The sequence below is a fragment of the Streptomyces sp. NPDC007088 genome (assembly GCF_042869355.1).
Taxonomy (GTDB): Bacteria; Actinomycetota; Actinomycetes; order Streptomycetales; family Streptomycetaceae; genus Streptomyces.
On record NZ_JBIAFO010000016.1, the window covers coordinates 56,700 to 114,370 of the forward strand.

The following is a 57,671-nucleotide window of genomic DNA, read 5'->3' on the forward strand; positions in this document are numbered from 1 at the left end:
AGCCAGTCCACGTCCGCTTGTTCGTAGATCCGCTGCCCTCCGGCCGAGCGGGGGATCTCGCGCAGGAACAGCCCCTCACGTTCGAAGAACCGGAGCGCGTGCACGCTCATCCCCGTCGCTTCCGAGACACTTCCGATCGCCAGCCCCTGCGCGTTCCCCTTCTTCATGGCCGGACCCTACCTTGACCTAGCGCGCACTCTAGGTCCTAGCGTCCAGCGCATGATCACAGAACAGCGCAAGCTGGGCACCGGTTTCGGCGCCCACAGCACCGCCGCCGAGGTTCTCGCCGGAATCGACCTGACCGGCACCACCGCCCTGGTCACCGGCGGGTACTCCGGACTCGGCCTGGAGGCCACCCGCGCGCTGGCCGGCGTGGGGGCGCATGTCATCGTCCCGGCCCGCCGGCCCGAGACCGCCGGGGAAGCTCTGCGGGCCCTGCCCGGGGCGGAGGTCCACCCGCTCGACCTGGCCGATCCGGACAGCGTCCGGATCTTCTCCGAGCGCTTCCTGGAGACGGGACGCACTCTCGACGTCGTCATCAACGGCGCGGGCGTGATGGCCTGTCCGGAGACCCGCGTCGGCCCCGGCTGGGAAGCGCACTTCGCCATCAACCACCTCGGGCACTTCGCCCTCGTCAACCGTCTCCGCCCCTCCCTCGCGCCCGGCGCCCGGGTGGTCGTCGTCGCGTCGTCCGGACACTTCCTGTCCGCCATCCGCTGGGAAGACCCGCATTTCCGTACCGGTTACGACCGCTGGCTCGCCTACGCCCAGTCCAAGACCGCCAACGCCTTGTTCGCCCTGCACCTCGACACGCTCGGCGGCGAGGACGGGCCCCGTGCCTTCGCCGTGCACCCCGGCAGCATCCTCACTCCGCTGCAGCGCCACGTGGCGCGCGAGGAGTGGGAAAAGCTGGGCTGGGTGACCCCGGACGGCGAGTCCGCCGAGGGCTTCAAGACGCCGCAGCAGGGAGCGGCGACGGCGGTCTGGGCCGCGACCTCTCCACTGCTCGACGGTCACGGGGGCGCCTACTGCCAGGACTGCGACGTCGCCGAGGCGGCCGACACCGACGACATGCTCATCGGCGGGGTCAAGCCCTGGGCCAGAGATCCCCAGTCGGCCGCCCGCCTCTGGGCGCTCTCCAGCGAACTCACGGGCGTGAACGCGTTCTGATTCCGGACGAGTCCGGCCTCGCTCGCGGGCCTCCGCTCCTCCACACCAGCCATGCGTAACCCCGGAGAAGTGCGCGGAGACGGCCGCGGGTCGCCCAGCCGTGCGCGGTCACGGCATGCTCCCGGCGCTGACGACGGCGAGCACGCTCAGCCCGGACCCTTCGAAACTGAGTGCCGGAGCCCCCGAGCCCTCGGCCCCGGAAGGCCCGGGTTCAGCTCTGCGCCATGTCCACGAACCGGGAGTAGTGGCCCTGGAAGGCGACGGTGATGGTGGCCGTCGGGCCGTTACGGTGCTTGGCGACGATCAGGTCGGCCTCGCCGGCGCGGGGGGACTCCTTCTCGTAGGCGTCCTCACGGTGGAGCAGGATGACCATGTCCGCGTCCTGCTCGATCGATCCCGACTCACGGAGGTCGGAGACCATCGGCTTCTTGTCGGTGCGCTGCTCAGGGCCACGGTTGAGCTGCGACAACGCGATGACCGGTAGTTCGAGTTCCTTCGCCAGCAGCTTGAGGTTTCGGGACATGTCCGAGACCTCCTGCTGACGGCTCTCGGGACGTCGTGAGCCGCCTGACTGCATGAGCTGGAGGTAGTCGATGATGACCAGCTTGAGGTCGTTGCGCTGCTTGAGCCGGCGGCACTTCGCGCGGATCTCCATCATCGACAGGTTGGGGGAGTCGTCGATGTAGAGCGGGGCCGCGGACACGTCCGGCATCCGGCGGGCCAGCCTGGTCCAGTCGTCGTCGGTCATGGTGCCGGAACGCATGTGGTGCAGCGCGACCCGGGCTTCCGCCGACAGCAGGCGCATCGCGATCTCGTTACGGCCCATTTCGAGAGAGAAGATCACACTGGGCAGGTTGTTGTTGATGGCGGCGGCCCGCGCGAAGTCCAGCGCGAGAGTCGACTTGCCCATGGCGGGACGGGCCGCGATGACGACCATCTGCCCGGGGTGGAGTCCGTTGGTCAGGGAGTCGAAATCGGTAAACCCGGTCGGCACCCCCGTCATCTCTCCGCTACGCGAGCCGATCGCCTCGATCTCGTCGAGAGCGCCCTCCATGATGTCGCCGAGCGGCAGGTAGTCCTCGCTGGTCCGCTGCTCGGTGACGGCGTAGATCTCGGCCTGCGCCCCGTTCACGATCTCGTCGACGTCGCCGTCCGCCGCGTACCCCATCTGGGTGATGCGCGTCCCTGCCTCGACCAGCCTGCGCAGTACGGCCCGCTCGTGGACGATCTCCGCGTAGTACTCGGCGTTCGCCGCCGTCGGCACCGTCTGCACGAGGGTGTGCAGATAGGGAGCGCCGCCGATTTTGGTGATCTCCCCGCGCCGGGTCAGTTCCGCGGCGACCGTGATCGGGTCGGCCGGCTCACCCTTCGCGTAGAGGTCGAGGATGGCCTGGAAGACCGTTTCGTGGGCGGGACGGTAGAAGTCGGCGCCCTTGAGCACCTCCACGACATCGGCGATCGCGTCCTTGGACAGCAGCATGCCGCCGAGCACCGACTGCTCCGCGTCGAGGTCCTGCGGCGGTACGCGCTCGAACCCGCCCGCGTCCCAGGAACCGCCCTCGCGCCCCCGGTCGTGCTGGTCCTCCTTGCCGCCGCCACGGCCCTCGCCACCGGCGCCCTCGTCGCGCCGCCGACGGGAAGCGGGCAGACGGTCCCCCGGACCGCTGTCGGCCCAGGGGTCGTCCAAGGGCTCGGAGATACTCACCGGGCCGCCTCCTCCTGTCCGCGACGCGGACCTCGCCGTGACCACCATTCGTACGGCACGACACTGACAAATCGAGAAGCCCGCGTCCGGTTCGGAGGCGTCGGCTTTATGACGTTTCCTGGCTGCCGAGCGCGCTGCGGGCGACGCCCCACGTTAGGCCCGTCCGCACCGTCAGCCAATCTGGTTATCCACAGGCACTGTGGATGAACGGCCCAGAGCTGTGGAGAACTCGCCCGATCCTGTGCATGAGCCGGTGGACAGGGCTGTGAACAAGCCCGCACCCCTTCACACAGACCGCCTCTGAGCTGCGCATACTCCGTCCACCGCTTGTGCAGGAGAAAAACTTTTCGCGGCGGGCCAAGATCAGGCAACCAGACGCGCCCACTCCGTTGAACCGCGCGCCGCTGTAAGGGTTAGGAGCGCATTGCATCTATTACCTGTGGAAGATTAGATTGACCGCATGACACAGGCCCCCGGCTCGGCCAGAGCCACTCGACGCCGGCACGACCGAGAGATCATCGCACTCGCCGTACCCGCGTTCGGCGCGCTGGTCGCCGAGCCGCTGTTCGTGATGGCGGACAGCGCCATCGTGGGCCACCTCGGTACCCCCCAGCTCGCCGGACTCGGAGTCGCCTCCGCCCTGCTCACCACAGCGGTGAGCGTCTTCGTCTTCCTCGCCTACGCCACCACCGCCGCCGTATCCCGCCGGGTCGGTGCGAAAGATCTCGGCTCAGCCATCCGGCAGGGGATGGACGGCATCTGGCTGGCCCTGCTGCTGGGCGTTCTCGTCGTAGCCTTCGCACTGCCGGCCGCCCCCTGGCTCGTCGACCTGTTCGGCGCCTCCGGAACCGCCGCGCCCTACGCCGTCACCTACCTACGGATCTCGGCGCTCGGCATCCCGGCCATGCTGATCGTGCTCGCCGCCACCGGAGTGCTGCGCGGTCTCCAGAACACCCGCACCCCGTTGTACGTCGCCGTTGGCGGCTTCCTCGCGAACGGCGCGCTCAACGCGCTCCTTGTCTACGGCGCGGGCCTGGGGATCGCCGGCTCCGCCTGGGGAACCGTGATCGCCCAGTGGGCCATGGCCTTCGTCTACCTTGTCGTGGTCGTCCGTGGAGCACGACGGCACGGTGCCTCCCTGAGGCCGGACCTCGCAGGAATACGAGCCAGCGCACGGGCCGGGGCGCCTCTCCTGATCCGTACGCTGTCACTCCGCGCCATCCTGATGATCGCCACGGCGGTGGCCGCACGACTGGGAGACGCGGACATCGCCGCCCACCAGATCGTCCTGTCGCTGTGGAGCCTGCTCTCCTTCGCGCTCGACGCGATCGCGATCGCCGGTCAGGCCATCATCGGCCGGTACCTCGGGGCAGAGGATTCCCAGGGCGCACGGGATGCCTGCCGGAGGATGGTGCACTGGGGAATCGCCTCGGGAATCGTTCTCGGCCTGCTCGTCGTCGTTGCCCGGCCTCTGTTCATCCCCTTGTTCACGAGCGACTCCGCCGTCCATGACGCGGCTCTCCCCGCTCTGTTGGTCGTGGCGGTGGTCCAGCCCGTATGCGGTGTGGTCTACGTGCTCGACGGTGTCCTCATGGGGGCGGGGGACGGCCCCTATCTCGCCGGAGCCATGATCATCACGCTGGCCGTGTTCACACCGGCCGCCCTCCTGGTCCCTCATCTGGGCGGCGGGCTGACGGCTCTGTGGGGAGCCATGGCCTTGATGATGGTCGTGCGCCTCCTCACCCTGTGGCTGCGCTCGCGTTCCGGACGCTGGATCGTCACCGGCGCCAGTCGATGAGCCCATGTTTCACGTGAAACATCCAGCTCTGTTTCACGTGAAACATCGAGGAGCGGGCACAGACAGGCTGAGCCCCCACGCCAGGCCTGCGGGCGAACGATTAAGGCAAGCGGAAGGGCCGCACTCCCGCCGGGGAGTACGGCCCTTCCCGGTCGTACCGGGCGCTCAGACGCTCAGTCGTACCAGAGGCTCACACGGCCTTCAGGCGCTGACGACCTCGATGTTGACCTTCGCGGCCACCTCGGGGTGCAGACGCACGGACGCCTCGTGGGCGCCGAGCGACTTGATCGGCGAACCCAGCTCGATGCGGCGCTTGTCCACGTCCGGACCACCGGCGGCCTTGATCGCCGAGGCGATGTCGGCCGGGGTGACGGAACCGAAGAGGCGACCGGCCTCGCCGGAGCGCGTGGACAGCCGGACCTTGACGCCTTCGAGCTGCGTCTTGATCTGGTTGGCCTGCTCGATCGTCGCGATCTCGTGGATCTTGCGAGCACGACGGATCTGCGCGACGTCCTTCTCGCCACCCTTGGTCCAGCGGATCGCGAAACCACGCGGGACCAGATAGTTGCGAGCGTAACCGTCCTTGACGTCGACGACATCGCCGGCGCCGCCGAGGCCAGAGACCTCGTGGGTGAGGATGATCTTCATTAGTCGGTCACCCTTCCCTTATCGCGCGGTGGACGTGTAGGGCAGCAGCGCCATCTCACGGCTGTTCTTGACGGCCGTGGCGACATCGCGCTGGTGCTGAGTGCAGTTGCCGGTCACGCGACGGGCACGGATCTTGCCGCGGTCGGAAATGTACTTCCGCAGCATGTTCGTGTCCTTGTAGTCAACGTACGTGACCTTGTCCTTGCAGAATGCGCAAACCTTCTTCTTCGGCTTGCGCACAGGCGGCTTCGCCATGGTGTTTCTCCTGTTAGATCAAGAAGTTGGGGTCGCGCCCACCCTTTAGAAGGGGGGCTCGTCCGAGTAGCCGCTGGCACCGCCGCCGGAGTTTCCACCCCAGTTGCCACCGCCGCCACCCTGCTGACCGCCGCCGGAGGGAGCGCCGGTGGCCCAGGGGTCGTCGGAGGGAGCTCCGCCGCCACCCTGCTGCTGGCCGCCGCCGGGGTTTCCACCCCAGCTGCCGCCCTGCTGGCCGCCACCGTTACCGCCGCCGTACCCGCCCTGGCCGCCCCGGCCCGTGGTCTTGGTGACCTTGGCCGTGGCACTGCGCAGGCTGGCGCCGACCTCGTCGACGTCCAGCTCGTAGACCGTGCGCTTGACGCCCTCGCGGTCCTCGTAGGACCGCTGCTTCAGCCGGCCCTGCACGATGACGCGCATGCCGCGCTGGAGCGACTCGGCGACGTTCTCCGCAGCCTGACGCCAGACCGAGCAGGTCAGGAACAGGCTTTCGCCGTCCTTCCACTCGTTGGTCTGCCGGTCGAAGGTGCGCGGAGTGGACGCGACGCGAAACTTCGCGACGGCCGCGCCGGAGGGCGTGAAGCGCAGTTCGGGGTCGTCGACAAGATTGCCGACCACCGTGATGACGGTCTCGCCTGCCATTGGGGGTACCTCTCGGCGGGTTAGCTCTGGGTGCTTGACTAGCTACTCGAAGCCCGTGAATCCCTGAGCTGGAGAGCTCAGTGGGTCTCGGGACGGAGGACCTTGGTCCGGAGGACCGACTCGTTCAGGTTCATCTGACGGTCGAGCTCCTTGACGACCGCAGGCTCGGCCTGGAGGTCGATGACCGAGTAGATGCCCTCGGGCTTCTTCTTGATCTCGTACGACAGACGACGACGGCCCCAGGTGTCGACCTTCTCCACCTTGCCGTCGCCCTCGCGGACGACAGACAGGAAGTTCTCGATCAGGGGAGAGACAGCGCGCTCCTCAAGATCGGGGTCGAGGATCACCATCACCTCGTAGTGACGCATATGTAACCCACCTCCTCTGGACTCAGCGGCCACGGTCGATCCGTGGCAGGAGGGTTGTCATGCGTTGCGACGGTACTGGCCCCCACTGACAACCGGCATCCACCAGCGAGAAGCGGGTGGGGGGCGGTTTTCGGCGGGCAGACAGACACCGGCGCAGACGGTACACAGTACCCGCACACCCGCTTCCGGTTGAAATCCGGGCCCAGGGGGACGCAATCTGTACACAACGGATGTGACCGGCGCTACTATGCGCAGCTTCCGACGGAGGTGCCCGATGGCACAGGCAATACGTCCCCCCGTTGTACGTCCCCCTTCCGCGAACTCCCTCGTCTCCGGCGACGGCCGGCCCCACCCCCTCCAGAACACGCTCGTCGTCGCCACCCTCGTCCTGGGCGTGCTGGCCTTCGCCACCTCGTTCTTCCACGGACTCCATCTGCTGAGTTCCTGGGCCGGACTGGTCGGCGTCGTACTGGGCGCCTACGGGCAGTACATCTCGGTCACCACCCGGGAACGCTTCGGGCTGGTCATCGGCATGGGGGCGGCCGGCGTCGGCCTGCTCATCGGCATGGCGCACGGCGGCCTGTTCGGCGGGGTCTTCTGACCGGGCCGAACCCGAAGGTCCCTCCGGGCACCCCGCAGGGGACAGAGCCCCGGCCCTCCCTCCACGCCGAGCACCCGGACGAACCCGCACGCCCAGCCCGAGGAGCGCCCCGAATGAGCCTGACCCTGAGGACCATCAGCCGCGAGCACCATCTGGCGTTCATCCAGAGCCTGCCCGCGGCCAGTCACATGCAGGTCCCGGCATGGGCGGACGTGAAGGCGGAATGGCGTTCGGAGAGCCTGGGCTGGATCGATGACAAGACCGGTCATCTGGTGGGCGTCGGCCTGGTCCTCTACCGGCAGCTGCCGAAGATCAAGCGGTACCTCGCCTACCTGCCCGAGGGGCCGGTCATCAACTGGTACGCCCCCAATCTGGAGGAGTGGCTCCAGCCGATGCTGGCCCACCTCAAGAGCCAGGGCGCCTTCTCCGTGAAGATGGGCCCGCCGGTGGTCATCCGCCGCTGGGAGTCCCCTTCCATCAAGAAGGGCATCCAGGACCCCGATGTGAAGCGGCTGCGGGACATCGAGCCGGACATCATCGAACCGCGCGCGTTCGAGGTGGCGGACAAGCTGCGCCGGATGGGCTGGCAGCAGGGTGAGGACGGTGGCGCGGGCTTCGGCGACGTCCAGCCGCGGTACGTGTTCCAGGTCCCGCTGGCCAACCGCTCTCTGGAGGACGTCCACAAGGGCTTCAACCAGCTCTGGCGCCGCAACATCAAGAAGGCCGAGAAGGCCGGCGTCGAGGTCGTCCAGGGCGGTTACCACGACCTGCCGGAGTGGCAGCGGTTGTACGAGATCACGGCCGTGCGCGACAAGTTCCGCCCGCGTCCGCTCTCGTACTTCGAGCGCATGTGGTCGGCGCTGAACTCCGAGGACCCCAACCGGATGCGTCTGTACTTCGCCCGGCACAACGGGGTGAACCTGTCCGCGGCCACCATGCTCGTGGTCGGCGGCCACGTCTGGTACTCCTACGGCGCCTCCGACAACATCGGCCGTGAGGTCAGGCCCTCCAACGCCATGCAGTGGCGCATGCTCCGGGACTCCTACGCGCTCGGTGCGAGCGTCTACGACCTTCGGGGCATCAGCGACTCCCTGGACGAGAACGACCATCTCTTCGGTCTCATCCAGTTCAAGGTGGGTACCGGTGGCGAGGCGGCCGAATACCTCGGAGAGTGGGACTTCCCGCTGAACAAGCTGCTGCACAAGGCTCTCGACATCTACATGTCCCGGCGCTGATCCGCCGGACCCGTCACACTCGCTGTACCCCTCTCCCTGCTTCACCGCAGCCACAAGAAAGGTTCCGGGACCGGCCATGGCGCTCACGCTCTATGTCGACACCGCGCGCTGGCGGGCACACCACAAGCACGTGCTGGAGCAGTTCCCGGACATCGTCCCGGTCTGCAAGGGCAACGGCTACGGCTTCGGCCACGAGCGGCTCGCCGAGGAGGCGACCCGCTTCGGCTCCGACATCCTCGCCGTCGGCACCACGTACGAGGCCGCCCGGATCAAGGACTGGTTCAGCGGTGACCTGCTGGTCCTCACCCCGTTCCGGCGGGGCGAGGAACCGGTGCCCCTGCCCGACCGCGTCGTGCGCTCCGTCTCCTCGGTGGACGGGGTGCGCGCTCTCGTGGGCGCCCGGGTCGTCATCGAGGTCATGTCCTCGATGAAGCGGCACGGGGTGACCGAGCAGGATCTGCCGATGCTGCACGGCGCGATCGACGACGTACGCCTTGAGGGCTTCGCGATCCACCTGCCGCTGGACCGTACGGACGGGACGGACGCGGTCGAGGAGGTCATCGCCTGGATGGACCGGCTGCGCTCCGCCCGGCTACCGCTGCACACGATGTTCGTCAGCCACCTCAAGGCCGACGAACTCGCGCGGCTGCGCCAGCAGTTCCCGCAGACCCGGTTCAGGGCCCGTATCGGCACCCGGCTGTGGCTCGGGGACCACGAGGCGACGCAGTACCGTGGCGCGATCCTCGACGTCACCCCGGTGTCCAAGGGGGACCGGTTCGGCTACCGGCAGCAGAAGGTCGCCTCCGACGGCTGGCTCGTGGTCGTCGCGGGGGGCACCTCGCACGGCGTCGGGCTGGAGGCCCCCAAGGCGCTGCACGGCGTGATGCCGCGGGCCAAGGGCGTGGCCAGGGCCGGACTCGCCACGGTGAACCGCAATCTCTCCCCGTTCGTGTCCGGTGGGAAGCAGCGCTGGTTCGCCGAACCGCCGCACATGCAGGTGTCGATCCTGTTCGTGCCGTCCGACGCCCCCGAGCCCAGGGTCGGCGAGGAGCTCGTGGCTCATCTGCGGAACACGACGACGCAGTTCGACCGGCTCGTCGACCACTGACGATCCGTGCAGCCGCAGCGGCGGGCGACGAGACCTCCCCAGGTGTCGTCGCCCGCCGTCGTGGGGCGTGACGCGCACGCGTCTCCGGTGGTTCTCTAGGGGCGCCCGACCGGCCCCGGCTCCTCGCCGCTTTGCCCGTGCCCCTCCTCGACGCCCGTCTCCTGCTTCTGCCGGGCGTGACCCCAGTCGACGTACGGGCCGTGGTGCTCGTCGCCGTAGGGCTCCGTCTCACCGGCGTAACCGAAGACGTGGACGTCAGGGGCCCCGTCGAGCACCCCTCCGGAGGGATCGTCCTCGCCTGCCAGCCGTACGACGTCCCGCTCGGGCATCAGGATGTCGCGCACGACGATCGCGCACAGGTAGAGCGTCGCCAGGAGGTGGCAGCCGATGGCGAGATGGTAGCCCTCGGCGGGCAGGCCCATCGCGTTCTTCCCACCGGTGGTGTACGCGAGGTACAGCCAGATGCCCAGGTAGTAGAGCACCTCGCCGGCCTGCCAGATCAGGAAGTCCCGCCAGCGCGGCCGGGCCAGCGCGGCGAGCGGCACCAGCCACAGGACGTACTGCGGCGAGTAGACCTTGTTGGTCAGAATGAAGGCGGCGACGACGAGGAAGGCCAGCTGGGCGAAGCGGGGCCGCCTCGGCGCCCGCAGGGTGAGCACGGCTAGCGCCAGGCAGGCCAGGAGCATGAGCCCCGTCGCGAGGGAGTTGACCGTGTCGATGCCGAGCGGGTTGTCCATACGCTGGGAGAGGACCAGCCAGAAGGAGCCGAAGTCGACACCTCGCTCCTGGCTGAAGGTGTAGAACTTCGCCCAGCCCTCGGGGGCGAGGAGCATCACGGGAAGGTTCACCACGAGCCACGCGCCGGCTGCTCCTGCGACCGCGAGGGCGAGTGCGCGCCACTTGGCCGCTCGCCAGCACAGGACGACCAGCGGCCCGAGCAGCAGGAAGGGGTAGAGCTTGGCTGCCGTGGCCAGCCCGAGGAGCACGCCGAAGGCGAGTGCCCGGCCCCGGGACCACATGAGCATCGCGGCCGCCGTAAGCGCCACGGCGAGCAGGTCCCAGTTGATCGTGGCGGTGAGCGCGGCCGCCGGCGCCAGGGCCACCAAGAGGCCGTCCCAGGGACGGCGACGGTGGGTACGAGTCGCGCAGACCGCGACGACCACAGCGCAGATCATGAGCATTCCGGCGTTGACCAGCCAGTAGACCTGCTCACGGTGGACGAGGTCCGCGCCGCCGGGTGTGAGCCAGGAGGCGACCTCCATGAAGACGCCGGTCAGGACGGGGTACTCCAGGTACTTCATGTCGCCGGGGAGCTGGTCGAAGTACGGAACCAGTCCGTCGGCGAAGCCCCGCCCCTGGAACAGATGGGGAATGTCCGAGTAGCAGGCGTGCGTGTACTGGGCATTGGCTCCGAAGAACCAGCCGCCGTCGTAGCAGGGGATCTTCTGGACCATCCCGAGTGCGAACATCCCGATGGCCACCAGGGCGACTACGCGGACCGGCGTCCACCAGGACGCACCCAGCAGGGCACGTCTCCCGACCGGGCCGCCGATCAGTTCGCTCCCCTTGGCGGCAATCCCGTCCTCCTGCGTGGGGCGCACCGGATCGGGCTGCTGCACGCGCGTACTCGTCATGGCGGCCATCCTGCCGTACGTCCACGGGCCCACGGCTCTGACCCGGTCCTGAAGCCGCCGAGAGGCCCGACCGGGCACCCCACGGGAAGGCCGCCGCACCTCAGGTGCGGCGGCCTGTGGTTTCACGTGAAACATCGTCCGTGTTTCACGTGAAACATTCGCCTCTGTCCGGCTTCGCCGACATCACGTCGTCACGCGAAGAAGCCCGGGACGCTCAGTCCCCGAAGGGATTCCACCCGTTCTCCCCGCCCCCGGGGTCCTCCTGACCGGGGGGCTGGGGCGTCGTCGGCGTCTCCGAGGGAGGCGGCTCTTGGCCACCGTCGGCCCCCTGGTCGCCTCCCTGGTCACCGCCTTCGTTACCGCCGTCGCTGTGACAGTTGAAGTCGAAGGGCTTGCAACTCTCGGTCGGCGACGCCGGAGGGGTGGATGGCGAGGGCGGAGGCGTGGAAGGCGAATGCGAGGCAGAGGGCGACCCGCTCGGGGTCGACGAGGGAGAGGGCGGCGCCGACGGGGGCGGCGGCGGGGTGGCCACCGTCTTGACGATCTCACCGATGGGCTTGGCGGCCGGGAAGTTCTCGACCTCGGTGTCGGCGAGCGCCTGCGTCATGTAGTCGTGCCAGATCTCGGACGGGAACGAGGCGCCGTGAATCTGCTTCTGGCCTCCGGTCCCGTACATCTCCTCGAACTTGCGCGTCTTGTTCTTCTCGTTGTCGTCCAAGCGGAACATGCTGATCGCTGTGGACAGTTGCGGGGTGTAGCCGACGAACCAGGCGGACTTGTTGCCGTCCGTGGTGCCGGTCTTACCGGCGGCAGGCCGGTCGTCGAGCTTGGCCGCTGTACCCGTTCCCTTTTCGACGACGTTCTTGAGGACGTCGGTCACGTTGTCGGCGACCTCGGGCTCGAACGCGCGCTTGGCAGCCGCTTTGTGCTTGAACTTCACGCCCTTCTCGTCCTCGATCTTGGTGACCGAGTAGGGGTCGTTCTGCAGACCGCTGTTCGCGAAGGTTCCATATGCCCCGGCCATCCGGATCGCGCTCGGCGACGAGGTCCCAAGGGAGAACGAAGGATAGTTGTTGCTGGCGTAGATGCCTTCGCGGTCCTCGATGCCGGCGGCGATGGCCGCGTTCTTCACCTTGTCGAGACCGACGTCCATACCCAGTTGCACGTAGGCCGAGTTCACCGACCACTGCATGGCCTCGCGGAGGGTCAGCTGGTAGTGGTTCTCCGGATGGTAGTCCTCGCCTCCGTCATTGGTCTGACGCCACTCGTTGCCCTTCTTGTCGGTCCACACGGAGCCGTCGTACTTCTTGATCTTCAGCTTGTTCTTGCCGCTGTAGATACTCATCGGTGAGATCCGGGTGCGCTGAGCCTCGGTCTGCGTTTCGGGCAGTTTCGGATCGCGCTTCCCGTCCTGCATCGCCGCCGCGAGGACGAAGGGCTTGAAGGTCGAACCCACCTGGGCGCCGGTCACGTCCGCGTTGTTGGTGTAGTGCTGCGTCGCGTCCCTTCCCCCGTAAATGGCGATGATCGCGCCGGACTTGGGGTCGACGGAGGCGCCACCGAACTGCACGTGAGTGTCCTTCTCCGGACGCAGCTTCGGGTTGATGTTCGCCTTCTGGACCTTCTCCACCGCACGAGTCAGCTCTTTCATCCTCTTCTTGTCGAAGGTGGTGTAGATGCGGTACCCGCCCTGCTGGAGCATGTTCGGGGTGATACCGGTCTGGTCGCTGTGGCTCGTGACCCAGCCCTTGGCGAGGTCGACCAGATAACCGACCTGCCCACCCAGCTGACTGTTCGACCGAGGGTTCTTGGTCTTGGGGAGGGACTGGTACTTGTCCCGCACAGACTTGGCGAGGTGACCGTCGTTCACCTCCTCGTCCAGAATCCATTTCCAGCGCTTCGTGATGCGCGCGGTGTTCGCGGCACTCGTGGTGTTGGTCGGATCGTTGGAGCCCGCCACACCGGCGGGGTCGTAATAGGTGGGTCCCTTGAGGAGGGAGGCCAGGAAGGCGGACTCGCTGGGGTTGAGCTTTATCGCGTCCTTGTCGAAGTACGCGCGGGAGGCGGCCTGAATACCGTAGGCACCGCGTCCGTAGAACGCGGTGTTCAGGTACCCCTCCATGATGTCGTCCTTGTCGACCGTGGCGCCGACCTTGATCGAGATGAACAGTTCCTTGAACTTGCGGCTCAGGGTCTGGTTCTGGTCGTCCAGCACCGCGTTCTTCACGTACTGCTGGGTGATGGTCGAACCACCCTGGGTCTGACCGCCCTTGGCCATGTTGACGACGGCTCGCGCGATACCCATCGGGTCGACGCCGCTGTCCGTCTCGAAGGTCTTGTTCTCCGCCGAGATCACCGCGTACCGCATGGACTTCGGGATCTGCGAACCGGTGACGATCTGCCGGTTCACGCTCTGCTCGCCACCCGTGGCGATCATTTCCGAGCCGTCGGACCAGTAGTAGACGTTGTTCTGCGCCCGTGCGGACAGGGCGACGTCCGGCACGTCCACCAAGGCGTAGGAGATGCCGGCCACGGCGACCAGTCCACCGAAGAAGGCGATGAGCATGCTCGTGACCAGGCGCCAGGAGGGAATCCAGCGCCCCGCACCGGCCTTCCCCGCACGCGGGTAGTCGATGAACTTCTTCTTCGGCGGGCCACCCCGCCTGCCGCCACCCGGGCCATGGCCCCCTCCACCGTCCGGCGCGCGTCGACGCCCCCCGAGCTGACCGGCTCTCCGGGCCTCGGCCCGGCTGGCGAAAGCCGGTTGGTCCCGGTGTCCGGGGCTGTGGGACGCGGCGGCCCCGGCGTTATCAGACGGTGCGGCGCGATGACCGGACGCCCCGGAACGGGCGCGTCGGGCCGCGGCCCGTCCGCCGCCCTGCGGCTGCGGCGGTTTGCGACGGTGCTCGCTCATCGAACGACTACTCCTCGGGCAGGCGCAGGCTAGCGCGCCTGGAAACGGCGGCTGGTGTGCGGTTCCCCCGAAGTAGTGCGGCGTCCGGCACCGGTTCCGCACGCACTACGTCTGGGACGACGACGTTCCCGGGCGCCTCTTGGTTCCCGGTGGACTGCATGCCGCCCAGACTACGCACCGCTCAAACATCCTCCGTCTGAAGTTCACCCCAAAACAGGCAACTTGCATGCTGCGAATCAGTGATGTGACGCCGGTCACCCCTGCACCACTTGTCGTCGCCGTACTGCCGCCCTATCGTGCTGATGTATCGAGTCGATACATCAGCACGGCATAAAGACCCGCGACCACAGAGGAGGAGAGGATGAGCCGACGTTCCGGCATCCTCGAGTTCGCTGTCCTCGGTCTGCTGCGCGAGTCGCCCATGCACGGCTATGAACTGCGTAAACGGCTCAATACGTCGCTGGGTGTGTTCCGGGCCTTCAGCTACGGAACCCTTTACCCCTGCCTCAAGACGCTGGTGGCCCAGGGCTGGTTGGTCGAGGAGTCGGCCGCGGCCCCGGGGGACCCACCGACGGCCCCGCTCTCCGGACGACGTGCCAAGATCGTCTACCGGCTGACGGCGGAAGGTAAGGAGCACTTCGAGGAGTTGCTCGCACAGACCGGCCCCGACGCCTACGAGGACGAGCACTTCGCCGCCCGGTTCGCCTTCTTCGGGCAGACCTCGCGCGATGTGCGGATGCGCGTCCTGGAGGGCCGGCGCAGCCGTCTGGAGGAACGCCTGGAGAAGATGCGCGCCTCTTTGGCGCGTACCCGGGAGCGTCTCGACGACTACACCCTTGAGCTCCAGCGACACGGAATGGAATCGGTGGAGCGCGAGGTGCGCTGGCTGAACGAGCTCATCGAGAGCGAACGTGCGGGTCGCGACCAGCGGCCCCCGATGCCGGAGGGCTCGGAGCAGCACAAGGGAGAGCCGGGCGATCTGCCCCGGCCGGGAAGCGATTCCCGACCGGATTCGCCCGGCAAGCCCGCCACCTGAGGATCCGCAGCACCGCGGACACCTCATCGGACACTGAGATCACACAGGGAGCAACCGGAATGGGTTCGGTTCGCGTAGCCATCGTCGGCGTGGGCAACTGCGCCGCCTCGCTGGTGCAGGGCGTCGAGTACTACAAGGACGCCGACCCGGAGAGCAAGGTCCCGGGTCTGATGCACGTCCAGTTCGGCGACTACCACGTCAAGGACATCGAGTTCGTCGCCGCCTTCGACGTGGACGCCAAGAAGGTCGGTCTCGACCTCGCGGACGCCATCGGCGCCAGCGAGAACAACACCATCAAGATCTGCGACGTGCCGAACTCCGGCATCACCGTCCAGCGCGGCCACACCCTCGACGGTCTCGGCAAGTACTACCGGGAGACCATCGAGGAGTCCGACGCCACCCCGGTCGACATCGTCCAGACCCTCAAGGACAAGCAGGTCGACGTTCTGGTCTGCTACCTGCCGGTCGGTTCCGAGGACGCCGCGAAGTACTACGCCCAGTGCGCCATCGACGCCAAGGTCGCCTTCGTCAACGCTCTCCCCGTCTTCATCGCGGGCACCAAGGAGTGGGCGGACAAGTTCACCGAGGCCGGCGTGCCGATCGTCGGTGACGACATCAAGTCGCAGGTCGGCGCGACCATCACGCACCGGGTCATGGCGAAGCTGTTCGAGGACCGCGGTGTCGTCCTGGACCGCACGATGCAGCTGAACGTCGGCGGCAACATGGACTTCAAGAACATGCTTGAGCGCGAGCGCCTGGAGTCGAAGAAGATCTCCAAGACGCAGGCCGTGACCTCCCAGATCCCCGACCGGGACCTGGGCGCGAAGAACGTGCACATCGGCCCCTCGGACTACGTCCAGTGGCTCGACGACCGCAAGTGGGCCTACGTCCGCCTTGAGGGTCGCGCGTTCGGCGACGTCCCGCTGAACCTGGAGTACAAGCTGGAGGTCTGGGACTCCCCGAACTCGGCCGGTGTCATCATCGACGCCGTCCGCGCGGCGAAGATCGCCAAGGACCGCGGCATCGGTGGTCCCGTGCTCTCCGCGAGCAGCTACTTCATGAAGTCCCCGCCCGTGCAGTACTTCGACGACGAGGCGCGCACGAACGTCGAGAAGTTCATCGCCGGCGAGGTCGAGCGCTGACCTTCCCGTCCGTCGCACGGCTGAGGTCGTGCTGAACCGACGTCGAAGGAGAGGGCCCCGGGGCTGCCTGCCCCGGGGCCCTCTCGGCATGTGAAGCTGTGCCGCATGGCTGTCGTCCCTGATCTGCGCACCCTCCTGCGGCTGAGGGACTTCCGTCATCTGCTGACCGTCCGCCTGCTGTCGCAGGCCGCGGACGGCGTCTTCCAGGTGGGACTGGCGACCTATGTGGTCTTCTCACCCGAGAAGCAGGCCACCGCCGGAGAGATCGCCTCGGCCATGGCCGTCCTGCTCCTGCCGTACTCGCTGATCGGGCCGTTCGCGGGGGTGTTTCTCGACCGCTGGCGCCGCCGACAGGTCTTCCTCTTCGGCAACCTGCTCCGTGTCCTGCTCACCGCGGCCACGGCCCTGCTGATCCTCGCGCACACCCCTGACTGGCTCTTCTATGTCGCAGCTCTGTGCGTGACAGCCGTGAACCGCTTCGTGCTGGCGGGCCTTTCGGCCGCACTTCCCCGCGTGGTCGACGGCGAGCGGCTCGTGGTCGCCAACGCCTTGTCTCCGACCGCGGGAACACTGGCCGCGACCGCGGGCGGCGGCCTCGCCCTGATCGTCCGGATCGGCGGCTGGGACTCGGATGCCGCGGTACTGCTGCTCGGGGCACTCCTCTACCTCGCTTCGGCCCTCACCACCCTGCGCATCCCGGTGGATCTGCTGGGCCCGGAAGCGCGGGGCGTGGGTACCGGCTCAGTGGGCGAAGCCCTGAGTGCGGCGGCACGCGGCTTGGTCTCAGGGATCCGGCACCTCGCCGAGCCTGTCCGGCGTCCGGCCGCACGCGCACTGGCCGGGATGGCGCTCCTGCGGTTCTGCTACGGCGCGCTCACCGTGACCGTGCTGATGCTGTGCCGCTACGCCTGGTCCACCACGGAGGAACAGGGGCTCGCGCTGCTCGGTGTGGCCGTGGGGCTCTCGGGGGCCGGCTTCTTCGTCGCCGCCCTGATCACACCGTGGGCCACACGACGTTTCGGCGCCTCCGGCTGGATCACCGCGTGTGCGGGGGCCGCCGCGGTCCTGGTACCCGCCCTGGGTCTTCCCTTCGCCCGCGGGCCGATGATGGCCGCCGCTGTCGTCCTGGGGGTGGTGACCCAGGGGGCGAAGATCGCGACGGACACCGTCGTGCAGGCGCAGGTGACGGATCGCTTCCGGGGGCGGGTCTTCTCCGTCTACGACGTGCTCTTCAACATCGCCTTCGTGGGCGCCGCCGCGCTCTCGGCCCTCGTACTCCCCGAGGACGGGCGTTCCGTCCCCCTCGTACTCGGTGTGGCTCTCGTCTACGTTGCCGTAGCGGTACTCACGGGCGGCAGGCGCAGCCCCAGGGCCGGGGTAGCCGGCCGCACCACGTGAACTGACGCCGGTCCGGTGGATGTTTCACGTGAAACATCCACCCGGAGTGCCGCGGACGCCCCGAGCGGCAGGAAATCGCGATGTTTCACGTGAAACATCGCGATTTCCGCGAGAAGGCCCGTCTGCCGTGCTGTCGCACGTAAGCAGCACATACACCTATGCCTGCTGAGCCCACCACTCCTTGAGCGCCGTCCCCGCTGCTTCCTTGCCCAGCGGGCCGTTCTCCAGCCGAAGCTCCAGCAGGAACTGGTAGGCCCGGCCGATCACCGGACCCGGCCCCACGTCGAGGAGTCGCATGATCTCGTTGCCGTCGAGATCGGGGCGGATGGAGTCGAGCTCTTCCTCCTCCTGGAGACGCGCGATGCGTTCCTCCAGCCCGTCATAGGCGCGGGAAAGAGCCTGGGCCTTGCGCTTATTGCGCGTCGTGCAGTCCGAACGGGTCAGCTTGTGCAGCCGCTCCAGAAGCGGGCCGGCGTCCCGGACGTACCGGCGCACGGCGGAGTCCGTCCATTCCCCGGTGCCGTAACCGTGGAACCGCAGGTGCAGCTCCACGAGCCGGGAGACGTCCTTCACGAGGTCGTTCGAGTACTTGAGCGCCGTCATGCGCTTCTTCACCATCTTGGCGCCCACCACTTCGTGGTGGTGGAACGAGACCCTTCCGTCCTTCTCGAAGCGCCGAGTCCTCGGCTTCCCGATGTCGTGGAGGAGAGCCGCGATCCGCAGCGTCAGGTCGGGACCTTCCTCTTCCAGATCGATGGCCTGCTCCAGCACCGTCAAGGAGTGCTCGTAGACGTCCTTGTGCCGGTGGTGCTCATCGCTCTCCAGGCGCAGCGCCGGAAGCTCGGGCAGCACTCGATCGGCCAGGCCCGTCTCGACGAGCAGGCGGAGCCCGTTGACCGAGTGCTCGGACAGCAACAGCTTGTTCAGCTCGTCCCGGATCCGCTCGGCGGACACGATCTCGATCCGCCCGGCCATCGCGGTCATCGCCGCGAGCACCTCGGGAGCGATCACGAAGTCCAGCTGTGCCGCGAATCGAGCGGCCCGCATCATGCGCAGCGGGTCGTCGGAGAACGACTCCTCGGGAGTCCCCGGCGTCCTCAGGACCCGCGCGGCGAGGTCGTCCAGTCCTCCGTGCGGGTCGATGAAGCGCTTCTCGGGAAGGGCGACCGCCATGGCGTTGACCGTGAAGTCCCTGCGGACCAGATCCTCCTCGATGGACTCGCCGTAGGACACCTCGGGCTTGCGCGAGCTGCGGTCGTACGCCTCGGAGCGGTAGGTCGTGATCTCGATCTGGAAGCTCTGCTCGAGATCCGCGGTACGGGTGTCCTTCCGGCAGCCGACCGTGCCGAAGGCGATCCCCACCTCCCAGACCGCGTCGGCCCAGGGGCGGACGATAGTCAGGACGTCCTGGGGCCGGGCGTCCGTGGTGAAGTCGAGGTCGTTTCCCAGTCGCCCGAGCAGCGCGTCCCGAACCGAACCACCGACCAGCGCCAGTGTGAACCCGGCCTCCTCGAAGCGGCGGGCGAGTTCGTCCGCGACAGGCGATACGCGCAGCAGTTCGCTGACAGCGCGCTGCTGCACCTGGCTCAGGGCACTGGTGTTGTCATCATTGGCGTTCGGCACAACAAGAAAGGGTACGTGGCCGCGCCTGGCGGAACCGAACCGTGCGTGAGCGCACGCAGGACGCGGCAGCCGAACCCGGAGTGGCACCAGCGATCTTGTGACCCACTCCGCGGCACTTCGCCACAGTGGGCATCGTTACCATGCGTGGACGCAGGATGCGACAACCACCGACCACTGACGACTGACGACGACGAGGGACGGGCGAACGCGTGGCCGAGGCGGCAGAATTCCACGGGACACGTCCCTCACCTGCTCGCCGCTGGCTCCGGCAGGCGGCAGCCGTGGTCCTCGCGGTCCCCCTGCTGAGTCTCGCGGCGCAGGTACCCGCGGCGCACGCCGCCGGCGCTCCGGCCGCGGCGGAGCCCACCGGTTCCCGCACCGTCGATGTGTCCCTCAACACCCTCACCCCGCAGGCCCCCGCGCCGGACGACACCGTGACGGTCACGGGGACGGTCACCAACAAGAGCAAGCAGGCCATCTCCGACGCCCATGTGGCACTGCGTACGGGCCCGCTCCTCGACGGCCGTACGGCGATCGACAATGCCGCCCAACGCACCGGGTACCTCCCGGGCGCCGACGGCACGGAGATTGACGGAAAGTACACGGAGAAGTACGAGCGGCTCGCCGCCGGGGCCCGTCGTGAGTTCAGCATCTCGGTGCCGGCGGAAGACCTGCAGCTGAGCTCGGACGGCGTCTACCAGCTCTCGGTCACCCTGGACGGCCGTACGGCGGCGGTGCCGTGGCAGGATCAGGTCCTCGGCATCCAGCGGACCTTCCTGCCCTGGCAGACGGAGCCCACGGAGCGCCAGTCCCGTACGACGTATCTGTGGCCGCTGATCTCCTCGTCGCACGTGACCGCGCGCACCGCGCCGGACCTGAAGCAGACGCGCGTCTTCGACGACGACGAACTGGCCAAGGAGATCTCCCCGGGCGGTCGGCTGGAGCGAATGGTCGCGCTCGGCAAGGAACTCGACATCACCTGGGTCATCGACCCGGATCTGCTCGCCTCCGTCGACGCGATGCACGACGGCTACCGGCTCCCCAGCCAGGGCGACGAGACCGTCCCCGGGGCGAAGAAGAACCGGGACGCCGCGACGACATGGCTCAACGAGCTGAGCAAGGCCGTCGCGGGCAAGAAGATCGTTTCCCTGCCCTTCGCCGACCCCGACATCGCCTCCATCGCCCACCACGGCAAGAGCGTCCCCGGGACACTCGGCTCCTACAAGGACGCCACGGAGGTCGCCGCCGACGCGGTCGACTCGATCCTCCACGTGAGGCCGAGCACCGACTTCGCCTGGCCGGTCGACGGGGCGATCGACCGCTCCGTCGTGGACGTGGCGACCTCGGCCGGCGCGAACAAGGTGATCGCCCGCAGCGACAGCCTTCAAGAGCGCGGCTACCTCCCGTACACCCCCTCCGCCACCAGGCCGATCGGCCGGGGGGTCACCGCGGTCGTCGCGGACGCCCGGCTGTCGACCGCGTTCCAGGGCGATATGACCTCCGCCGAGAACGCGACGCTCGCGACGCAGAAGTTCCTGGCCCAGAGCCTCACGCTGACCCGCCAGGACGAGGAGCGGCAACGGACCGTCGTCGTCGCCCCGCAGCGGATGCCCACGGCCAGCCAGGCGCAGACCATGGCGAACGCCCTGCACGCCTTGGAGGACGGTCGCTGGTCCCTGCCTCAGGACCTCGATCAGGCGGCGAAGGCCAAGGCCGACCCGGACGCCAGCACGCGTATCCCCTCGGCCTCGGCGTATCCGAAGTCGCTGCGGAAGCAGGAGTTGCCCCGAACGGCCTTCGAGTCACTGCGCGGTACCGAGCAACGTCTCACCGACTTCGAGGCCATCCTCAGCGAGCCCTCGCGGGTCGCCACCCCGTTCGGCCGGGCTATCGAGCGCGGTCTGTCGACCACGTGGCGGGGCCGGCCCGCCGAGGCCGCGACGTACCGGACCGACGTACGCAACTACCTCACCAACCTCACCAGCCAGGTACAGCTGATCGACAAGACCGACGCGAAGCTGTCCGGGCGCAGCGCGACCATCCCGGTCACGGTGCAGAACAATCTGGTGCAGGACGTCCAGAACCTGACCTTGCGGCTGACCTCGACGAAACCGACCCGCCTCAAGATCGGCGACAGTCCCTTCCAGGAGCGGCCGATCAAGATCTCCGGTGGGCACAGCCAGACGGTGAAGTTCACCACGACCATCAACGCCAACGGTCCCGTGCCGGTGAAGGCTCAGCTCTACACGGCTGACGGCAGGCCCTACGGGGAACCCGTCGAGTTCGCGGTCGACGCGACGGAGATCACCTCCACCGTGATGCTCGTGATCGCGGGGGGTGTCCTGCTGCTCGTCCTCGCGGGCCTGCGCATGTACACCCAGCGCAAGCGGGCTTCGCGGGGAGACGGTCCGCACAACGGTGACGCCCCCGCGCCCTCCGAGGGTGACGGGCCGGAGGGCGACGCCGGGAGCGACCCACCGGCCGGCGGTGACGGTGCGGACGCGGGGCGGCAGAAGGACGGCGCGGCCGGTACCGACACCGGAACCGAAAGCAGTGAGCCGTCCGGCGCGGGTGAGAGAGTGGACCGCTGAGCAATGTCGTGGCCCGTGGGCCCGGGGACGATGAGGTGGGGTAATCCATGAACGCGCCGTACGACGGTGACCGTGGGCAGGGCGCAGGTGGCCCCGCCCCGGGCGGACAGGTCCCGCCGGGGGACGACGACGGACAGCCGTGGCCCCCGCATGCCCCCAGGCCCGACCAGCACCAGCAGGACGCTTTCCGACGTGATACCCCTGACCCCCGGGCCCGCTACCAGAACCCGTACGGCAGGCAGAATCCGTACGACGCGCAGGAGCCCTACGGGGCACCGGAGCAGCCGTACGGCGCGCAGAGTCCCTATCCGCAGGACCCGGTGACCGGGGCGTACTACGACCCGGCGACCCAGCCCCCGCCCCCCCACCAGGACACACAGCGGCTCCGCGCTCAGCCCCCCGCCGCGGCCCACCACCCCGATCCGCGGGTCTGGGCACGGAATCCCGCGGCCGGGCCGGAGGGCCCCGCGCCGCAGCAGCCGTACGAGGACCCCCGCACCACGCGGTTCGTCGGGGCCGCCGACCTCGTGTCGGGACCGCCGCCGGGTCCGGGACAGGGCGGCCAGGACGCGTTCGCGCACCTGTACCGCGACCAGCAGGCAGGCGGTGAGCCGCCCAGCGGCCCCACACCGGCGGCCGCGGCCCCCGAAGCGCCTGCGGTCGCCCCCGCGAAGACCAACCGTGCGACGAGTCTCCTGAAGTCCAGCGCGCTGATGGCCGCGGGCACGATCGTCTCCCGGCTCACCGGCTTCCTGCGCACCCTCGTGATCGCCGCCGCCATCGGCGTCGGCACGCTCAACGACACCTATCAGGTCGCCAACACCCTCCCGACGATGATCTACGTCCTCGTCGGCGGTGGCGCCCTCAACGCCGTCTTCATTCCGCAGCTCGTGCGGGCGATGAAGAACGACGACGACGGCGGCGAGGCGTACGCGAACCGGCTCCTGACCCTCGTGGTCACGCTGATGGCGGCCGTGACCATCGTCTGTGTCCTGGCCGCGCCGCTGTTCATCCGGCTGATGTCCACGAAGATCGCGGACAACCCGGAGCAGATGGATGTCGCGGTCGCCTTCGCGCGGTACTGCCTGCCCACGATGTTCTTCATGGGTGTGCACGTCGTGCTCGGCCAGATCCTCAACGCGCGCGGCCGTTTCGGCGCCATGATGTGGACGCCGGTCCTCAACAACGTCATCGTCATCGCCACCTTCGGCGCCTTTATCTGGGTCTTCGGCGGCTTCACCTCCTCGGGGGTCGACGCCGGGAACGTCACCCCTGACGGCGTACGCCTGCTGGGCATCGGCACCCTGCTGGGACTCACCGTGCAGGCGCTGGCGATGCTCCCCTACCTGCGGGACGCGGGCTTCAAGCCGCGTCTGCGCTTCGACTGGCGCGGCCACGGCCTGGGCAAGGCCGTCGGACTCGCGAAGTGGACCTTCCTGTTCGTGCTGGCCAACCAGCTCGGCATGATCGTGGTCACTCAGCTCGCCACCTGGGCCGGGTCCAACGCCGACAAGCACGGCTACACCGGCACCGGCATCACGGCCTACAACTACGCGCTGCTCCTGTGGCAGATGCCGCAGGCCATCATCACCGTCTCCGTGATGACCGCCGTCCTGCCCCGGATCTCACGTTCGGCGGCCGACGGGGACGCCTCGGCGGTGCGCGACGACATCTCCTACGGCCTGCGCACCTCGGCCGTGGCGATCGTCCCGTGCGCCTTCGCGTTCCTGGCCCTGGGCGTCCCCATGACGATGCTCCTGTACGCCGGCTCCGGCGCGGAGGGCGCACGCAGTATCGGCTTCACCCTCATGGGCTTCGCTCTGGGACTGATCCCCTACTCCGTGCAGTACGTCGTCCTGCGCGGCTTCTACGCCTACGAGGACACGCGCACGCCGTTCTACAACACGGTCATCGTGGCGGTCACCAACGCGGCCGCCTCGGCCCTGTGCTTCGTGTTTCTTCCCGATCGCTGGGCAGTCGTGGGTATGGCGGCCTCTTACGGGCTCGCCTACGTGGTCGGCGTCGGCGTCGCCTGGCGACGGCTGCGCAAGCGGCTGGACGGTGATCTGGACGGTGCCCACGTCCTGCGCACCTACGCCCGGTTGATCGGCGCCTCGATTCCCGCCGCCCTGGTCGGCGGGGGCATCGCCTACGCCGTACTGAAGGCGCTGGGCAACGGGGCCGGCGGCTCGCTGGTGGCCTTGGTGGTGGGCGCGGTGGCCCTGCTCGGGGTCTTCTACGTCGCCGCTCGACGGATGCGGATCGCGGAGCTGAATTCCATGATCGGTATGGTGCGCGGACGGCTCGGGCGCTGACCTCACACAACCTTCGGCAGCCGCTGTGTGTCGTGCATAGCGTCGGTCTGTGGGCACAATTGGGTTCGGCGCCGCAGGGCGCGCAACGGATGGGGAGGCAGGGACGACGGTGGCGGATCGCAGCACGTCTGCCGTCGACGTGGCACAAGACAGCGGTGACGCACCGCTGACCGCGAAGGCGGACGATGCCACGGCCGACGAGGAGGCCGGTACCCCCCAAGGGGGCACTGCCCACGAAGACGCACCGGACAGCGAAGGGGACGCAGAGGCCACGAAGCCCGCCGCTCCACCGGAGCTGCACAGTGGCCACAAGCTCGCCAAGCGCTACCGGCTGGAGGAGTGCGTCACCCGGCTCGACGGCTTCAGCAGCTGGCGGGCGGTCGACGAGAAGCTGCGTCGGGCCGTCGGCGTCCACCTGCTGCCCGCCGGCCACCCCCGGGCCCGCGCGGTCCTCGCCGCCGCTCGCTCGACGGCGCTGCTGACCGACCCCCGGTTCGTCCAGGTCCTCGACGCCGTCGAGGAGAACAATCTCGTCTACGTCGTCCACGAGTGGCTGCCCGACGCCACCGAACTGACGACCGTACTCGCCTCGGGGCCCCTGGAGGCCCACGAGGCGTACGAACTCGTCTGCCAGGTCTCCGAGGCCATGGCGGCGGCCCACAGCGCCGACCTCGCCCATCTGCGGCTGAACCCGGGTGCCGTGCTGCGCACCTCGACCGGGCAGTACCGGGTGCGTGGGCTCGCGGTCAACGCGGCACTGCGCGGAGTGACCTCTGACGAACCCGAACGCACCGACACCGAGGCGATCGGCGCTCTCCTCTACGCCTCGTTGACCCAGCGGTGGCCGTACGAGGAGGACGCCTACGGCCTGTCCGGACTCCCCAAGGGCGTCGGCCTCATCCCGCCCGATCAGGTACGGGCCGGGGTGCACCGCGGCCTGTCCGAACTCTCGATGCGCGCTCTCGTCAACAAGGGGGCGACAGCCTCGCGGCAGGAGCAGCCCTGCACGACCGCGGCGGAACTCGTGAAGGCCGTCGCGGAGATGCCGCGGGTACGCCCTCCGGAGCCGACCTACGCGGCCCCTCCGGAGTACCAGAACACTACGTACCAGCAGGGTTCCTACGGACGGCCGTCCGCCGTCCCCGGCGGCGTCACCCCGCCGCCGGCCCCGCCGGCCCCGCTGCAGAGCCGCACCGGCCGAGCTCTGAAGTGGGGAGTTTCCGCTCTGCTGATCGTGGCGCTCGGCCTCGGCAGCTGGCAGCTCGCGGACGCCCTGATGGAGGGCGACCACGGGAAGCAGAGCCACGCGAGCAGCGGGAACCAGACGACGACCGAGGACACCGGCAAGAAGGCGGCGGCAGCCGTTCATCCCCTGAAGATCGCCGGTGCCGCCGAGTACTACCCCGACAACCGGCCTCAGCACCCGGCCGACGTGGGGCTCACCTATGACGGGAAGAGCGACACCTACTGGCGTACCAAGTCCTTCAACGACGGCCCGGACATGAACCCGGCCTTCAAGAAGGGGCTCGGCATCGTCTACGACCTCGGCTCGGAGAAGGAAATCTCCACGGCGTCGATAGGGCTTCGCTACCAGGGCGATCACACGACGATCTCCCTCTACGCCGCGGACTCCCTCTCGTCCTCCGCTCCGCTCTCCTCCATGGACAAGATCGCGAGCACCACGACGAACGGTGACACCGCCGCCATCAAGGTCAAGAAGCCGGTGAAATCCCGCTACGTGGTCATGTGGATCACCGCCATGCCCCGATCCGGCCTCGACGAGTACAGCAAGCCCGGGTACAAGCAGGCGATCACCGACGTGAAGTTCACGGGCTGACGACCGGGCGGGAGGGGGACGGTGGACGAGGACCGTTACGACGGCGTCAGCGATCACTCCCTCCTCTCCCGTCACGTGGCCGGTGAAGCGGATGCCTTCGCCGAGCTGGTCCGCCGCCACCGTGACCGCCTGTGGGCCGTGGCCCTGCGCACGCTGGGGGACCGCGAGGAGGCGGCGGACGCGGTTCAGGACGCTCTCGTCTCGGCCTACCGGGCAGCCCATACCTTCCGGGGCCAATCAGCCGTCACCACGTGGCTGCACCGCATCACTGTGAACGCCTGCCTCGACCGAGCCCGTAAAGCGGCTTCCCGTAAGACGTCTCCACTCGACGACACCCGCCGCCTGGAGGAGTTGCTCGACCCCCACGAATCGGCTGAGGCTCCCGCCGAGCGCAACGATCTGCACCGTGAGCTGTTCGCCGCGCTGAACGCCCTCCCGGCCGAGCAACGGGCCGCTCTGGTACTCGTCGACATGCAGGGGTACCCGGTGGCGGAGGCCGCCCGCATCCTTGATGTCGCGGTCGGCACCGTCAAGAGCCGCTGCGCCCGAGGCCGGGCACGGCTCCAGCTGCTCCTGGCCCATCTCCGTCCGCTTCCCACTCATGTGAACACGCCGAGCGAGGACGCGGAGACGCCCAGGAGGAAGACAAGGCGCGAGAACACGCAGCCCCCCGCACCCCGCCCCTCGCCGGCAGCGCGGGAAAGAAGGGACCACGGGAGGGCCGACCCGGACACCTCTGGAGGGAACCGGCTCAGCAGGACTTCCGTCCCATCGCAGGCAGACACCGAGGACCCAGACACGGCGGATGACGGAGGTGGACGAACGTGACGACGGCCGACGCGACCCAGCACCCCGAGGTCGAGGAGATCGCAGATCTCGCGGAGGGTCTTCTGTCGGCCGGGCGCGCCGCCCTCCTCCAGGCGCATCTGTCCGACTGCTCCGCCTGCGCGGAGGTGCATTCCTCTCTCATCGACATTCAGAGCATGCTCGGCGCCCTCCCCGCGCCCCCGCCGATGCCGACCGACGTATCGGCTCGGATCGAGGCAGCGATCGCGGCAGAGAGCTTCTCCGCCCTGAAGACGGGACGGATCAGGCCCGATGTTTCACGTGAAACATCGGACTCTTCCACCGTCGATGTTTCACGTGAAACATGCCCCTCCTCCGACAGCGATGTTTCACGTGAAACATCGCTGTCGTCGACCACGTCTCAGAGCGCTTCGCGTACTCACGGCCGTGACGTCGACATGAGCCGTCCCGGCAGCCCCGGCCCCGGAAGGGCAAGGCTCGGCGCTCATCCGTCCGCCCGTCGTCGCCGTCGTCGCCTGGCCATCGGCGGCGTGGCGGCTGCCGCGCTTGGCTTCGGGTCCATCCTTGTCACGTCACTCACAAGCAGTGACGAGCCCTCCGCGGGGCGGTCTTCCGCGCAGAGCCCGTTGTTCTCCGGCCGGTCCCTGCACTCGCGAGTCAACTCGATGCTGCGTGAGTCCGCCCCACGGAAGACGAATCCGGACGGCAGCGGTAGCAGTCCAACCGGCACAGCTTCGAGTGGCAGCCCCAAGAAGCCCGATCAGGCTCCCGAGACGGGAACGGTCGGCAACACGCCTCTACGGGCTCTGACGCCCCAGGCTCCCTCATGCGTCATGGCCGGTATCGGCCGCAGCGAGACCGCCCTGGCCGTGGACGAGGGCACCTACCGCGGCCACGGCGCTTACCTCGTGTTGTTGCCCTACCCCGCCGATGCCACGCGGGTCGCCGCCTACGTCGTGGACGCGTCCTGCGTACAGGACCGCACGAGTGCGCCCGGGGAGGTCCTGCTCACCACGTCCTACGTGCGGCACTGACCGCACGGACTACCTCGGAACGGCGGTCCCCCACAGCGCCTCGGCGCGTCTGAACCGGTCCGCGTTCCGAGGGCCGGTCCGGCGCGGCCTACGAGCACCGGCGCGTGCGGATCGGAGCCCGTAAGGCAAGGGCTTACCGGGAATGTGGGCCCCGTAGGATCGGTTGGGTGGAACAGGAGGCTTGAGAAAGCCTCCTGAAGGCAGTAGGAAGCAGTCGGCAGAGACGAGGAATCAAGCCGTGAGCGACGTGCGAAACGTGATCATCATTGGCTCGGGGCCCGCCGGTTACACCGCGGCGCTGTACACCGCCCGTGCGTCGCTCAAGCCGCTGGTGTTCGAGGGCGCAGTGACAGCCGGTGGGGCACTCATGAACACCACGGAGGTGGAGAACTTCCCCGGCTTCCAGGACGGGATCATGGGTCCCGAGCTGATGGACAACATGCGGGCGCAGGCAGAGCGCTTCGGTGCTGAGCTGATCCCCGACGATGTCGTCTCGGTCGACCTGACGGGCGAGATCAAGACCGTCACCGACACCACGGGCACGGTGCACCGCGCCAAGGCCGTGATCGTGACGACGGGCTCGCAGCACCGCAAGCTCGGCCTCCCGAAGGAGGACGAGCTGTCCGGACGCGGCGTCTCCTGGTGCGCCACCTGTGACGGCTTCTTCTTCAAGGACCAGGACATCGCCGTGATCGGTGGTGGCGACACCGCGATGGAGGAGGCGACCTTCCTCTCCCGGTTCGCCAAGTCCGTGACCATCGTGCACCGCCGTGACACGCTGCGGGCCTCCAAGGCCATGCAGGAGCGCGCCTTCGCCGACCCGAAGATCAAGTTCGTCTGGGACAGCGAGGTCGCCGAGATCCACGGAGAGCAGAAGCTCTCGCACCTGACTCTGCGGAATCTCAGGTCGGGTGAGACCTCCGAGCTTCCGGTCACGGGTCTGTTCATCGCTATCGGCCACGACCCGCGCACCGACCTGTTCAGGGGACAGCTCGACCTGGACGACGAGGGCTATCTCCGCGTCGAGGCGCCCTCCACCCGCACCAACGTCACCGGTGTCTTCGCCGCCGGCGATGTCGTGGACCACACCTACCGCCAGGCGATCACGGCTGCCGGGACCGGGTGCTCCTCCGCTCTGGACGCTGAGCGCTACCTGGCCGCTCTCTCCGACACGGAGGAGATTCCCGAGCCGGAGAAGACCCCTTCGGCCGAGCAGACCGCCTCCGTCTGACCTCTTCCTACCCCGACCGCACCACCAAGCAATGAAGGAGCCCGCTGTGGCCGGCAATCTCAAGAACGTGACGGACGACAGCTTCGAGCAGGACGTCCTGAAGAACGACAAGCCCGTACTGGTGGACTTCTGGGCCGCTTGGTGCGGTCCCTGCCGCCAGATCGCCCCTTCCCTGGAGGCCATCGCCGCCGAGTACGAGGGACAGATCGAGGTCGTCAAGCTCAACATCGACGAGAACCCGGCGATCGCGGCCAAGTACGGCGTCATGTCGATCCCGACCCTCAACGTCTACCAGGGCGGCGAGGTCGCCAAGACGATCGTCGGAGCCAAGCCGAAGGCCGCGATCCTGCGTGACCTTGACGGCTTCATCGGAGACGCCAAGACCGCCTGACCGATCGCGCAGAACGGCGACACGTACGTCGTACCAATGTTTCACGTGAAACATCAGAGCGATGTTTGACGTGAAACATCAGGGGCTGCCCCAGACGGGCAGCCCCTTTCCGTTCTTCTGAACCCCCTGTTGTGCCTCGCTTCCCCGTGCAGGGACTTCCCTGGAAGCGACTTCCTCTGCCGCACGTCCACGCCCTTCCCGCACGCATCTCAGCTTCAGAGCGGCCGCAGGGAGGGTTCCTTCTGGACAACGCCGAGGAGACGGTCGAGCGCGATCTCCATGTCTTCCTTCCAGGAGAGCGTGGTGCGCAGTTCCAGACGCAGCCGGGGGTGCACGGGATGAGGGCGCACTGTTTTGAACCCCACCGACAAGAGATGGTCCGCGGGGAGCAGACAGGCCGGCTTCTCCCAGCGAGCCTCCCCAAAGACCTCGATCGCTTTGAAGTGGCGTCGCAGGAGGTCCTTGGCGACGGTCTGCACGAGTACGCGTCCCAGTCCCTGCCCCTGGAACTCCGGGTTGATCCGGGCGGTCATGAGCTGCACGGCATCCGGGCTCACCGGACTCGTGGGAAAAGCCGTGGAGCGAGCCACGTAGTCCGGCGGCGCGTACATCACGAAGCCTGCCGGCACCTCGTCCACGTAGATCACCCGGCCGCAGGAGCCCCACTCCAGCAGCACAGCCGAAATCCAGGACTCCTTCTCGGAGGGAGCGTTACCGTGCCGCACCGCGGCCTCCCCGCGAACGGGGTCCAGTTCCCAGAAGACACATCCCTGACAGGGGGCGGGAAGGTCGGTGAGGTTGTCGAGTGTGAGCGGTACGAGCCGACGCCCCATGAAGGCTGTTCCTCACTTCCTCGGCCGACGCTCTAAGGCGAGTGACAGAGCGTCCCGTTCTCCGAGCGGCTGCCGACGACGCTTCTTCCCGAGCCCTCCGGCGTAGCACTCCGAGGACACCTACTGCGGCATCACACCTGGGGCCGGCGGAACGTCGTGTCGCGACTGCTCGTCCCCGACGCCTCGCTCACCGACTCCATCAGGTGATAAGCCAAGACCCGATCGCATCGTATCCACGATGCGATCGGGTCGATACCGCGAGAGGGCAAAGAGCGGCTCAGGCTTCGTTGTTCTCCTCGGTGTCGTTCTCCCCGTCGTTCTTCTCCGCCTCACCGGCGGCGAGGACAGGGCCTTCGCCCGGCGCGAGGGAACCAAGGATGCGCTGGAGATCATCCATCGAGGCGAACTCAACGACGATCTTCCCCTTCTTCTGGCCCAGGTCCACTTTGACGCGCGTTTCGAAACGGTCGGAGAGACGGTCAGCGAGTTCGGTCAGGGCCGGCGCGATACGCCCGCCCGCACGAGGACCCTTGGCGCGGACGCTGCTCTTGGGCCGTGAACGCATGAGGTGCAGGATCTCTTCGACAGCGCGCACCGTGAGCCCTTCGGCCACGATCCGATGAGCGAGCCGGTCCTGTTCCTCGGTGTCCTCCACCGACAGCAGTGCCCGCGCGTGTCCGGCGGAGAGCACCCCCGCCGCGACCTTCTTCTGTACCGAAGGGGAGAGCTTGAGCAACCTCAGCGTGTTGGTCACCTGGGGCCGCGAGCGGCCGATGCGGTCCGCGAGCTGGTCGTGCGTGCAGTTGAAGTCCTGGAGAAGCTGATCGTAGGCTGCCGCCTCTTCCAAGGGGTTCAGTTGTGCCCGATGCAGGTTTTCCAGAAGGGCGTCGAGGAGAAGCTTGTCGTCCTCGGTGGCGCGCACGATCGCGGGGATCGCCTCCAGCCCGGCTTCCCGGCTGGCCCTCCAACGCCTCTCCCCCATGATCAGCTCGTACTCGGCATCCGCCACCTGGCGCACGACGACCGGCTGGAGCAGCCCCACCTCCTTGATGGAGATGACCAGCTCCGCCAGTGCCTCGTCGTCGAAGATCTGTCGCGGCTGGCGCGGATTGGGCTTGATCTCGTCGATCGGGATCTCGGCGAAGTGCGCACCCAGGGGCGCCGGAGGAAGGCCGCTCTCCTCAGCGGGTGTCGATGTTTCACGTGAAACATCGCTGTCAGAGAGCCCAGCCACCTTGGCCGCGGCCACTCCACGCTCCGCCACCATCACAGGGCCGGCGGCGGCGGGCACCCGGGGCCCGCCGTGGTTTGTGGACGGGCCCGCCTTCTCGCCGGTGGGCGCTGCCGGGATCAGCGCACCCAGCCCCCGGCCGAGCCCCCTTCGTCGTTCACTCACTGTGTCCCCTCCACCATCTTGTGCTGGTCAGTCGCTGCACCCACGGCGTGGGTGTAGGTCGAGTCGTAACGCGCCCCCACTCCGCGCAGAGCGATCTCCTTCGCCGCTTCGAAGTAGGAGAGTGCGCCGCTGGAGCCCGGGTCGTAGGTCAGTACGGTCTGTCCGTAGCTCGGAGCCTCCGAGATCCGCACGGATCGCGGGATGCTGGTCCTCAGCACCTCCTCGCCGAAGTGGCTGCGTACCTCGTCGGCGACCTGCGATGCGAGCCGGGTCCTGCCGTCGTACATCGTCAGCAGGATGGTGGACACGTGCAGGCTCGGGTTCAGATGCCCTCGCACCAGATCCACATTGCGCAGCAGCTGCCCCAGACCCTCCAGCGCGTAGTACTCGCACTGAATGGGGATCAGCACCTCCGCACCGGCCACCAGTGCGTTCACCGTCAGGAGGCCGAGGGATGGAGGACAGTCGATGAGGATGTAGTCCAGCGGCTGCTCGTAGGACTCGATGGCCCGAAGGAGACGGCTCTCCCTGGCCACAAGTGACACGAGTTCAATTTCCGCGCCAGCCAGGTCGATCGTGGCAGGAGCGCAGAAGAGTCCCTCGACATCGGTGACCGGCTGGACGACCTCGGAGAGCGGCTTGCTCTCCACCAGGACGTCGTAGATGGAAGGGACATCGGCATGATGATCGATTCCGAGTGCTGTGGACGCATTGCCCTGCGGATCAAGGTCGATCACCAGGACTCTGGACCCCAACAGGGCGAGCGAGGCGGCGAGGTTGACCGTGGTGGTGGTCTTCCCGACCCCGCCCTTCTGGTTGGCCACCACCATGATCCGGGTGCGCTCGGGACGTGGCAGGCCACCGCCGGCGCGTCCCAAGGAGTCCGCAGCAGTGGGTGCGGCAGCTGGATCGGTGGGGTTGTCGTCTACCGGGGGCAATGTTTCACGTGAAACATCGTCCCTCGATTCAGTGCGGGGACCGGGGACCGGTTCGGTCATCGGTCCTGCGGTATGGGCGTCGGACCGCAAGGATTCACTCTCCTCGGCTTCAGGCTCGCGATGCACAGAGCCTGCCATGCCATCGGGGTCGTGAACCAGCGAGGCCCTGTCTTCTGTGGATGAACGTGCCCTAGTGGAAAAACCCGCCCCTCTTTCGGGGGACTTCCGCGGGGTTTTCCCCAGGGGCTTGCGGTCACGCGGATCTGCCGCTGTGCGACCGCGGCTGATGATGCCCTGCAGTAGTGAGCGACGTTTCACGTGAAACACGATGCCGAGCACGGTCCGTACTGGACGGGAGACACTCCGACGGGCGCACCCCCGCAGCTTGGCTGGAGTACACCCGTCGGTCGGCGCTGCCCCCGCATCGGATCAACGAGTATCGCCGGGATGGCCCAGCGCCCTCACCAGGACAGCTCAGGCACCAATCCGCCGGAGTCGGGCGACCGGGCGGTCGTCCGCCGACCGACCGCCCGCGCCCGCCGACCGGCCGTCCGCGCCCGCGCGGCGGAGGACCGGGCACAGCAAGGTGCCCCCGCCTCGCCGCACCACAGCTCCCGGCGAGCCGGCCCTCCGGTTCCCCCGCCCCCAGTCCCCTGTTCCCGCTGTCGGCACCGCAGCTCTCTTCTACTCAACGGCGGCGTCGGGCCCTGCCGGTGCGGGCGGCCTTGGCCCTCTTCGCTGCGAAGCGCACCCCACCCGGGCTCTCGCCCACCTCGACACGGACCACGGTGGAGAGCGGGTCCACGAGGCCCTCACCGACCTGGACCACCGAGGCCCGCACGGCGCCCAGCTTGCTGAGGGCCGCGCCCGCGTTCTTCACCTCTTCCTCCGCCGTGTCGCCCTTGAGCGCCAGCATCTCCCCGTAGGGACGCAGGAGCGGAACGCCCCAGGCCGCGAGCCGGTCCAGGGGGGCGACGGCGCGGGCGGTGACCACGTGGACCGGCGGGAGCGTGCCGAGGACCTCCTCGGCCCGGCCGCGCACCACGGTCACGTGGTCCAGGCCCAGGAGCTCCACGACCTCGGTGAGGAACGTGGTCCGCCGCAGCAGAGGCTCCAGGAGGGTGATCCGCAGATCGGTCCGTACGAGCGCCAGGGGGATGCCGGGCAGTCCCGCCCCGGAGCCCACATCGCAGACCGTGACCCCTTCGGGAACGACCTCGGAGAGCACCGCGCAGTTGAGGAGGTGGCGCTCCCACAGCCGAGGGACCTCGCGCGGACCGATGAGCCCACGCCGCACCCCCGCGTCCGCGAGCAGTTCCGCGTAGCGCACCGCATCGGCGAAGCGCTCACCGAACACCTTCCTGGCTTCCTCCGGGGCCGGGGGGAGCTGTGCTGCCTCCGTCACGGGGACCGTCCTTCCGTACCGCGATGGGGAGCGCCCGCCGAGGACCCGCCTCGGGGCGCTCACTTGCTGAACAGCTTCAGTGATCATGCATGGCATCCGTGGGGATGCCCCACACAGACCGGCCCCGTCTGAGAACAGACGGGGCCGGGGCGCTTACTCCGGTCGGCTCCGGTGGACGCGGGTCCACCGGGGCGGCTGCCGGTTCAGGCGGGCAGGACGACGACGAACCGCTGCGGCTCCTCGCCCTCGGACTCACTGCGCAGGCCCGCCGCCTTCACCGCGTCGTGCACGACCTTGCGCTCGAAGGGCGACATCGGCTTCATGCGGACCGGCTCACCGGAGTCCCTGGCCTCCTCGGCGGCCCGGACCCCCAGTTCGGTCAGCTCCTGCCGCTTCCCGGCCCGGTAGCCGGCGATGTCCAGCATCAGCCGGCTGCGATCGCCGGTCTCCCGGTGGACAGCCAGACGCGTCAGCTCCTGCAGAGCCTCCAGCACCTCTCCGTCCCGGCCCACGAGCTTCTGGAGATCGCGGCTGCTGACGTCGCTGACGATCGACACGGCGGCGCGGTCGGCCTCGACATCCATGTCGATGTCGCCGTCGAGGTCGGCGATGTCGAGCAGACCCTCAAGGTAGTCCGCTGCGATCTCCCCTTCCTGTTCGAGACGGGTGAGGGAGTCGCCACCATCGATGGTGGCTTCCTCAGGGACGGCGGAGGTGGTGCCTTCCGTCACGGGCTGGGCTCCTTCTTACTTCTTGGACGGGTGCTTGGGCCGCTGTGGACCCTTGCGCTGCCCCGACTTGGCTTGGCCTGCGTTACCCGACGCGGACTTGCTGCTCCCGCCGCCCGACGTCGGCTTGCCCTTGGCGGCTGAGCCCTGCGCGGGCTTACCGCTGTCCTTCTTCTCCAGCGAGGGCTTGGCGCCCGCGGCGTCGGAGCCCGTACCCGCGGTGCCGACCGTGGACTGGCGCTGCGACTTGCTCTGCCGCTTCGGCTGCTGCCGACGCGGGGCGCCGCCGGCGCCCGGAGTGCCGTCCTCGCCCTCCACCGTGGCGACGGAGCTCTCGCTCTTCTGGATGGTGCCGTCGGCCTGGGCGGCGAGCCCCGCCTTGGTGAGCCCGTTGATGAACTTGCGCTCCGCCTCGTTGCGCTCGCGGCCCTTGGCCACGATGGCCTTCACGGCGCCGCGCTCACGCTTGTTGCGGATCTTGCCGGTGTGCGAGACGTGCTTGAGCAGACGCTCCAGGAACGCGGCCTGGGCCTTGGAGCCGGGCGTCGGGTTCTGCCGGATCACGTACATCTGCTGGCCCATGGTCCACACGTTGGTGGTCAGCCAGTAGACGAGGACACCGACGGGGAAGTTGATGCCGAACACGGCGAACATCACGGGGAAGACGTACATCAGCATCTTCTGCTGCTGCATGAACGGCGTCTTCACGGAGGTGTCGACGTTCTTCGTCATCAGCTGGCGCTGCGTGAAGAACTGCGAGAACGACATCAGGACGATCATGATGATCGTGACGACGCGCACGTCCGTCAGCGAGGCGCCGAGCTGCTCGACCTTGTCCGCGCTGGTGGTGAACTTCGCGGCCAGGGGGGCGCCGAAGATGTGTGCCTTCTGCGCCGAGGCCAGCAGATCGCCGTTGATGACCCCGATCTGCTTGTTCGAGGCGATGCCGTCGAGCACGTGGTACAGGGCGAAGAAGAACGGCGACTGCGCGAGGATCGGAAGGCACGAGGAGAGCGGGTTGGTGCCCGACTCCTTGTACAGCTTCATCATCTCTTCGGACTGTCGCTGCTTGTCGCTCTTGTAGCGCTCCTGGATGCGCTTCATCTCGGGCTGGAGAGTCTGCATCGCCCGGGTCGCCTTGATCTGCTTCACGAAGAGCGGGACCAGGCAGATACGGATGAGCACCACCAGCGACACGATGGACAGGCCCCAGGCCCAGCCCGTGTCCGGACCGAAGATCCATCCGTACAGCGTGTGGAACTGCACGATGACCCACGAGACGGGTGTCGTGATGAAGCTGAACAAACTGGCAATGCTGTCCACTAATCAGGCTCCTTGAGCGTGGGACGGGGTCTCGGCGACCGGGCTGGGAGAGTCCGGGGCACTGACCCCGGCCGGGGCACCGCCCTCGGTGGGCGAGCTGTCGGCGGCGGGACCGCCCTTGCGGGCACGCCAGGCGGTGCGCAGCGCTTCGTGCCATCGTGGACGCTTGCGCTGCGGTACGTGATCGACTCCACCGAGCGACCAGGGGTTGCAGCGGAGGATGCGCCACGCGGTGAGCGCCGTCCCCTTGACCGCGCCGTGGCGGTCGATGGCGGTGAAGCCGTAGTGGGAGCACGACGGGTAGTACTTGCACACCGGCCCGAGCAGCGGGCTGATGGTCCACTGGTAGAGCTTGATCAGCGCGAGCAGCGGGTACTTCATCTCTTGCCCCCTCCCAGCAACCGCGCGAGGGCGGCGTCGAGGTCTCGGGCCAGTTGTGCGTGGTCGGCGTCGCCCGCCCCGGGCAACGCGCGTACCACTACCAGGCTACCGGGGGGGAACTGGGAGAGCCGGTCCCGCACGAGGTGACGTAGCTTGCGCTTCACCGACGTACGGACCACGGCGTTGCCGACCGCTTTGCTGACGACGAAACCCGCACGCACCGGGAGAGAGTTCTCCCCGGTGGCGTGCGGGTCCGTGGAACCGCTGCGTAGATGGACAACGAGAAGGGAGCGACCCGCTCGGCGTCCTCGGCGTACTGCGGTCGAGAATTCCTCGCGCCGCCTCAGCCTGTTGTCAGAAGGCAGCACGACGTCATGACCTGTACGAGATCAGGCGGACAGGCGGGCGCGACCCTTGCTGCGGCGGGTCGCCAGGATGGCGCGGCCGGCACGGGTACGCATACGCAGGCGGAAACCGTGGGTCTTGGCACGACGACGGTTGTTCGGCTGGAAGGTGCGCTTGCTCACTCGGGGGCTCCAGAGAAGATCGGTGGTGGCGGGGTGCCGGACCTGGCTGTCACCGTGCGCCCACGAGTAGCTCGCTCAACGCCCGAGTGCACCGCTTCCCGATCACCCGTGACCCTGCGGCTCGCTGGAGCCGGGAGTTCGGACGCGATCTATGCCCATCGGAGGCAGGCGGCAGCAGCCATCGACAACTCGACCTCGCCACGGTACGCGCGGCCGGGTCCCTCGGTCAAACCCGCTGGACGTGGTGGACACTGTGCACAGGCTGTGGACAACAACTTGAACCGCACTGGCCGCCCTGACTACCGTGGCTGGACTGGACTCGTACGTCCTTCGCCTCGCCGTCACCCTCGGGTGACTCCGTGGTCCCAGCCGACCTCCGCCGACCGCCCCGGACACGCCGCGCCCACCGCGCGAATGCCGCCCTGTGTCCCTCCGACCGCAGTTTCGCCGAACCACGTCTTGCCTTGTCCTTCTCTGCTCGTCCCCCGCTTCCTGTCTGTTCGCTGCCTTCTGATGTTTTCCGGTCGTTTCTGAAATCCGTCCCGGACCCACTGCCCGCAGTGCCCGGAACCCCCGTGAGAGAGCGTGCCCTGTGGCTGATGTACCCGCCGATCTTGCCGCAGTGTGGCCGCGAGTGGTGGAACAGCTGCTCGGGGAGGGCCGGGACGGCCGCCCGCAAGGAGTCGAGGCGAAGGACGAGCACTGGATCAGGCGCTGTCAGCCGCTGGCGCTGGTCGCCGACACCGCGCTGCTCGCGGTGCCCAACGAGTTCGCCAAGGGTGTCCTGGAGGGCCGGCTCGCCCCGGTGGTCAGCGAGACGCTGAGCCGCGAGTGCGGCCGGCCCATCCGGATCGCGATCACGGTCGACGACTCGATGGGCGATCCGCCGCCCGCGTCCCAGCCGTCGCCCCCGCGGTACGAGGAGAACCAGCGCTACGAGGAACCGCAGCGCTACGAGGAGCAAGGGCGCGACTACGGCTACGGCCGCAGGCAGCCCTCCGAGGAGGGGCCCTCCGGCAGGCCGGAGGGCGGCGGCCGCCCCGATCAGGGCGGCGACCAGCCGACGGCGCGCCCCGCGTACCCCGACTACCAGCGGCACGAACCGCAGGCGCCGGGCGGCTGGCCCCGGCCGCACGAGGACTACGGCTGGCAGCAGCAGCGGCTGGGCTACCCCGAACACGATCCGTACGCCTCCCCTCCCTCCCTGCCCGGCCACTCGGGCCACGACTACCGCCAGTCCGGCGCCGAACGCTCTCCGTACGAGCAGCGCGGGTACGAGGAGCAGCCCCGGTCCTTCGAGGAACAGGGGCGCGGGTACGAGGAGCAGCGGCCCGAGTACGGACGACAGGACCGGCACGACCGTCAGGACCGGCCGGGCGCCGACTACGCGCGGCCGTACGAGGAGCAGCGGGACCCGCGCGCGGACCGCGGGGAGGCCGGGCGCGGAGGCCCCGGCCGGCACCGGGGGCCCGCCGGGGTCCAGATGCCCACCCCGAGCGGCGCCCCGGGGCCGCTCGCGGCGCAGCCCGCCCCGGCGACGGGGCCGGGGGAGCCGACCGCCCGGCTGAACCCCAAGTACCTCTTCGACACCTTCGTGATCGGGGCCTCCAACCGCTTCGCGCACGCGGCGGCCGTCGCCGTCGCCGAGGCCCCCGCGAAGGCGTACAACCCGCTGTTCGTCTACGGCGAGTCCGGGCTCGGCAAGACGCACCTGCTGCACGCGATCGGGCACTACGCGCGCAGCCTGTACCCGGGGACCCGGGTGCGGTACGTGAGTTCCGAGGAGTTCACCAACGAGTTCATCAACTCGATCCGCGACGGGAAGGGCGACAGCTTCCGCAAGCGGTACCGGGAGATGGACATCCTGCTGGTCGACGACATCCAGTTCCTCGCGGACAAGGAGTCGACGCAGGAGGAGTTCTTCCACACCTTCAACACGCTGCACAACGCGAACAAGCAGATCGTGCTGTCCTCCGACCGTCCGCCCAAACAGCTCGTGACGCTGGAGGACCGGCTGCGCAACCGCTTCGAGTGGGGGCTCATCACCGATGTGCAGCCGCCGGAGCTGGAGACGCGCATCGCGATCCTCCGCAAGAAGGCGGTCCAGGAGCAGCTCAACGCCCCGCCGGAGGTGCTGGAGTTCATCGCCTCGCGGATCTCGCGGAACATCAGGGAGCTCGAAGGGGCGCTGATCCGGGTCACCGCGTTCGCCTCCCTCAACCGGCAGCCGGTGGACCTCGGACTGACCGAGATCGTTCTCAAGGACCTGATCCCGGGTGGTGAGGACGCCTCGCCGGAGATCACGGCGCCGGCCATCATGGCGGCGACCGCGGACTACTTCGGTCTGACGGTGGACGACCTGTGCGGTTCCTCGCGCAGCCGGGTGCTGGTGACGGCGCGGCAGATCGCCATGTACCTGTGCCGTGAGCTGACGGACCTCTCCCTGCCGAAGATCGGGGCGCAGTTCGGCGGCAGGGACCATACGACGGTCATGCACGCGGACCGGAAGATCCGCGCGCTGATGGCGGAACGCCGCTCCATCTACAATCAGGTCACGGAGCTGACCAACCGCATCAAGAACGGCTGACGGCGCGGGAACCGCCACCAGTCGGCAGGGCGCGGGCCGTTGCGGCCCGCGCCCTGCGGCGTTCCGTGCGCTCGCGCGCCGCCCCTCCTGGCCGCCGTCTCGCTCCCTCCCTGTGCCTCTTCGTCGCGCCCCGCCGCACCGCTCCCGGGGGCGCGGTGCGGCCCGCGCGAACGCGCTTCTCCCCTTCTCACTGATCTTCTTTCTCACTGACTTCTTGCCACCCCGCGCCGCCCGATGGCCTGCCCGGACCCCCACGCGCCGTCAGGAGCTGCCGTGAGCGCACCGTCGGACGCCTCATCGGGCCCGGTTCACGCCCCCCGACGACGTTTCAGAGGCGCGTCCGCCGTCCTCGTCCACCGTGCACACCTGGGGACAGCCGTTCAGACCGTTCGATTCCGGCGCAGGTCACGGGGGTTCTCCACAGATGTGCCAACTTTTTTCCCTCCACACCCTGGGGACCGGGAAGTTGTCCAGAAACTGTCCACAGGTCAGGCTGTGCGTGGACAGTCGAAGCAGGTCAGGTGGGTGTGGATTCGTGGAAAAAGGTTATCCACAGGCTGTGGAGAAAGATTCTGTCCCCAGGACGTGATCGGCGTTGTCCACCGACGTTGGGAGGCTGCCCACAGGTGGGACCGGGTTGTGCACAGCTTCTCCACAGCGCTGTCCACTGTTCGGCAACACAACACCCCCTGTCACCGACGCGAGTGAAAGCCGTCACATCAGGGGGCGGGAAGGGGCTGTGGGAAACCGTCGGAAAGCTGGGGACGGTGCTGGGGACAACCGGGGGTTACCTGGGGACGCGATGTGCACAACTTTCGTCCGTCCACAGTTACCGGGGGTTCTCCACCGGTTCCGCCCACAGGCACGGTGGATAAAAAACAGCTCCTGAGCTGCGGAAACGGGGTTATCCACGGTATCCACAGCCCCTACTACTACTCCCACCTAGAGTTAGCTGGGAATCCGTTTCGAAGTGGGTCCTGTGCACAACTCGCCCTCCGGAGCGTCGAGGGCTCCCCGGGCGATTTGACGGCCGAGCGCACCGAGTGTCGGTGCGGTGCGTCAGACTGGTCCCCGGTGTCCTTCCCCTCCCGGGGCTCTCGGACACCACCGACGAAGACCGAGCAGGGCACAGACAGCCAGCAACAAGCAGGAGGCGGGCTCAGGTGAAGATCCGGGTGGAACGCGATGTACTCGCGGAGGCAGTGGCCTGGGCGGCACGCAGCCTCCCGGCTCGCCCTCCGGCCCCCGTGCTCGCGGGCCTGCTGCTGAAGGCGGAGGAGGGCACGCTGAGCCTCTCCGGCTTCGACTACGAGGTCTCGGCGCGGGTCTCGGTCGAGGCGGAGACCGAGGAGGAGGGCACCGTCCTCGTCTCCGGCCGGCTGCTCGCCGACATCTGCCGCGCCCTCCCCAACCGGCCCGTGGAGATTTCCACAGACGGTGTACGGGCGACGGTCAGCTGTGGATCCTCGCGGTTCACGCTGCACACGCTGCCGGTGGAGGAGTACCCGGCGCTCCCGCAGATGCCCTCGGCGACGGGCACCGTCCCCGGTGACGTCTTCGCCTCCGCCGCCGCGCAGGTGGCCATCGCCGCCGGTCGTGACGACACCCTCCCGGTGCTCACCGGTGTGCGCATCGAGATCGAGGGCGACACCGTCACCCTGGCCTCCACCGACCGCTACCGCTTCGCGGTCCGCGAGTTCCTGTGGAAGCCCGAGGAGGCCGACATCTCGGCCGTGGCGCTCGTCCCCGCCAAGACCCTGCTGGACACCGCCAAGTCGCTGACCAGCGGTGACAGCGTCACGATCGCGCTGTCCGGCACCGGCTCGGGCGAGGGACTGATCGGCTTCGAGGGCGCCGGGCGCAGGACCACCACCCGGCTGCTGGAGGGCGACCTCCCGAAGTACCGCACGCTGTTCCCGACGGAGTTCAACTCGGTCGCCGTGATCGAGACGGCCCCCTTCGTGGAGGCCGTCAAGCGCGTCGCCCTGGTCGCCGAACGCAACACGCCGGTGCGGCTGAGCTTCGAGCAGGGCGTCCTGATCCTGGAGGCCGGCTCCAGCGACGACGCACAGGCTGTGGAGCGCGTCGACGCCCAGCTGGAGGGTGACGACATCTCGATCGCCTTCAACCCGACCTTCCTGCTGGACGGCCTGAGCGCGATCGACTCGCCGGTGGCCCAGCTCGCCTTCACCACCTCGACGAAGCCCGCCCTGCTGAGCGGCCGCCCGGCGGTGGACGCCGAGGCGGACGACGCCTACAAGTACCTGATCATGCCGGTACGCCTGAGCGGCTGAGCCCACAGGTGTGCGTGGCCCTCCCGCAGTAGGCTCGGACACCGGTACGAACGCCAGTCGCAACTTAAGGAACAGTGATGGAGCTCGGTCTCGTCGGCCTCGGCAAGATGGGCGGCAACATGCGCGAGCGCATCCGCCGCGCAGGCCACACCGTCATCGGCTACGACCGCAACCCGGACGTCGCCGACGTCCACAGCCTGGAAGAGCTTGTCGGCAAGCTCAAGGGCCCGCGTGTCATCTGGGTCATGGTCCCGGCGGGCGCCGCGACCCAGTCCACCATCGACGAGCTGTCCGTCCTGCTGTCGCCGGGCGACGTCGTGGTCGACGGCGGCAACTCCCGGTGGACCGACGACGAGAAGCACGCCGTCGAGCTGGGCATCAAGGACATCGGCTTCGTGGACTGCGGGGTCTCCGGCGGGGTCTGGGGCCTGGAGAACGGCTACGCGCTGATGTACGGCGGTACCGAGGAGAACGTCGCCAAGGTCCAGCCGGTCTTCGACGCGCTCAAGCCCGAGGGCGACTTCGGTTCCGTCCACGCGGGCAAGGTCGGCGCCGGCCACTTCGCGAAGATGGTCCACAACGGCATCGAGTACGCCATGATGCAGGCCTACGCCGAGGGCTGGGAGCTGCTGGAGGCCGCCGACTCGGTGACCGACGTCCGCGAGGTGTTCCGCTCCTGGCAGGAGGGCACCGTCATCCGTTCCTGGCTGCTCGACCTCGCGGTCAACGCGCTGGACGAGGACGAGCACCTGAAGCAGCTGCGCGGCTACGCGGCCGACTCCGGCGAGGGCCGCTGGACCATCGAGGCGGCCCTGGACAACGCGGTGCCGCTGCCCGCGATCACCGCCTCGCTGTTCGCGCGGTTCTCCTCCCGGCAGGACGACTCCCCGCAGATGAAGATGATCGCCGCGCTGCGCAACCAGTTCGGCGGCCACGCGGTCGAGAAGAACACGAAGTAAGCACGCGGCGTCGCGGGGCGAGGGGCTGCGGCCGCTCGCCCCGCGACGTGTCCACGCGCCACCCGCGCACCGGGGTCCGTGAGGTGACGGGGCCGGCGGCTCGCGCGACCGCAGCCGAGGGAGGCTTGCTGTCCCCATGCACGTCACGCATCTGTCGTTGGCTGATTTCCGCTCCTACGCCCGAGCCGAGGTCGCTCTCGAACCGGGCGTCACCGCGTTCGTGGGGCCCAACGGCCAGGGCAAGACGAATCTGGTCGAGGCCGTCGGCTACCTCGCGACGCTCGGCAGCCACCGGGTCGCCGCCGACGCACCGCTGGTGCGCAGCGGAGCCGAGCGGGCCTTCGTCCGCGCCGCCGTCAGCCAGGGCGAGCGCTCGCAGCTCATCGAGCTCGAAATCAACCCCGGTCGCTCGAACCGTGCCCGGATCAACAGGTCCTCCCAGGTCAGGCCGCGTGACGTGCTGGGCATTGTGCGCACGGTGCTGTTCGCCCCGGAGGATCTGGCCCTGGTGAAGGGCGACCCCGGCGAGCGTCGGCGCTTCCTCGACGAGCTGCTCACGGCCCGGCATCCGAGGATGGCCGGGGTGCGCTCCGACTACGAGCGGGTCCTCAAACAGCGCAACACCCTCCTCAAGTCCGCCGCCCTCGCCCGGCGGCACGGCGGGCGGACCCTGGACCTGTCGACCCTGGACATCTGGGATCAGCACCTCGCGCGGGCAGGGGCCGAACTCCTCGCGCACCGGCTGGATCTGATCGCCACCCTCCAGCCCCTCGCGGACAAGGCGTACGAGCAGCTCGCCCCCGGGGGTGGCCCGGTCCTGCTGGAGTACAAGGCATCGGCGCCGGGGGCGGCGCACAGCCGCGAGGACCTGTACGGGCAGCTGCTGGAGGCCCTCGCGGAGGTCCGGAAGCAGGAGATCGAGCGCGGAGTGACCCTGGTGGGCCCGCACCGCGACGACCTCGTCCTGAGACTCGGCGAGTTGCCCGCCAAGGGCTACGCGAGCCACGGGGAGTCCTGGTCGTACGCGCTGGCCCTGCGCCTGGCCTCCTACGACCTGCTGCGAGCCGAACCCTGGGGTGCCGAGGAGGCCCCCGCGCCGGACGGCCGACGGGCCGGGGAGCCGATCCTCGTGCTGGACGACGTCTTCGCCGAGCTGGACGGGCGCCGCAGGGAGCGCCTCGCCGAACACGTCGCCCCCGGGGAACAGGTCCTCGTGACGGCCGCCGTCGAGGAGGACGTGCCCGAGCTGCTCAGGGGCGCCCGCTACGCGGTGTCCGGGGGGACGGTGGAGCGCGTATGAGCGAGGACCAGGAGCTTCCCTCCCCCGCGAAGGGGGCCGACCCGGGCCCCCAGGCGCGGCCGCCGGCCAAGGAGCCCTCGGGGGTGGATCTCGCCCGGGTCGCCCTGCGGGCCGCCAAGGAACAGGCGCGCGCCCGGGGCGCCACCGCCCAGCAGTACAAGCCCGCCCGGCGTGGCCAGCGCTCCGGCCGACGGGGTGAGGGACGCGATCCGCTGCCGCTGGGCGCCGCCATCAACCGGCTCATCACCGAACGCGGCTGGGAGGCCCCCGCGGCTGTCGGCGGCGTCATGGGCCGCTGGCCCGAGATCGTCGGTGAGGACCTCGCCCGGCACTGCGTACCGCAGCGGTACGACGAGGACGAACGGGTCCTGAGCGTCACCTGCGACTCGACGGCCTGGGCCACGCAGCTGCGCCTGCTGGCTCCGCAGCTGGTCGCGCGCCTGAACAAGGACCTCGGCCGCGACAGCGTCCGACTCCTCAAAGTGCAGGGTCCCGGCGCTCCGGCACACCGCTACGGACCCCTGCGCGCTCCCGGCAGCAGGGGCCCCGGGGACACCTACGGCTGAGTCGTCCGGGCGGCGGACGAAGGCGCGCACGCGGGATTGACACCCCGAAGCCGCTTCGAAGCGCTGAGTGCCACTGTGAGCCGCCTGGAGCCCTGGCTCCCATATGGGGAGTCGGAAGAGGAGGGTTCAGGGCGGCACATGCGTACTCAGCTACCCGCAAACCCCCATCACTGTCGCCGCTACCGGTAGACTGGCGAGTAATCCCGCCGTTATGGCGGGAGGTTGCTGAGTGACGGGCGATCGACGCTCGGTGACCCCTTGCACCGCCGACTAACGCCGACAAGAACGACGCAGCCGCGCCCGCCCCCGGGTCCAGGTCTGTGCTGTGCCAGAAAGGGCGCTTCGTGGCCGATTCCGGCAACCCCAACGAGAACAATCTGTCGACCCCCGCGGAGGGGACCGGCGAGAACAGCGCTGCCGCCGAAAGCCCCGGCGTGGAGTCCGCGGCCACCGCGGCGCAGCAGCCGACCGATGTTTCACGTGAAACATCGGCGGCAGGGGCCGAGGAGGCCGTAGTCGATCCGGCCGTTGTTTCACGTGAAACATTGGCCGACGCGGAGCGCTCGTACGACGCAAGCGCGATCACCGTGCTGGAGGGCCTGGACGCGGTCCGCAAGCGCCCCGGCATGTACATCGGCTCGACCGGTGAGCGCGGTCTGCACCACTTGGTGCAGGAGGTCGTCGACAACTCGGTCGACGAGGCTCTCGCCGGGCACGCCGACACCATCGACGTGACGATCCTGGCCGACGGCGGGGTCCGTGTCGTGGACAACGGCCGGGGTATTCCGGTCGGCATCGTGCCCTCGGAGGGGAAGCCGGCCGTGGAGGTCGTGCTGACCGTCCTGCACGCGGGCGGCAAGTTCGGTGGTGGCGGCTATGCCGTCTCCGGTGGTCTGCACGGGGTGGGTGTCTCCGTCGTCAACGCCCTGTCGAAGCGCGTCGAAGTCGAGATCAAGACGGACGGCTACCGCTGGACCCAGCAGTACCGGCTCGGTGTCCCGGTCGCTCCCCTGAAGCAGGAGGAGCCCACGAAGGACACCGGCACCTCCGTGACCTTCTGGGCCGACGGGGACGTCTTCGAGACCACCGTGTACTCCTTCGAGACGCTCGCCCGCCGCTTCCAGGAGATGGCCTTCCTCAACAAGGGCCTCACCATCAAGCTGACCGACGAGCGGGAGTCGGCGAAGGCCACCGCGGGCGCGGACAGCGCGGATGTCGCGGAGTCGGCCGAGGAGGCGCCGGAGGCGCGCACGGTCACGTACCACTACGAGGGCGGCATCGTCGACTTCGTGAAGTACCTCAACTCCCGCAAGGGCGAGGTCATCCACCCCTCGGTGATCGACGTCGAGGCGGAGGACAAGGAGCGCCTCCTGTCCGTCGAGGTCGCCATGCAGTGGAACTCGGGCTACAGCGAGGGGGTCTACTCCTTCGCCAACACCATCCACACGCATGAGGGCGGTACGCACGAGGAGGGCTTCCGCGGAGCGCTGACCACCCTGGTCAACAAGTACGCCCGGGATCGCAAGCTGCTGCGCGAGAAGGACGACAACCTCACCGGTGACGACATCCGCGAGGGCCTGACCGCGATCATCTCGGTCAAGCTCGGCGAACCGCAGTTCGAGGGGCAGACGAAGACCAAGCTCGGCAACACCGAGGCGAAGACCTTCGTGCAGAAGGTCGTCTACGAGCGCCTCGCGGACTGGTTCGACCGCAACCCGAACGAGGCGGCCGACATCATCCGCAAGGGCATCGCGGCCGCCACCGCGCGCGTGGCCGCGCGCAAGGCGCGTGACCTGACCCGCCGCAAGGGCCTGCTGGAGACGGCCTCGCTGCCCGGCAAGCTCAGCGACTGCCAGTCCAACGACCCGACCAAGTGCGAGATCTTCATCGTCGAGGGTGACTCCGCCGGTGGCTCCGCGAAGTCCGGCCGCGACCCGATGTACCAGGCCATCCTGCCGATCCGCGGCAAGATCCTGAACGTCGAGAAGGCGCGGATCGACAAGATCCTGCACAACCAGGAGATCCAGGCGCTCATCTCGGCCTTCGGCACCGGGGTCCACGAGGACTTCGACATCGAGAAGCTGCGGTACCACAAGATCATCCTGATGGCGGACGCCGACGTCGACGGGCAGCACATCAACACGCTGCTGCTGACCTTCCTCTTCCGCTTCATGCGCCCGCTGGTCGAGGCCGGTCACGTCTTCCTCTCCCGGCCCCCGCTGTACAAGATCAAGTGGACCAGGGACGACTTCCAGTACGCCTACTCCGACCGCGAGCGGGACGCTCTCATCGCGCTCGGCCGTGAACAGGGCAAGCGCATCCGTGAGGACTCCGTCCAGCGCTTCAAGGGGCTCGGCGAGATGAACGCCGAGGAGCTGCGCATCACGACGATGGACCAGGAGCACCGGGTTCTCGGCCAGGTCACCCTGGACGACGCCGCCCAGGCCGACGACCTCTTCTCCGTGCTCATGGGCGAGGACGTCGAGGCCCGCAGGCAGTTCATCCAGCGCAACGCCAAGGACGTCCGCTTCCTCGACATCTGAGGCGGCAGCCGCGTGATCTGCCGCGACCGCTGAGTCGTACGCCAAGGATTCGAGCAGGCCGAAAGGACCAGAACGGCACATGGCCGACGAGAACACCCCCACCCCCGGCGAGGAACCCACCGGGCCCGTGAACCCCGGTCTGGCGCTGAGCGCCTCCGGACTCGCGATGCGTGTCGAGCCCGTCGGGCTCGAAACGGAGATGCAGCGCTCCTACCTCGACTACGCGATGTCGGTCATCGTCTCGCGTGCGCTGCCCGACGTACGGGACGGGCTCAAGCCCGTGCACCGCCGCGTGCTCTACGCGATGTACGACGGCGGCTACCGGCCCGAGAAGGGCTTCTACAAGTGCGCCCGCGTCGTCGGTGACGTCATGGGTAACTACCACCCGCACGGCGACTCCTCGATCTACGACGCCCTGGTCCGCCTCGCGCAGACTTGGTCGATGCGGATGCCGCTGGTCGACTCCAACGGCAACTTCGGTTCCCCGGGCAACGACCCGGCCGCCGCCATGCGGTACACCGAGTGCAAGATGGCCCCTCTCTCCATGGAGATGGTGCGGGACATCGACGAGGAGACCGTCGACTTCTCGGACAACTACGACGGCCGCTCCCAGGAGCCGGACGTCCTGCCGGCCCGCTTCCCGAACCTGCTGATCAACGGCTCCGCCGGGATCGCGGTCGGTATGGCGACCAACATCCCGCCGCACAACCTGCGCGAGGTCGCGGCGGGCGCCCAGTGGTACCTGGAGAACTACGAGGCGTCCACCGAGGAACTGCTCGACGCGCTGATCGAGCGGATCAAGGGCCCGGACTTCCCGACCGGCGCCCTCGTGGTCGGCCGCAAGGGCATCGAGGAGGCGTACCGCACCGGTCGCGGCTCCATCACGATGCGCTCGGTCGTCGAGGTCGAGGAGATCCAGAACCGGCAGTGCCTCGTCGTCACCGAGCTGCCGTATCAGGTCAACCCCGACAACCTGGCGCAGAAGATCGCGGATCTGGTCAAGGACGGGAAGATCGGCGGTATCGCCGACGTCCGCGACGAGTCCTCCTCGCGCACCGGACAGCGCCTCGTCGTCGTCCTCAAGCGCGACGCGGTCGCCAAGGTCGTACTGAACAACCTGTTCAAGCACACCGATCTGCAGACGAACTTCAGCGCCAACATGCTGGCCCTGGTCGACGGCGTGCCGCGCACCCTGTCGCTGGACGCCTTCATCCGGCACTGGGTGACGCACCAGATCGAGGTCATCGTCCGGCGCACCAAGTTCCGGCTGCGCAAGGCCGAGGAGCGCGCCCACATCCTGCGCGGTCTGCTCAAGGCCCTCGACGCCATCGACGACGTCATCGCGCTGATCCGGCGCAGCGACACCGTCGAGGTCGCCCGCGGTGGCCTGATGGACCTGCTCCAGATCGACGAGATCCAGGCCAACGCGATCCTGGAGATGCAGCTGCGGCGCCTCGCCGCCCTGGAGCGGCAGAAGATCGTCCAGGAGCACGACGAACTCCAGCGCAAGATCGACGAGTACAACGCGATCCTCGCCTCGCCCGAGCGGCAGCGGCAGATCGTCAGCGAGGAACTCGCCGCGATCGTCGACAAGTACGGCGACGACCGGCGTTCCCAGCTCGTTCCCTTCGACGGCGACATGTCCATGGAGGACCTGATCGCCGAGGAGGACATCGTCGTCACGATCAGCCGCAGCGGCTACGTGAAGCGCACCAAGACCGACGACTACCGGTCGCAGAAGCGCGGCGGCAAGGGGGTGCGGGGCACGAAGCTGCGGGAGGACGACATCGTCGACCACTTCTTCGTGACGACCACCCACCACTGGCTGCTGTTCTTCACCAACAAGGGCCGCGTCTACCGCGCCAAGGCCTACGAGCTGCCGGACGCCGGCCGGGACGCGCGGGGCCAGCACGTCGCGAACCTGCTGGCCTTCCAGCCGGACGAGTCCATCGCGCGGATTCTCGCGATCCGCGACTACGAGGCCGTCCCGTATCTGGTGCTCGCCACCAAGGCGGGGCTGGTCAAGAAGACCGCGCTCAAGGACTACGACTCGCCCCGCTCCGGCGGTGTCATCGCGATCAACCTGCGGGAGACGGCGAACGGGGAGGACGACGAGCTGATCGGCGCCGAGCCGGTCTCCTCCGACGACGATCTGCTGCTGATCAGCCGCAAGGCCCAGTCGATCAGGTTCACCGCGACGGACGAGACCCTGCGGCCCATGGGCCGGGCCACTTCGGGTGTCAAGGGCATGAGTTTCCGTGAGGGAGACGAACTGCTCTCGATGAATGTCGTGCGGCCCGGTACTTTCGTCTTCACCGCAACCGACGGCGGGTACGCGAAGCGCACCCCCGTCGACGAATACCGCGTCCAGGGGCGTGGCGGACTGGGCATCAAGGCTGCAAAGATCGTCGAGGACCGGGGTTCGCTCGTCGGTGCGCTGGTGGTCGAGGAGACGGATGAGATCCTCGCCATCACGCTCGGGGGCGGTGTGATTCGTACGCGAGTCAACGAGGTCAGGGAGACGGGCCGTGACACCATGGGCGTCCAACTGATCAACCTGGGCAAGCGCGATGCCGTCGTGGGCATCGCGCGGAACGCCGAGGCCGGACGCGAGGCCGAAGAGGTCGACGGAGACGTCGACCCGGAAGCCGAGGCGGACACGGTCGACGGTACGGCGGAGGGCATGGAGTCCTCGGCCGAGTAAGCGCGAGGAGTGAGTCAACGTGAGTGGAGCCACGGGCGCAGGAGCCAGTGGAAACGCGGCGGACGGCGTCCGTGGCCCCGCTACCGGAGCGCAGGGACAACACCGAGCGCGAGACTCCCAGGGGGGAACTGTGACGGACACCCGAGGCCCGCAGGCGCAGCAGTACGGCGGGCCTGAGCCCTACGCGGCGCCGACCGTGCCGGGCGAGGGGCAGCACACGCAGGGCGGGCAGCACGCCCAGCCGGGGCGGCACTCGACGCAGACGAGCGGCGGTGCTCAGCCCTATCAGCCGCCTCAGGCGTACTCCGCTCCGACGACGGGCGGGCAGCAGCCGGGGGCGGTGCGCAGGGCGCGTACGGGGGCCCGTACGGTGCCGCGTACGCGCAAGGCACGGCTGCGGGTGGCCAAGTCCGACCCGTGGTCGGTCATGAAAGTCAGCTTTCTTCTCTCCATCGCCCTGGGCGTCTGCACGATCATCGCGGCGGCCGTGCTGTGGATGGTCATGGACGCCATGGGGGTCTTCTCCACGGTCGGCGGGACCATTTCCGAGGCGACCGGTTCCGGGGACGGAAGCGGCTTCGACCTGGAGACGTTCCTGTCGCTGCCGCGGGTGCTGATGTTCACGTCGATCATCGCCGTTATCGACGTCGTCCTCATGACGGCGCTGGCGACCCTCGGCGCGTTCATCTACAACCTCTCCGCCGGTTTCGTCGGTGGTGTCGAGCTGACGCTCGCGGAGGACGAGTAGGGCTCCGGTTCCCTGTCCTGTCTCGGGGCCTTCGACCTGCCTGCCGTGGGTGCGGCGGTGCGGTCGGGGGCCTCGGCCGGACGGCCCGGGTATCGATTTTGGGACTGGCCCGGTCGTGCGCTAATCTTCAGAGGTCAGCGCGCGAGCGCGCGGGGCTATAGCTCAGACGGTTAGAGCGCTTCCCTGATAAGGAAGAGGCCACAGGTTCAAGTCCTGTTAGCCCCACTTCGTTGGACCCCCTGCCGGTAACGGTGGGGGGTTTCTTCGTGTGGGCTCGACCGCGGGTGGGGCTGTGCCGGCTTCGCTGTCGTTGTGGTCGTCCGTTGTGCTGGTGCCGGCGCGGTTCTCAGGCGACCGGCACGACGGTGATGCCCGGTGGTGCGTGTGGTGCGTGTGGTGCCGAGGGGGCGTGTCCCGAGCGGTCCGTGGTGTCCCGGTGCCGCTCCGGCGCGTCGTACGCGGTGTACGAGGGCGTACGGCGGTGTGGAGCGCCTGCGGGGCCGCTCACGGTGCCGCGGTGGCGTACCGCGCGGTGTCGTGGTGTCCGGCCGGGGCGTGCGGCGCCTCAGCGCGCTCGTGGTGTCCACGGGCGGCGGGGATGCCGGCGCCGGCGAGCGCGGTGGCGGCGGTCGGGGCGGTTTCCTCGCGCCGCGGCAGGACGGCGTCCTCGGAGGGGCCCGCGGGGCCGGGGACGCCCTGGGGGGCCGGGGCCGGCGTGTCGGTGCCGGTCTGTGCGGGGAGCGCGGGGGTGGCGGGGATCTCGCGCGTGCTGCCCGGGTGACGCGGGGCCTGCGAACGGGTGGTGTCTGCGCCTCCGGCCGGTGTCGCCGCCGGGAGTTCGGTCCGCGCGGCGCTCTGGAGGGGGACCTTCGTGAGCTGAGCCGGTTCAGCCGGCCCGGGGTCGAGCGGTGCGAGGCCCGTGGGCGCGGCCAGTTGGCGGCACGAGGGCGAGGAGCCGTGCTGCTCCGCCCTGATCCGCTGTTTCATGGTCGGCGGCAGTGACTGTTCCTTGGCCCGGACCGGCGCCACGAGGCGGTGCGGAACGGGCTGGGGCTGCGCGGTGGCGCGCTCGCAGTCGCCGCTCTGCGGGCTGCCGGGGGCGGGGGAGACGGGGGCGGCGGCGGTGGCGGCCGGGGTGGCGAAGCCGAGCGCCGCGAGCAGCGCGAGGAAGGCGCCGACGAGCGCCTTCCACAGCGTGGTGAAGGTCTGGGAAGCCACGGTGTCCTCACTTTCAGCTTGGTCGATTTGCGTACTTCCTCATGATGTGGATCGTTGGGGGAGAGTCCCGGACCGACGCCCGCGGCGCGTAGATCTTCCGATGAACACCACCCGTACGGACGAGTCGGGTGCGGCGCGAGGAAAATCACACCGCTCGGCGGCCCTCGGAGTGCACGGCGTGGAGCCCGGCGAGGCGGTGGGGGCGGGCCGCGAGAGGCCGGTGAGCGGGGCGCCGGACACCGTTTCCGGGGGCCCGAGTTGGGAGCCGGAACGGGTCGCCGAGTGATATGAGCCGGTGTGTATAGTCGGGCCGCAGAGGTCCCCTTACGTCAAAGAAGGACGAGGTCGCGCGGTGAAGAAGCTTCTCCTGGTCGCACTGGCCGCCATCGGCGGGCTCCTCGTGTACCGCCAGATCCAGGCGGATCGCGCCGAGCAGGATCTGTGGACGGAGGCGACCGACTCCGTGCCCACGGGTTCGTGAGTATCCACTCTCTTCGCACTGGGCCCCGGCCGCTTCAAGCGGCCGGGGCCCAGTGCTGTGCGGGGCGGCCGCCCGTTTCCTCGGTCCCCGGGACAAGGGTGGTGCGCGAGGGGCAGGATGGATCGGGTACCGGTCCGGCCGGGCCGGTGCGGGGCGGGCCGGGGGCGGGGGCGGTCATTCATGCGCGGCGGTTCGGCTGGGGTCTCGGCGGCGCTGAGCGCGGCGCTGCTGCTCGTGGCTGCCCTGGACGGAAGGGCCGCGACGGAGCCCACGCGCCCGTGGGCTGACGGGGTGTCCGCGGGGTTGCGGAGCACCGCACTTGCCGCCTCCCCGTCCGCACGTGCCGCCTCCGCTTCCGGCTCCTACGGCTTCGCTCCCGGTACGCGGCCGGTGGAGGGGAGCGGCAGCAGCACCGTGGCCCCGGAGCTGAGGGCGGACGGGACGCCGTACCGCAGCGGCGTGCGCCTCGCGGACGGGAGGCTCTACTACCGCCTGGAGCTGACGGCGCGCGAGAACACGTACGTCTCGGCGGTGGCGATACCGCCCGCCGGTTCCCCGGTGGAGTACGCGGACGGGGTGCGGCTTACCCTGCAGGACCGCGCGGGCAACCGTTGCGACACGGCGGACGCCGCGCTGGGGGCCGCCGCGTACCCGAGACCGCTCGGCGTCTCCGTGGAACGCGGCGTGCGGGCCGGCTCGGTGCGCTGCCAGGAGGCCGGCACCTACTACCTCGTCGTCGAGCGGCGTGGCGGACGGAACCCCGGGGCCGGGCGCTGGGACCTGGACCTGAGGGCCTTCACGGAGCCGCCGCTGCGCGAGCCTCCCGCGAGCGGCACCCCCGCGCCGCGGCCCTCCGTCTCGCTTTCGCCGCCCGGCGGCACCCCGGTGCGGCGCGCGGGCGGGACCGGGTTCGCCATGAGCGGCACGCAGGGCGAGGTGGGCGAAGGGGTGTGGCGGGACACGCTGCGGCCGGGGACGACACGGTTCTACCGGCTGCCGCTGGACTGGGGCGAGCAGATGTCGGTGGCCGCCGAGCTGGGGAGCGCGGTCGCGAGCGGTACGGGGCGGCCGTTCGTCAGTTCGGCGCTGACCGTGTCGCTGAGCAATCCCGCCCGGACGCAGATCGTCTCCGACGGGGTGACGTACACGGGCCGGCCGGTGAGCGCCGAACTGGACCCGGGGGCCCCGGTCGCGTACGAGAACCGCTTCGTGGCCCGCCGGGGGCAGAACGCCCTGCGCTTCCCCGGTACCTACTACGTGGCGGTCTCCCTCAGTCCGGAACTCGCCGGTGCCTTCGGGGACGGGCCGCTCGGGGTGACGCTGCGGATCGCGGTCCGGGACCGGGGCGGGTCCGCGCGTCCGCCCGTGTACGCCGGTGACCCGGGGGTCTTCCGGGCCGGGCACGGGGACCGGGCGTCCGCCGGGCCGGAGGGGACGGGGTCCGCCGGAAGGACGACGTGGCGCCTGCTCGCCGTCGGCGGCTTCGGGGCGGGGACCGCCCTGGTGCTGTGGATGGCCGGGTGGACCCTGCTCGCCCGGCGTCGCGCGGACGGCCGGGGGCGTGCCGGGGGCGCGCCGCCCGGTTTCTGAACGGACGGAGGACGCGGAGGCGCCCGCCCGCCACCCCGCGTGCCCTCCCCGGGCTCAGGTGCCGCCCTGCGTGAGCGCCCAGACACCCGTCGCGAAGCACACGAGGGCGAGCAGGAGCACCGGGATCGCGAGTCCGGCCGGCGGGCCGGGGCGGCGTGCACGCCGGTGCGTGGGGGCGGAGGGCAGCGGCGGCGGTACTGGGTGCTGCGGACCGCCTTGGACGGTGTACGGCCGCGTGGGGACCGAGGGCGGACGCGGGGCGTCGCTCGTGGTCCGGTCCGCCGGGGCTGGAGCTGGGGACGGTGCGGGTGCGGGTGCGGGGGCGGGTGCCGGTGCTGGTGCCGGTGCCAGTGCGAACGGGGTCCCGTGGAGAGGCGGATGGGGGTGCGGCGGGCTTGTCGGCGGGGGCGGCACGGGGGGCCGGGCGGCGGGCGCGGGGCCGAAGCCGGCGGGTGCGGAGGGGCCGGTGGCGAGGGGCGTGGAGGGTCCGGTGGCCGCGTGCGGGGCCGGGGCGGGCGTTGGGGGGACGGTGGGGGCCTGCCGCTGGACGGGACCCGAGTGGGCGGACGGTTTGTGCAGCGGTCCCTCGGGGCCGAAGCCGGGCGGGAGCGGGCCGAGTTGGTCGAAGACCTCGATCAGCTCGTCGTCGGGCCCCGGTTCGGGTAACAGGGCGGCTGCCGTGGCGAGGGCTTTGCGGGCCCCCGTGGCCGTACGGAACCGGGCCTGCGGATCGGGCTGGAGGAGCGGGCCGAGCACCTCCCACAGGGGTGCGGGCACGTCCTGAGGGGCCCTGGGGGTGCCGTACCGCGTGAAGCGTTCGACGAGTCCCTGTACGTCGGGCCGGGAGCCGCTCAGCAGGTAGAGGGCGACGAGGCCGACGGCGTAGAGGTCGGCGGGGAAGTCGGGTTCCGCGCCGAGCATCTGCTCGGGGGCGAACCAGCCCGGGGTCCCGACGACGAAGTCGGTGCCGGTCAGGCGTGCCTCGCCCTTGTGCAGAGCGATGCCGAAGTCGGCCACCCGCAGGTGCGGCCTGCCGGTTCCGGTCGCCTCCAGCAGGAGGTTGGCGGGCTTGATGTCGCGGTGCACGACGCCTTCCGCGTGCACCGAGGCGAGACCGGAGAGCAGCTGGTCGAGCAGGACGCACACGAACTGCGGTGGCAGCGGCCCGTAGTCCCCGACGAGGTGGGCGAGGGAACCACCCCTGACCAGGCCCATCGTGAACAGCACCTGATCGTCGTCGGCCGCCCAGCTCTCGGGGGCCAGGACGTGCGGGTGGTCGAAGCGCAGGGCCTGTTCCCTGACGAAGCGGAGCAGGGCGTGGGCATCGCTCTGCCGCAGGACCTTCGCGGCGACGTAGCGGCGCCGGCGGTGGTCCCAGGCGCGCCAGACGGAGCCCACCCCGCCGCGCCCGATCGGATCTGCCAGTTCGTACCGGCCGGCGAACATCTCACCCATGGTCGTGCTCGGCTCCCCCGTGCGGCGATGGACGACCGGGGCGCGGGCCCGGCGACGTACTGCCGGTGAGGCGGGGCCCCGCCGCGGTCGTGGGTGGGCTGGCTCAGTTCTGGTGTGCCTCGTAGTGCGCGACGGCGTCGGCGGTGCGGCCGGCGCCGTAGACCCGGAGGAACTCCGCCAGTTCGGGGTGGTCGGGAGCGAGGGTCGCGGCGGCGTCGATGATGTCGCCCGCCGCGGCGACCGAACGCAGCAGGGACTGGATCTCCCGTACGACGCGCCGCACGGTGGGCGCCCCGGACGTCGTTCCCACGGAGTGGCCGGAGGCCGACAGCACGGAGCCGCCCTGCGACTTCTTGATCTCGTCCATGCGCGCGGTCGCCTCCGCGGCGCTGACGCTGCCGTCGGCGACCTGCCCGGACAGGTCCTGGAGGAGCTGCACCCGCTGGACGACCGCCGGATTGCCGATCTTGGCGCGCTGCCCGCTCATGAGCTGGGACAGCATGGGCGCGGACAGGCCGAGAACTCCGGCGAGGCGGGCCTGGTTGAGCCCGAGATCGTCGATCAGGCGCCGGAAGAGCGCCCCCAGGGGCTCCCCGTACCAGTTGCGCTGGAGTTCCCTGGCTCTCGCCGTCGCCTCCTGCTGTGCTGCGTCCATGGCGCGTCTCCCCTTAGCTTCCCCACACGTCCCCACGAGCGCGGTTCGCTCCGGCGAACCCCGTAGCGCATCCTACGGAGCGGGCTCGCGCGCCGGGACCCCCATTCCTTTTGCCGAACCCCCGGGGTGAACCGGTACTCTGTCCCAGGCACCCGAACCGCGCTCGCGCGGCCGGGAGCATCCTTCCGGGGCCTTAGCTCAGTTGGTAGAGCGCTGTCTTTGCATGGCAGATGTCAGGGGTTCGACTCCCCTAGGCTCCACGTTCCACAGAGGGGCCCCGACCTGCGAACCGCAGGTCGGGGCCCCTCTGTGGTGCCCACGCTCGGTGCCGGGGTGACGGGCGCTCAGCCGTCAGGCGGTCGTGGCGCGGTGGTGCGCGGAGGCGAGGCCGGGGGGTGCTGTGTCGATGGCGGTCTGCAGAGCCGTGATGAGGGCGCGGGCCGCCTCTTCCGTCAGCTCGACCGGGATGCGGGCGGAAGGGCCCTCCGCGGGATTGAGGAAGTCGATGTTCACGGTGTGCTCGAAGGGGGCGTGCTGCGGGTGGTCGACGTAGACCATCGCGTGGGTCAGCGGGAAGTAGCCGCCGGTGCCCTTGCCGCTGCCCTCGATCCCGATCTTCTCCGTGAGGTATGTGCACATGGTGGACTCCTTGGTCAGACGTCTGCGTTCAGGTGCTCGCCGAAGAAGCGGAGGACCTTCGACCAGCCGTCCACGGCGGCCTGCGGGCGGTACGAGGGGCGGTTCACGGCGAAGAAGGCGTGGCCCGCGTCCTCGTAGCTGTGCAGCTCGTGGGGCTTGTCGTGCTGTTTGAGCAGTGCTTCCAGTTCGGCGACGGCCTCGGGAGAGGGGTACTGGTCCTCGGCGCCGAACAGGCCGAGCAGCGGGCAGCGCAGGTTCTCGGTGAGGTGGCCGATCGGCTCGACCTGGAGCGGGAAACCCTCGGGCGGGGTGCCGGTCACGAAGGCGCCGTAGCAGTCGACCGCGGCCTGGAGGTCGAGCTCGCAGGCGGCGAGGAAGGACTGGCGCCCGCCGGAGCAGTAGCCGATCGTGCCGATCCTGGAGTTGGAGTTGGTCAGCCCGCGCAGGTAGGCGGCCGCCCCGGACACGTCGCCGAGCAGTCGTTCGTCGGGGACTCCGCCGTTGGCGCGGGCGGCGGCCGCCGCGTCGTCGGGGTCGGCCCCCGGGGCCTCGCGGGAGTACAGGTTCGGGCAGACCGCGTTGAAGCCCTCGGTGGCGAAGCGCCGGGTGATCTCCTTGGTCTCCTTGTCGTATCCCGGCATGTGGTGGATGACGACCACGCCGCCACGCGGAGCGATGTCGAGGGGGCGGGCGGAGTAGCCCTCGATCAGATCGCCTCCGTGGCCGGTGAGCGTGACGGTCTCCGCCAGCAGGGCGTCGTACGTCGGCATGATGCGCGTCCTCTCCGCGGGCGCCTGGCCGGAAGCGGCGACCGGGTCCGGCTCGCCCCGCGGTGATCGAAATGGTTCCGTGATCGATGGGGTCGGTACGGCCGAGCCTAGGAGGTCGCGTGTCCGGCACGGCTCAGGGGGCTCGTGT

Annotated in this window: 49 protein-coding genes and 2 tRNA genes (1 of these 51 only partly in view); 27 read left to right on the forward strand and 24 right to left on the reverse strand. The window is 69.1% G+C overall.

What is annotated here, in order from left to right:
• Positions 1-167: the 5' end (the start) of a MerR family transcriptional regulator gene (locus ACFYMP_RS23610; RefSeq protein ID WP_388861086.1), read on the reverse strand. 283 nt of this gene lie to the left of the window's left edge; 167 of the gene's 450 nt are visible here — the first part of the coding sequence; it begins with the start codon at positions 165-167; its stop codon lies off the left edge, out of view.
• A 52-nt stretch (positions 168-219) separates the two neighbouring features.
• On the opposite strand from ACFYMP_RS23610, the gene ACFYMP_RS23615 reads away from it, so the two are divergent.
• Positions 220-1,170 carry an SDR family NAD(P)-dependent oxidoreductase gene (locus tag ACFYMP_RS23615; protein WP_388861089.1) on the forward strand — a complete coding sequence of 317 codons (951 nt, stop codon included), beginning with the start codon at positions 220-222 and terminating at the stop codon, positions 1,168-1,170.
• A gap of 211 nt (positions 1,171-1,381) precedes the next feature.
• Here the strand turns inward: ACFYMP_RS23615 and dnaB are convergent, their stop codons facing one another.
• Positions 1,382-2,857: a replicative DNA helicase gene (gene dnaB / locus ACFYMP_RS23620; RefSeq protein WP_388861323.1), complete on the reverse strand. Its 1,476-nt coding sequence runs from the start codon at positions 2,855-2,857 to the stop codon at positions 1,382-1,384.
• Between the two features lie 478 nt (positions 2,858-3,335).
• Between dnaB and ACFYMP_RS23625 the strand changes: the two genes are divergently transcribed.
• Positions 3,336-4,673, forward strand: coding sequence for an MATE family efflux transporter (locus ACFYMP_RS23625; RefSeq protein ID WP_388861092.1), 1,338 nt, complete (start codon positions 3,336-3,338; stop codon positions 4,671-4,673).
• 201 nt (positions 4,674-4,874) lie between these two features.
• On the opposite strand, the gene rplI is transcribed toward ACFYMP_RS23625, so the two are convergent.
• The 4 genes from rplI to rpsF form a co-directional block, all read right to left on the reverse strand.
• Positions 4,875-5,321, reverse strand: a complete 447-nt coding sequence (gene rplI / locus ACFYMP_RS23630) for a 50S ribosomal protein L9 (protein ID WP_388861095.1) — start codon at positions 5,319-5,321, stop codon at positions 4,875-4,877.
• A gap of 18 nt (positions 5,322-5,339) precedes the next feature.
• On the reverse strand, positions 5,340-5,576 hold the full coding sequence (rpsR, locus tag ACFYMP_RS23635) for a 30S ribosomal protein S18 (protein WP_008746874.1): 237 nt from the start codon (positions 5,574-5,576) through the stop codon (positions 5,340-5,342).
• Positions 5,577-5,621: 45 nt separating this feature from the next.
• Positions 5,622-6,218 carry a single-stranded DNA-binding protein gene (locus ACFYMP_RS23640; protein WP_388861099.1) on the reverse strand — a complete coding sequence of 199 codons (597 nt, stop codon included), beginning with the start codon at positions 6,216-6,218 and terminating at the stop codon, positions 5,622-5,624.
• A gap of 77 nt (positions 6,219-6,295) precedes the next feature.
• Complete coding sequence (gene rpsF / locus ACFYMP_RS23645; protein ID WP_104787430.1) at positions 6,296-6,586, reverse strand: 30S ribosomal protein S6; 291 nt, start codon at positions 6,584-6,586, stop codon at positions 6,296-6,298.
• Positions 6,587-6,860: 274 nt separating this feature from the next.
• Here rpsF and ACFYMP_RS23650 point away from each other — a divergent pair, with 274 nt between their 5' ends.
• From ACFYMP_RS23650 to ACFYMP_RS23660, 3 genes are all read left to right on the forward strand, one after another.
• Positions 6,861-7,187 carry a hypothetical protein gene (locus ACFYMP_RS23650; protein WP_388861103.1) on the forward strand — a complete coding sequence of 109 codons (327 nt, stop codon included), beginning with the start codon at positions 6,861-6,863 and terminating at the stop codon, positions 7,185-7,187.
• 113 nt (positions 7,188-7,300) lie between these two features.
• A complete protein-coding gene (locus tag ACFYMP_RS23655; RefSeq protein WP_388861106.1) occupies positions 7,301-8,422 on the forward strand; it encodes a lipid II:glycine glycyltransferase FemX in 1,122 nt (373 codons plus the stop codon).
• Between the two features lie 76 nt (positions 8,423-8,498).
• Positions 8,499-9,530 (forward strand): alanine racemase, encoded by a 1,032-nt coding sequence (locus ACFYMP_RS23660; protein WP_388861109.1) that lies wholly within the window; start codon positions 8,499-8,501, stop codon positions 9,528-9,530.
• Between the two features lie 95 nt (positions 9,531-9,625).
• Here ACFYMP_RS23660 and ACFYMP_RS23665 read toward each other — a convergent pair whose 3' ends face one another.
• Entirely contained in the window at positions 9,626-11,173 is a 1,548-nt protein-coding gene (locus ACFYMP_RS23665) for a glycosyltransferase family 87 protein (protein ID WP_388861112.1), read from the reverse strand.
• Positions 11,174-11,378: 205 nt separating this feature from the next.
• Complete coding sequence (locus ACFYMP_RS23670) at positions 11,379-14,078, reverse strand: transglycosylase domain-containing protein (RefSeq protein ID WP_388861115.1); 2,700 nt, start codon at positions 14,076-14,078, stop codon at positions 11,379-11,381.
• 361 nt (positions 14,079-14,439) lie between these two features.
• Between ACFYMP_RS23670 and ACFYMP_RS23675 the strand changes: the two genes are divergently transcribed.
• From ACFYMP_RS23675 to ACFYMP_RS23685, 3 genes are all read left to right on the forward strand, one after another.
• Positions 14,440-15,114 carry a PadR family transcriptional regulator gene (locus tag ACFYMP_RS23675; RefSeq protein ID WP_388861117.1) on the forward strand — a complete coding sequence of 225 codons (675 nt, stop codon included), beginning with the start codon at positions 14,440-14,442 and terminating at the stop codon, positions 15,112-15,114.
• A gap of 59 nt (positions 15,115-15,173) precedes the next feature.
• Entirely contained in the window at positions 15,174-16,256 is a 1,083-nt protein-coding gene (locus tag ACFYMP_RS23680) for an inositol-3-phosphate synthase (protein ID WP_388861120.1), read from the forward strand.
• Between the two features lie 105 nt (positions 16,257-16,361).
• The gene (locus ACFYMP_RS23685) at positions 16,362-17,654 is read left to right on the forward strand and encodes an MFS transporter (protein WP_388861123.1); all 1,293 of its coding nucleotides are present in this window, start codon (positions 16,362-16,364) and stop codon (positions 17,652-17,654) included.
• A gap of 156 nt (positions 17,655-17,810) precedes the next feature.
• Here ACFYMP_RS23685 and ACFYMP_RS23690 read toward each other — a convergent pair whose 3' ends face one another.
• On the reverse strand, positions 17,811-19,277 hold the full coding sequence (locus tag ACFYMP_RS23690) for a CCA tRNA nucleotidyltransferase (protein ID WP_388861126.1): 1,467 nt from the start codon (positions 19,275-19,277) through the stop codon (positions 17,811-17,813).
• Between the two features lie 209 nt (positions 19,278-19,486).
• On the opposite strand from ACFYMP_RS23690, the gene ACFYMP_RS23695 reads away from it, so the two are divergent.
• From ACFYMP_RS23695 to sigM, 4 genes are all read left to right on the forward strand, one after another.
• Positions 19,487-21,868 (forward strand): DUF6049 family protein, encoded by a 2,382-nt coding sequence (locus ACFYMP_RS23695; RefSeq protein ID WP_388861129.1) that lies wholly within the window; start codon positions 19,487-19,489, stop codon positions 21,866-21,868.
• A 47-nt stretch (positions 21,869-21,915) separates the two neighbouring features.
• Complete coding sequence (gene murJ / locus ACFYMP_RS23700) at positions 21,916-24,183, forward strand: murein biosynthesis integral membrane protein MurJ (protein WP_388861132.1); 2,268 nt, start codon at positions 21,916-21,918, stop codon at positions 24,181-24,183.
• A gap of 109 nt (positions 24,184-24,292) precedes the next feature.
• Positions 24,293-26,020, forward strand: a complete 1,728-nt coding sequence (locus tag ACFYMP_RS23705; RefSeq protein WP_388861135.1) for a protein kinase family protein — start codon at positions 24,293-24,295, stop codon at positions 26,018-26,020.
• A gap of 21 nt (positions 26,021-26,041) precedes the next feature.
• Positions 26,042-26,848, forward strand: coding sequence for an RNA polymerase sigma factor SigM (sigM, locus tag ACFYMP_RS23710; protein WP_388861138.1), 807 nt, complete (start codon positions 26,042-26,044; stop codon positions 26,846-26,848).
• 148 nt (positions 26,849-26,996) lie between these two features.
• Here the strand turns inward: sigM and ACFYMP_RS23715 are convergent, their stop codons facing one another.
• A complete protein-coding gene (locus tag ACFYMP_RS23715; RefSeq protein WP_388861141.1) occupies positions 26,997-27,224 on the reverse strand; it encodes a hypothetical protein in 228 nt (75 codons plus the stop codon).
• 436 nt (positions 27,225-27,660) lie between these two features.
• Here ACFYMP_RS23715 and ACFYMP_RS23720 point away from each other — a divergent pair, with 436 nt between their 5' ends.
• The 3 genes from ACFYMP_RS23720 (at position 27,661) to trxA (ending at position 29,483) form a co-directional block, all read left to right on the forward strand.
• Positions 27,661-27,861 (forward strand): hypothetical protein, encoded by a 201-nt coding sequence (locus ACFYMP_RS23720; protein WP_388861144.1) that lies wholly within the window; start codon positions 27,661-27,663, stop codon positions 27,859-27,861.
• Between the two features lie 238 nt (positions 27,862-28,099).
• Positions 28,100-29,092, forward strand: a complete 993-nt coding sequence (gene trxB, locus ACFYMP_RS23725) for a thioredoxin-disulfide reductase (protein ID WP_388861147.1) — start codon at positions 28,100-28,102, stop codon at positions 29,090-29,092.
• Positions 29,093-29,138: 46 nt separating this feature from the next.
• Positions 29,139-29,483, forward strand: a complete 345-nt coding sequence (trxA, locus tag ACFYMP_RS23730) for a thioredoxin (protein WP_363145242.1) — start codon at positions 29,139-29,141, stop codon at positions 29,481-29,483.
• A 215-nt stretch (positions 29,484-29,698) separates the two neighbouring features.
• Here trxA and ACFYMP_RS23735 read toward each other — a convergent pair whose 3' ends face one another.
• The 9 genes from ACFYMP_RS23735 to rpmH all read right to left on the reverse strand — a co-directional run bounded on the left by ACFYMP_RS23735 (position 29,699) and on the right by rpmH (position 37,014).
• A complete protein-coding gene (locus ACFYMP_RS23735) occupies positions 29,699-30,316 on the reverse strand; it encodes a GNAT family N-acetyltransferase (RefSeq protein ID WP_388861151.1) in 618 nt (205 codons plus the stop codon).
• A 277-nt stretch (positions 30,317-30,593) separates the two neighbouring features.
• Entirely contained in the window at positions 30,594-31,712 is a 1,119-nt protein-coding gene (locus tag ACFYMP_RS23740; RefSeq protein WP_388861154.1) for a ParB/RepB/Spo0J family partition protein, read from the reverse strand.
• Positions 31,709-32,788, reverse strand: coding sequence for a ParA family protein (locus ACFYMP_RS23745; RefSeq protein WP_388861326.1), 1,080 nt, complete (start codon positions 32,786-32,788; stop codon positions 31,709-31,711). The genes ACFYMP_RS23740 and ACFYMP_RS23745 overlap by 4 nt, the downstream gene beginning before the upstream one ends.
• Positions 32,789-33,338: 550 nt before the next feature.
• Positions 33,339-34,055 (reverse strand): 16S rRNA (guanine(527)-N(7))-methyltransferase RsmG, encoded by a 717-nt coding sequence (gene rsmG, locus ACFYMP_RS23750; RefSeq protein ID WP_388861157.1) that lies wholly within the window; start codon positions 34,053-34,055, stop codon positions 33,339-33,341.
• Between the two features lie 203 nt (positions 34,056-34,258).
• A complete protein-coding gene (locus ACFYMP_RS23755; protein WP_388861160.1) occupies positions 34,259-34,786 on the reverse strand; it encodes a protein jag in 528 nt (175 codons plus the stop codon).
• A gap of 15 nt (positions 34,787-34,801) precedes the next feature.
• On the reverse strand, positions 34,802-36,106 hold the full coding sequence (gene yidC, locus ACFYMP_RS23760; RefSeq protein WP_388861163.1) for a membrane protein insertase YidC: 1,305 nt from the start codon (positions 36,104-36,106) through the stop codon (positions 34,802-34,804).
• 3 nt (positions 36,107-36,109) lie between these two features.
• Positions 36,110-36,487, reverse strand: coding sequence for a membrane protein insertion efficiency factor YidD (yidD, locus tag ACFYMP_RS23765; protein WP_363145249.1), 378 nt, complete (start codon positions 36,485-36,487; stop codon positions 36,110-36,112).
• On the reverse strand, positions 36,484-36,855 hold the full coding sequence (rnpA, locus tag ACFYMP_RS23770; RefSeq protein WP_388861166.1) for a ribonuclease P protein component: 372 nt from the start codon (positions 36,853-36,855) through the stop codon (positions 36,484-36,486). Before rnpA ends, yidD begins: the two co-directional genes overlap by 4 nt.
• A gap of 21 nt (positions 36,856-36,876) precedes the next feature.
• Entirely contained in the window at positions 36,877-37,014 is a 138-nt protein-coding gene (gene rpmH / locus ACFYMP_RS23775) for a 50S ribosomal protein L34 (RefSeq protein ID WP_003975051.1), read from the reverse strand.
• Positions 37,015-37,606: 592 nt separating this feature from the next.
• Here rpmH and dnaA point away from each other — a divergent pair.
• From dnaA to ACFYMP_RS23820, 9 genes are all read left to right on the forward strand, one after another.
• Positions 37,607-39,601 (forward strand): chromosomal replication initiator protein DnaA, encoded by a 1,995-nt coding sequence (dnaA, locus tag ACFYMP_RS23780; RefSeq protein WP_388861169.1) that lies wholly within the window; start codon positions 37,607-37,609, stop codon positions 39,599-39,601.
• A 1,163-nt stretch (positions 39,602-40,764) separates the two neighbouring features.
• Positions 40,765-41,895 (forward strand): DNA polymerase III subunit beta, encoded by a 1,131-nt coding sequence (dnaN, locus tag ACFYMP_RS23785; RefSeq protein ID WP_363145253.1) that lies wholly within the window; start codon positions 40,765-40,767, stop codon positions 41,893-41,895.
• Positions 41,896-41,972: 77 nt separating this feature from the next.
• Complete coding sequence (gnd, locus tag ACFYMP_RS23790) at positions 41,973-42,854, forward strand: phosphogluconate dehydrogenase (NAD(+)-dependent, decarboxylating) (RefSeq protein WP_388861172.1); 882 nt, start codon at positions 41,973-41,975, stop codon at positions 42,852-42,854.
• 136 nt (positions 42,855-42,990) lie between these two features.
• Positions 42,991-44,154: a DNA replication/repair protein RecF gene (recF, locus tag ACFYMP_RS23795; protein WP_388861175.1), complete on the forward strand. Its 1,164-nt coding sequence runs from the start codon at positions 42,991-42,993 to the stop codon at positions 44,152-44,154.
• A complete protein-coding gene (locus ACFYMP_RS23800) occupies positions 44,151-44,720 on the forward strand; it encodes a DUF721 domain-containing protein (protein WP_388861178.1) in 570 nt (189 codons plus the stop codon). The genes recF and ACFYMP_RS23800 overlap by 4 nt, the downstream gene beginning before the upstream one ends.
• Positions 44,721-45,040: 320 nt before the next feature.
• Positions 45,041-47,263, forward strand: coding sequence for a DNA topoisomerase (ATP-hydrolyzing) subunit B (gyrB, locus tag ACFYMP_RS23805; RefSeq protein WP_388861181.1), 2,223 nt, complete (start codon positions 45,041-45,043; stop codon positions 47,261-47,263).
• A gap of 79 nt (positions 47,264-47,342) precedes the next feature.
• Positions 47,343-49,967 (forward strand): DNA gyrase subunit A, encoded by a 2,625-nt coding sequence (gene gyrA, locus ACFYMP_RS23810; protein WP_388861184.1) that lies wholly within the window; start codon positions 47,343-47,345, stop codon positions 49,965-49,967.
• 19 nt (positions 49,968-49,986) lie between these two features.
• Positions 49,987-50,715, forward strand: a complete 729-nt coding sequence (locus tag ACFYMP_RS23815) for a DUF3566 domain-containing protein (protein ID WP_388861187.1) — start codon at positions 49,987-49,989, stop codon at positions 50,713-50,715.
• A gap of 151 nt (positions 50,716-50,866) precedes the next feature.
• Positions 50,867-50,940 (forward strand) — tRNA-Ile (locus tag ACFYMP_RS23820).
• Between the two features lie 279 nt (positions 50,941-51,219).
• Here ACFYMP_RS23820 and ACFYMP_RS23825 read toward each other — a convergent pair.
• Entirely contained in the window at positions 51,220-51,933 is a 714-nt protein-coding gene (locus tag ACFYMP_RS23825) for a DUF6344 domain-containing protein (RefSeq protein ID WP_388861190.1), read from the reverse strand.
• Positions 51,934-52,285: 352 nt separating this feature from the next.
• On the opposite strand from ACFYMP_RS23825, the gene ACFYMP_RS23830 reads away from it, so the two are divergent.
• Positions 52,286-52,414, forward strand: coding sequence for a DLW-39 family protein (locus tag ACFYMP_RS23830; protein ID WP_003999697.1), 129 nt, complete (start codon positions 52,286-52,288; stop codon positions 52,412-52,414).
• Between the two features lie 180 nt (positions 52,415-52,594).
• Positions 52,595-54,004, forward strand: coding sequence for a hypothetical protein (locus ACFYMP_RS23835; protein ID WP_388861193.1), 1,410 nt, complete (start codon positions 52,595-52,597; stop codon positions 54,002-54,004).
• A gap of 54 nt (positions 54,005-54,058) precedes the next feature.
• Here ACFYMP_RS23835 and ACFYMP_RS23840 read toward each other — a convergent pair whose 3' ends face one another.
• Both ACFYMP_RS23840 and ACFYMP_RS23845 read right to left on the reverse strand, forming a co-directional pair.
• The gene (locus tag ACFYMP_RS23840) at positions 54,059-55,459 is read right to left on the reverse strand and encodes a serine/threonine-protein kinase (protein ID WP_388861197.1); all 1,401 of its coding nucleotides are present in this window, start codon (positions 55,457-55,459) and stop codon (positions 54,059-54,061) included.
• A 103-nt stretch (positions 55,460-55,562) separates the two neighbouring features.
• On the reverse strand, positions 55,563-56,114 hold the full coding sequence (locus tag ACFYMP_RS23845; protein WP_388861199.1) for a helix-turn-helix domain-containing protein: 552 nt from the start codon (positions 56,112-56,114) through the stop codon (positions 55,563-55,565).
• A gap of 187 nt (positions 56,115-56,301) precedes the next feature.
• Here ACFYMP_RS23845 and ACFYMP_RS23850 point away from each other — a divergent pair.
• Positions 56,302-56,374: transfer RNA gene (locus ACFYMP_RS23850), tRNA-Ala, on the forward strand.
• 91 nt (positions 56,375-56,465) lie between these two features.
• Here ACFYMP_RS23850 and ACFYMP_RS23855 read toward each other — a convergent pair.
• Together ACFYMP_RS23855 and ACFYMP_RS23860 are read right to left on the reverse strand one after the other, a co-directional pair.
• Positions 56,466-56,753 carry a DUF6295 family protein gene (locus ACFYMP_RS23855; RefSeq protein ID WP_388861202.1) on the reverse strand — a complete coding sequence of 96 codons (288 nt, stop codon included), beginning with the start codon at positions 56,751-56,753 and terminating at the stop codon, positions 56,466-56,468.
• A 14-nt stretch (positions 56,754-56,767) separates the two neighbouring features.
• Positions 56,768-57,523, reverse strand: a complete 756-nt coding sequence (locus ACFYMP_RS23860; protein ID WP_388861204.1) for a dienelactone hydrolase family protein — start codon at positions 57,521-57,523, stop codon at positions 56,768-56,770.
• Between the last annotated feature and the right edge of the window lie 148 nt (positions 57,524-57,671).

What these genes read in the sequence shown, in the direction of transcription:
- ACFYMP_RS23615 (WP_388861089.1), top strand. Translation starts at nt 220, where the DNA reads ATGATCACAGAACAGCGCAAGCTGGGCACCGGTTTCGGCGCCCACAGC.
- ACFYMP_RS23625 (WP_388861092.1), top strand. Translation starts at nt 3,336, where the DNA reads ATGACACAGGCCCCCGGCTCGGCCAGAGCCACTCGACGCCGGCACGAC.
- rplI (WP_388861095.1), bottom strand. Translation starts at nt 5,321, where the DNA reads ATGAAGATCATCCTCACCCACGAGGTCTCTGGCCTCGGCGGCGCCGGC.
- rpsR (WP_008746874.1), bottom strand. Translation starts at nt 5,576, where the DNA reads ATGGCGAAGCCGCCTGTGCGCAAGCCGAAGAAGAAGGTTTGCGCATTC.
- ACFYMP_RS23640 (WP_388861099.1), bottom strand. Translation starts at nt 6,218, where the DNA reads ATGGCAGGCGAGACCGTCATCACGGTGGTCGGCAATCTTGTCGACGAC.
- rpsF (WP_104787430.1), bottom strand. Translation starts at nt 6,586, where the DNA reads ATGCGTCACTACGAGGTGATGGTGATCCTCGACCCCGATCTTGAGGAG.
- ACFYMP_RS23650 (WP_388861103.1), top strand. Translation starts at nt 6,861, where the DNA reads ATGGCACAGGCAATACGTCCCCCCGTTGTACGTCCCCCTTCCGCGAAC.
- ACFYMP_RS23655 (WP_388861106.1), top strand. Translation starts at nt 7,301, where the DNA reads ATGAGCCTGACCCTGAGGACCATCAGCCGCGAGCACCATCTGGCGTTC.
- ACFYMP_RS23660 (WP_388861109.1), top strand. Translation starts at nt 8,499, where the DNA reads ATGGCGCTCACGCTCTATGTCGACACCGCGCGCTGGCGGGCACACCAC.
- ACFYMP_RS23665 (WP_388861112.1), bottom strand. Translation starts at nt 11,173, where the DNA reads ATGGCCGCCATGACGAGTACGCGCGTGCAGCAGCCCGATCCGGTGCGC.
- ACFYMP_RS23670 (WP_388861115.1), bottom strand. Translation starts at nt 14,078, where the DNA reads ATGAGCGAGCACCGTCGCAAACCGCCGCAGCCGCAGGGCGGCGGACGG.
- ACFYMP_RS23675 (WP_388861117.1), top strand. Translation starts at nt 14,440, where the DNA reads ATGAGCCGACGTTCCGGCATCCTCGAGTTCGCTGTCCTCGGTCTGCTG.
- ACFYMP_RS23680 (WP_388861120.1), top strand. Translation starts at nt 15,174, where the DNA reads ATGGGTTCGGTTCGCGTAGCCATCGTCGGCGTGGGCAACTGCGCCGCC.
- ACFYMP_RS23685 (WP_388861123.1), top strand. Translation starts at nt 16,362, where the DNA reads ATGGCTGTCGTCCCTGATCTGCGCACCCTCCTGCGGCTGAGGGACTTC.
- murJ (WP_388861132.1), top strand. Translation starts at nt 21,916, where the DNA reads ATGAACGCGCCGTACGACGGTGACCGTGGGCAGGGCGCAGGTGGCCCC.
- ACFYMP_RS23720 (WP_388861144.1), top strand. Translation starts at nt 27,661, where the DNA reads ATGGCCGGTATCGGCCGCAGCGAGACCGCCCTGGCCGTGGACGAGGGC.
- ACFYMP_RS23735 (WP_388861151.1), bottom strand. Translation starts at nt 30,316, where the DNA reads ATGGGGCGTCGGCTCGTACCGCTCACACTCGACAACCTCACCGACCTT.
- ACFYMP_RS23745 (WP_388861326.1), bottom strand. Translation starts at nt 32,788, where the DNA reads ATGGCAGGCTCTGTGCATCGCGAGCCTGAAGCCGAGGAGAGTGAATCC.
- yidD (WP_363145249.1), bottom strand. Translation starts at nt 36,487, where the DNA reads ATGAAGTACCCGCTGCTCGCGCTGATCAAGCTCTACCAGTGGACCATC.
- gnd (WP_388861172.1), top strand. Translation starts at nt 41,973, where the DNA reads ATGGAGCTCGGTCTCGTCGGCCTCGGCAAGATGGGCGGCAACATGCGC.
- recF (WP_388861175.1), top strand. Translation starts at nt 42,991, where the DNA reads ATGCACGTCACGCATCTGTCGTTGGCTGATTTCCGCTCCTACGCCCGA.
- ACFYMP_RS23800 (WP_388861178.1), top strand. Translation starts at nt 44,151, where the DNA reads ATGAGCGAGGACCAGGAGCTTCCCTCCCCCGCGAAGGGGGCCGACCCG.
- gyrA (WP_388861184.1), top strand. Translation starts at nt 47,343, where the DNA reads ATGGCCGACGAGAACACCCCCACCCCCGGCGAGGAACCCACCGGGCCC.
- ACFYMP_RS23835 (WP_388861193.1), top strand. Translation starts at nt 52,595, where the DNA reads ATGCGCGGCGGTTCGGCTGGGGTCTCGGCGGCGCTGAGCGCGGCGCTG.
- ACFYMP_RS23840 (WP_388861197.1), bottom strand. Translation starts at nt 55,459, where the DNA reads ATGGGTGAGATGTTCGCCGGCCGGTACGAACTGGCAGATCCGATCGGG.
- ACFYMP_RS23845 (WP_388861199.1), bottom strand. Translation starts at nt 56,114, where the DNA reads ATGGACGCAGCACAGCAGGAGGCGACGGCGAGAGCCAGGGAACTCCAG.
- ACFYMP_RS23855 (WP_388861202.1), bottom strand. Translation starts at nt 56,753, where the DNA reads ATGTGCACATACCTCACGGAGAAGATCGGGATCGAGGGCAGCGGCAAG.
- ACFYMP_RS23860 (WP_388861204.1), bottom strand. Translation starts at nt 57,523, where the DNA reads ATGCCGACGTACGACGCCCTGCTGGCGGAGACCGTCACGCTCACCGGC.